We start from the raw sequence: 57496 nt of genomic DNA on the forward strand, positions 1-57496 counted from the left end.
CTCCCACAGGTTGTTCACTGTTCTCAATGGCAGTGAACAACCTGTGGGAGCGGGCTTGCCCGCGAATGGGGCCCTAAGGCCCTACACAGCTGTCATTACTTGACGACAACCTTGCCCTTCATCATCGAGATGTGGCCCGGGAAGGTGCAGAAGAAGCTGTAGTCGCCACCGGCTTCGAGCTTGGTCGCATCGAACTTCACTTCGGTTTCCTTCTCAGGCGCGCCGATCATCTTGGTGTGGGCGATGATCGCAGCGTTGTCAGCCTTGATGTAGTCCTTATCCAGACCCTGGGTCATGCCTTCGGTGGCGATGGCCTGCATGTCGGCGGTCTTGCTGATCACCAGGTTGTGACCCATGACGTTCTTCGGCAGGCTGCCGGAGTGGGTCAGCTTGACGGTGAACTCCTTGCAGCTCTTGTCGACGGTGAACTCCTTGGTGTTGAAGGACATCTGGTCAGTCGAGTCGACGGTCACCGAGCACTCGGCGGCGAACACAGAAGCGCTGGCGAGGGTCAGCAGGGATACCGCTACAGCTTTCGCAAACATCGTGAATCTCCTTGGCAGGGTTTTATCAATTGCGAGACTGCCTGAAACCGGCCAGACCCTTGCTGATTTGAGTCAAGGGCCATCAATGAGCCAGCCAGTAGTATTGTTCAATGGATTGTATACAAACAATCTAAGAGCACATCATGCCTGCTTGATAGACGATGGGACAACCTCTCATTTAGGAGCAAGTGCCATGAATCTCGGAAATTTCATGCGCAGCCTGTTGGCTGCCTATGCGTGCGGCGCAACTGGTGCTGCGGTCTGCGAGTTCGCCCGACCGGAGTGAATTCGACGCTTGGAGCACGCGCCATTGCGCCTTACCCTGTGTGCCCCGCTGCCTGCGCAGCGGGTGAACTGCACTGGAGATAAGCAATGCCCGTACGTTCCGTCTGTGTCTTCTGCGGCGCCAGCATCGGCGCCAACCCAGCCTATCGTGAAGCCGCCATCGCCCTCGGCCAGGCCATCGCCCACCGCGGCCTGACCCTGGTCTACGGCGGTGGCGCCGTCGGCCTCATGGGCATCGTCGCCGATGCTGCCATGGCGGCAGGTGGCGAAGTCATCGGCATCATCCCGCAGAGCCTGATGGACGCCGAGGTTGGCCACAAAGGGTTGACGCGCCTGGAAGTGGTCGACGGCATGCATGCCCGCAAGGCGCGCATGGCCGAACTCAGCGATGCCTTTATCGCCCTGCCGGGTGGGCTGGGTACGCTGGAGGAATTGTTCGAAGTCTGGACCTGGGGCCAACTGGGCTATCACGCCAAGCCACTGGGGCTGCTGGATGTGAATGGCTTCTATGAAAAGCTTGGCGGCTTCCTCGACCATATCGTCGAGGAAGGTTTCGTGCGACCGCAGCACCGGGCGATGCTGTTGCTCGGTCAGCGGGCGGATGAGTTGCTCGATGGCATGGACAGCTTCATCGCCCCGGTGGCACCGAAGTGGGTCGATCACAAGCCTGATTGACAGCTTTTACAGAACCTGTGGGGGCAGCGCTTCGCCCCCACAATGCTCCATGCAGGCTTGGAGGTCAGCGCGGGATAACGGGCTGACGCGGCTTCTTCTTGCCACCGCCCTTGGCCGCTTCCTTGCGCTCCTTGGCCGCCTGCTGGTTGCGGGCGAATGCCTCGGCCTTGGCCTTCTCGCGCTTGTCCCACGGCTTGCTGCCATCGCTGGCACGCGGCGGCAGGCCGTTGTGCTGGGTGAGGATCTTCTGCTCCTTGGCCACCTTGTGGCTACCGGCAGGCGTCGAGTTCTTGCGACGGGCGCTCTGGTAGCTGTCGGTCTGCGGCTGGTGCAGCGGGATCAACTGGTGCTTGCCCGGGCCGATCAGGTCGGCGCGGCCCATGCGGGTCAGCGCTTCACGCAGCATCGGCCAGCCCTTCGGGTCGTGGTAGCGCAGGAATGCCTTGTGCAGGCGGCGCTGCTCGTCGCTCTTGACGATCTCCACACCCTCGCTCTTGTAGGTGACCTTGCGCAGCGGATTCTTGCCCGAGTGGTACATGGCCGTGGCCGAGGCCATGGGCGAAGGGTAGAACGCCTGCACCTGGTCGGCGCGGAAACCGTTGCCCTTGAGCCACAGGGCCAGGTTCATCATGTCTTCGTCGGTGGTGCCTGGGTGCGCCGCGATGAAGTACGGGATCAGGTACTGCTCCTTGCCCGCTTCTTTCGAGTATTTCTCGAACATGCGCTTGAAGCGGTCGTAGCTGCCGATGCCCGGCTTCATCATCTTGTCCAGCGGACCACGCTCGGTGTGCTCCGGGGCGATCTTGAGGTAGCCACCTACGTGGTGGGTGACCAGCTCCTTCACGTACTCCGGCGACTCGACCGCCAGGTCGTAACGCAGGCCCGAGGCGATGAGGATCTTCTTCACCCCCGGCAACGCGCGAGCCTTGCGGTACAGCGAAATCAGCGAGCTGTGGTCGGTGTTGAGGTTCTCGCAGATCCCCGGGAACACGCATGACGGCTTGCGGCAGTGCTTCTCGATCTCGTGGCTCTTGCAGGCGATGCGGTACATGTTGGCGGTCGGGCCGCCTAGGTCGGAGACCACGCCGGTGAAGCCCGGCACCTTGTCACGCATCTCCTCGATCTCGTGCAGGATCGATTCGTGGGAGCGGTTCTGGATGATCCGGCCTTCGTGCTCGGTGATCGAGCAGAAGGTGCAGCCGCCGAAGCAGCCACGCATGATGTTCACCGAGAAACGGATCATCTCGTAGGCCGGGATGCGCTCCTTGCCGTAGGCCGGGTGCGGCACGCGCGCGTAGGGCATGCCGAACACGTAGTCCATTTCCTCGGTGCTCATGGGAATGGGTGGCGGGTTGAACCACACATCCACTTCACCGTGCTTCTGCACCAGGGCGCGGGCGTTGCCCGGGTTGGTCTCCAGGTGCAGCACGCGGTTGGCGTGGGCATAGAGCACCGGGTCGTTGCGTACCTTCTCGAACGATGGCAGGCGGATCACCGACTTCTCGCGGGTCACGCGCGGGCTGTCGAGAATCTGTACGACCTTGGCTTCGTTCGGGTCTTCCACCTCGCCCTTGGCCTGCTCGATGGCGCAGGCCTGGGTATCCTGGGTGTTGACGTAGGGGTTGATGATCTTGTCGACACGGCCCGGACGGTCGATGCGGGTGGAGTCGATCTCGTACCAGCCCTCGGGGGTGTCACGACGGATGAACGCAGTGCCACGCACGTCGGTGATGGATTCGATCTTCTCGCCGTTGGACAAGCGCTGGGCAACCTCGACCACCGCCCGCTCGGCATTGCCGAACAGCAGGATATCGGCGCTGGCATCCACCAGGATCGAGTGGCGGACCTTGTCCTGCCAGTAGTCGTAATGGGCGATGCGGCGCAGCGACGCCTCGATGCCACCGAGCACGATCGGCACGTGCTTGTAGGCTTCCTTACAGCGCTGGCTGTACACCAGGCTGGCGCGGTCAGGACGGCTGCCGGCCAGGCCACCAGGCGTGTAGGCGTCGTCGGAACGGACCTTCTTGTCGGCGGTGTAGCGGTTGATCATCGAGTCCATGTTGCCGGCCGCGACACCGAAGAACAGGTTCGGCTCGCCGAGCTTCATGAAGTCGTCTTTGGACTGCCAGTTCGGCTGGGCGATGATGCCGACGCGAAAGCCCTGGGCTTCCAGCAGGCGGCCGATGATGGCCATGCCGAACGACGGATGGTCGACGTAGGCGTCACCGGTCACGATGATGATGTCGCAGGAGTCCCAGCCGAGCTGATCCATCTCCTCCCTGCTCATTGGCAGGAAAGGCGCTGGCCCGAAGCATTCGGCCCAGTACTTGGGATAGTCGTAGAGTGGTTTGGCTGCTTGCATGTCAGTGACCGGTTCTGGTGTGCAGGGAAATCGCGGGCGCGGAATATAGCACAAATTTTGACCAAATCCGACGGTAGTGGTCGGAATCATAGTGATCGCCCAGAAAAACATCGCCCCCCTGTGGGAGCGGGTTTACCCGCGAATGCGATGGCGGGTTCAACCTCGCATTCGCGGGTAAACCCGCTCCCACAGAGGGGCCGATTCAGTTCCGGGTGGTTATTCGTCGTCGTCGAAGTTGTACATGCCCGGCGCGAGGTTCTCGAAGCGGGTGTACTTGCCGATGAAGGCCAGGCGTACAAAACCGATCGGGCCGTTACGCTGCTTGCCGATGATGATTTCCGCCACGCCCTTGTGCTCGGTCTCTGGGTGATACACCTCGTCACGGTAGACGAACATGATCACGTCGGCGTCCTGCTCGATTGCACCGGATTCACGCAAGTCGGAGTTCACCGGGCGTTTGTTCGGACGCTGCTCCAGGGAGCGGTTGAGCTGGGACAGGGCGATGACCGGGCAGTTGAATTCCTTGGCCAGGGCCTTGAGCGAGCGCGAGATCTCGGAAATTTCGTTGGTCCGGTTGTCACCAGCCGAGCCCGGGATCTGCATCAGCTGCAGGTAGTCGACCATGATCAGCGCGATCTCGCCGTGCTCGCGCGCCAGGCGGCGGGTACGAGCACGCATCTCCGAGGGGCTGATCCCGGCGGTGTCGTCGATGAACAGCTTGCGGTCATTGAGCAGATTGACCGCCGAGGTCAGGCGCGGCCAGTCGTCGTCGTCGAGCTGGCCGGAACGGACCTTGGTCTGGTCGATGCGCCCCAGCGACGAGAGCATACGCATGATCAGTGATTCGCCAGGCATCTCGAGGGAGAACACCAGCACGGCCTTGTCGCTGCGCAGTACCGCGTTCTCGACCAGGTTCATGGCGAAGGTGGTCTTGCCCATCGACGGACGGCCGGCGACGATGACCAGGTCGGCGGGCTGCAGGCCGCTGGTCTTCTCGTCCAGGTCGGTGAAGCCGGTGGACACACCGGTGATGTCGCTGTCGGAGTTGAACAAGGTGTCGATGCGGTCGATGGCCATGGTCAACAGCTCGTTGACCCCCACCGGGCCACCGGTCTTGGGCCGCGCCTCGGCGATCTGGAAGATCTGCCGCTCGGCGTCGTCGAGAATCTCTTCGGCGTTGCGCCCTTGCGGGTTGAAGGCGTTGTCGGCGATGTCGGTACTGATGCTGATCAATTGGCGCAGCGTCGCCCGCTCGCGGATGATCGCGGCGTAGGCCTTGATGTTGGCCACCGACGGAGTGTTCTTGGCCAGCTCGGCCAGGTACGCCAGGCCACCGACCTGGGTCGATAGGCCTTCCTTGTCCAGTTGCTCGTGCAGGGTGACCACGTCGAACGGCTGGTTGGCATCGGCCAGCTTGTGCACGGCACGGAAGATCAGGCGGTGGTCATGCCGGTAGAAATCGCCATCGGACACCTGGTCCAGCACTCGCTCCCAGGCGTTGTTATCCAGCATCAAGCCACCGAGCACAGCCTGTTCGGCCTCGATGGAATGCGGCGGCACCTTCAGGGCAGCGGTTTGCAGGTCGAGCTGTTCGGGATTGGTAATCTCGTTCATGGCCACGCAAGAATTCTGGGGGGGTTCAAAAAGACAAAGGGCACGGCCTGAAAAACAGGACCGTGCCCGATGTTAACCGGCTGGCCCGCGAGGGGCCAGTCAGTCAGCGCAGCTTAGGCAGCTACGACGACCACACGTACGGTGGCTTCAACGTCGCTGTGCAGGTGCACGGCTACGTCGTATTCGCCAACCTGACGGATGGTGCCGTTCGGCAGACGAACTTCAGCCTTGGCCACTTCAACGCCGGAGGCGGTCAGGGCATCAGCGATGTCGTGGGTGCCGATCGAACCGAACAGCTTGCCTTCGTCGCCAGCGGTGGCAGTGATGGTCACTTCCAGCTCGGCCAGTTGGGCAGCGCGGCTTTCAGCCGAAGCTTTCTTGTCGGCAGCGGCTTTTTCCAGCTCTGCGCGACGCTCTTCGAATGCAGCCAGGTTAGCGGCGTTGGCAACGGTGGCCTTGCCGAATGGCAGCAGGAAGTTACGGCCGTAACCAGCCTTAACTTTTACTTTGTCGCCCAGGTTGCCCAGGTTGGCGACTTTTTCCAGCAGGATCAGTTCCATTTGGTAAAACCTCTTAACTTTTAACCTTCACCGTTCGCGGAATCATTCCCCTTGGGGGAGTGGCGACCGCGAAAATCAATCAGGCTGTCGACAATGGCCAAGACCACGAGCAACGGATAGGTCAGCTGCATGAACAGCACCAGCGTGACGTACAACCCCACCAGCCAGAACCTGGCCAGGCGTTTCTGGGCCACCAGCCCATGCAGCAGGGCGATGCCCGCGAACATGAGCGGCACACTGCACAGCGGCGTAAGCAAGGCGACGGCGGAACCGAAGTTCGGTCCGAACACCATGCACGCCAGCAGCACCAGTGCCGGCACCAGGGGAATCCGCACCGCTTGAAACTCGCGGCCGAAACCTCCCGGGTTGTACAACGCGGCCTGCCAGTACCGGCCCAACATCAGGGCCAGAACGCTGACGACCTGCAGCAAAGCTGCAATCAGGCCGTTCAGCACCGGTACGATGAGTGCCCCCAGGTGTGCCTGCTCCTCTACCGTCAACTGCTGGTAGAGACCGTCGAGCATCTGCGGCAGGGCTTTTTCAAGCGCTCGCGCCAGAGCTTCGATCGGTTCGCGGAACACTGAACCGAGGATGACACCGTACAACAGGCCCAAGGCGATGCTGGACAACAGCACCCGGTTCCAGGAATGCCCGGCGCGCAACAGCGCAGCCAGCCCCAGCGTCCCCAGCAACACCATCAAGGTGCGCGGCTCGCCGAAGACCCACCAGACCAGCGCGGGCAAGATGCCCCACACGATGACCGAGGATGCGTCCTTGAAACCACGCCGCAGGAACACCAGGCTCCCGGCGGCGGCACTCAACCAGAACAACAGCGGCAATGCCGCACAACCAGCCACCACGACAGTGGCCTGCACACGACCGCGCATGATGAAATCAGCCAACGCTCGCATGCCTATCCCTTACTGCTTGTCGACGACCCGGTCTCAGCGGCCGTGGCTGTCGGTGTAGGGCAGCAGGGCCAGGAAGCGGGCGCGCTTGATAGCGGTAGCCAGCTGACGCTGATAACGAGCTTTGGTACCAGTGATACGGCTTGGAACGATCTTGCCGGTTTCGGATACGTAAGCTTTCAGGGTGTTGAGATCTTTGAAGTCGATCTCTTTCACGTCTTCAGCAGTGAAGCGGCAGAATTTACGACGACGGAAGAAACGTGCCATTTAATAGGCTCCTCTAAAGGTCCGTGGATTACTCGTCAGCGCTATCGCTGGAGTCGCTGTCATTGCTGTCGTCGCCATCGGCGGAGTCAGCATGCTCAGGACGCTCGCGACGCTCACGGCGCTCGCTGCGGTTCTCTTCAGCCTTCAGCATCTCGGACTGGCCGGTAACGGCTTCGTCGCGACGGATGACCAGGTTACGGATCACGGCATCGTTGTAGCGGAAGTTGTCTTCCAGCTCGGCCAGGGCCTTGCCGGTGCACTCAACGTTCAGCATCACGTAGTGAGCCTTGTGAACATTGTTGATTGCGTAGGCCAGTTGACGACGGCCCCAGTCTTCCAGGCGGTGGATCTTGCCACCATCTTCTTCGATCAGCTTGGTGTAACGCTCGACCATGCCGCCGACTTGCTCGCTCTGGTCCGGGTGAACCAGGAAGATGATTTCGTAATGACGCATGAATGCTCCTTACGGGTTAGTAGTCTGCCAGCGAATCTGGTCAGACAAGGAGTGAATGACACTGTATGTCTTGCTTGAGGGAAGGCGCATGCGCACCTGCCAGCCCGGCAAGGGGCGCAATTGTAGAGAAGGCGGGTTGGACAAGCAAGGTGATTGGCGATTATTTGAACAGTCGGAAACATATTGGCGGGGTATGTGAGAGCGGCGGTGACTCTTTCGCGGGCAAGCCCGCTCCTACAGACCTGCACAGGCCCCGTGGGAGCGGCGGTTCGGCGGTCCGACTTGCCCGCGAAAGGAACGCCGCCGCTTCAGGCTCTCAACGCTTGGCCTGACGCTGCCTCACAGCCTCGAACAGACACACCCCGGTCGCCACCGAGACGTTCAGGCTGCTGACACTGCCGGCCATCGGCAGCTTCACCAGGAAGTCGCAATGCTCGCGGGTCAGGCGGCGCATGCCTTTGCCTTCTGCGCCCATGATCATCACCAGCGGACCGGTGAGGTCCTGTTGATAGATCTCCTGCTCCGCTTCGCCAGCAGTGCCGACCACCCAAAGGCCACGCTGCTGGAGTTTCTCCAGGGTACGCGCCAGGTTGGTCACGGCCACCAGCGGGATCACCTCGGCAGCGCCACAGGCGACCTTGCGCACCACGCCGGTGAGCGTGGCCGACTTGTCCTTGGGAATCACCACGGCCGTCGCGCCCGCAGCATCGGCGGTGCGCAGGCAGGCGCCGAGGTTGTGCGGGTCGGTGACACCGTCGAGCACCAGGATCAGCGGCGGCGTCTCGGTGCGCTCGAGCAACTCCTCGAGCATCGCCTCGCCCCACACTTGGCTGGGGCTCACCTCGGCGACCACACCCTGGTGCACGCCCTCGACCCAGGCGTCCAGCTCACGGCGCTCGGCCTGGCCGACCGCAACGCGGTTTTCTGCAGCCAGCGCCAGCAGCGTCTGAAGACGTGGCTCGCTACGCCCTTCCGACAACCAGATCTGCTTGACCCGCTTGGGATGGTGCTGCAACAACGCCTGCACGGCATGCACGCCGTAGATTTTTTCCAGCTGACTCATGACTTGCCGCTCTTGCCCTTACGTGGCGCGCCGGATTTCGACGGGCCTTTGCGATGCTTGGTCTTGCCGGACGCCTTGGTGCCCTTCTCGGCCTTGGCACTGGTGTGCTGCCGCGCATCCCCCATCAGCGCCTTCTTCATTTCGCGGCTCTTGCGCACCTCGGCATTACGCTGCACGGCATCTTTCGGGAAGTAGGCCTCGGAAGCTTCGCTCTTGCGGCTGCGCGGCTTGGGCGAAATCTTCGCCTCGGTAGCCGGTGCAGGCTCGGACCTGACCGAACCTTTGGTGCCCGCAGGCTTGCCGGTGTCAGCCGATTCGCTACGCGGCTTGCGGCCGCCCGGCGCCTTGATCGCGGCCTCGGAAAGCTCGAAGTCGATCTTGCGCTGCTCGAGGTCGACGCGCATCACCTTGACTTCGATGGTGTCGCCCAGGCGGAAGCTGCGGCCAGTACGCTCACCGGCCAGGCGATGGTGCACAGGATCGAAGTGGTAGTAATCGCCCGGCAGCGCACTGACGTGCACCAGGCCTTCGACATAGATGTCGGTCAACTCGATGAACAGGCCGAAACCGGTCACTGCGGTGATCACGCCAGGGAAAGTCTCACCCACGCGGTCGCGCATGTATTCGCACTTGAGCCAGTTGACCACGTCGCGGGTGGCTTCATCGGCGCGGCGCTCGGTCATCGAGCACTGCTCGCCCATCTGCTCGAGGCTGTTCTCGTCGTACGGGTAGATCCGCGCCTTGGGAATGCTCATCGCACCGGCGCGCTTGACGTGCGGGGTATCGATCTTCGAGCGGATCACACTGCGGATGGCGCGGTGCACCAGCAGGTCAGGGTAACGGCGGATCGGCGAGGTGAAGTGGGTGTAAGCCTCGTAGTTCAGGCCGAAGTGGCCGTTGTTCTCGGTGCTGTACACCGCCTGGCTCAGCGAGCGCAGCATGACGGTCTGGATCAGGTGGAAGTCCGGGCGCCCGGCGATGCTCGCCAGCAGGGCCTGGTAGTCCTTCGGCGATGGATCCTTGCCCTTGTGCAGCGACAGCCCCAGCTCACCGAGGAAGGCGCGCAGTTTTTCCAGGCGCTCCGGTGGCGGACCATCGTGCACGCGGTACAGCGACGGCACGTTGTGCTTCTGCAGGAACTCGGCGGTGGCGACGTTGGCCGCCAGCATGCATTCCTCGATCAGCTTGTGGGCGTCGTTGCGCACGGTCGGACGAATTTCGTCGATCTTGCGGTCTTCGCCGAAGATGATCCGGGTTTCCTGGGTTTCAAAGTCGATTGCACCACGGGTATGGCGGGCATCGACCAGCACCTTGTACAGCGCGTAGAGGTGCTTGAGGTCCGGCAGGACTGCGCTGTACTCCTCACGCAGCGCCTTGCCTTCGCGAGTGCGGGAGTGCTCGAGCATGCTGCTGACCTTGTTGTAGGTCAGACGCGCATGGGAGTGGATCACGCCTTCATAGAACTGGTAGTCGACCATCTGGCCGGCCTTGTTGATGGTCATCTCGCAGACCATGGCCAGGCGATCGACATGCGGATTCAGCGAGCAAAGGCCGTTGGAGAGTTCCTCGGGCAGCATCGGAATCACACGCTCGGGGAAGTACACCGAGTTGCCGCGCTGCTGGGCCTCGACGTCCAGGGCCGAGCCCAGGCGCACGTAGCTGGAAACGTCGGCAATCGCCACGTACAGGCGCCAGCCACCGGAGAACAGGCGCAGCTTGCCCAAAGGCTCGCAATAGACGGCATCGTCGAAGTCGCGGGCGTCCTCGCCGTCGATGGTGACGAACGGCAGGTGACGCAGGTCGATGCGCTTTTCCTTGTCCTTCTCTTCGACTTCGGAGCGGAACTTGCGCGCTTCCTTGATCACGTCCTTGGGCCAGACGTGCGGAATGTCGTAGCTGCGCAGGGCGACATCGATCTCCATGCCCGGCGCCATGTAATTGCCGATCACCTCGACCACGTCACCTTGCGGCTGGAACCGCGGGGTCGGCCAGTGAGTGATCTTGATCTCGACGAACTGGCCGATCTTGGCGCCGCCGTTGCGCCCCGCAGTCACCAGCACTTCCTGCTGGATCTTCGGGTTGTCGGGGGTCACATAGCCGATGCCGCCTTCTTCGAAGTAGCGGCCAACCACGCTTTCATGGGCGCGGGAGATGATCTCGACCAGCACGCCTTCGCGGCGACCACGGCGATCGACACCAGAGACCCGGGCAAGGCCACGGTCGCCGTCGAACACCAGGCGCATCTGTGCAGGGCTGAGGAACAGGTCTTCGCTGCCGTCGTCGGGGATCAGGAAGCCGAAGCCATCGCGGTGGCCGGAGACACGGCCGCAGATCAGGTCGAGCTTGTCTACCGGGGCATAGGTGCCGCGCCGGGTATAGATAAGCTGACCATCACGCTCCATTGCGCGCAGACGGCGGCGCAGGGCCTCGATCTGGTCTTCTTCGTACAGACCGAACTCTGCCGCCAGCTCCTCGCGCGCGGCGGGTTCGCCACGGTCGGCAAGGCGCTGCAGGATCAGCTCACGGCTGGGGATGGGATTCTCGTATTTTTCCGCTTCGCGAGCGGCCTCGGGATCGAGGGATTGCCAATCGGCCATCAGAAGGGGTTCACCTTGGGGTATATAGATAGGGATTCTGGCATACGCGTATTGAAACCGGAAATCTTTGCCTTGGACAGCCCCTGCCGGGCGCCCCGGCAGCGGCAATAGGTCACTGGAATCAACAACTTGAATTTTTTGAAATTTTTTTCGATCCGGGGCTTTACAGCCCTCAGGGGCATCCGTATAGTGCGCACCACAACGACGGACAGCCGACGTTGTAGTTGAGATGAAACCTGATGTAAAGCATCATGTGACCTCGACAAAATGTGTGCCCAGGTGGCGGAATTGGTAGACGCGCTGGTTTCAGGTATCAGTGACTTAACGGTCGTGGAAGTTCGAGTCTTCTCCTGGGCACCATATAAAAACCCACTAGCTTGCTAGTGGGTTTTTTCTTGCCTGCGTTTTTTGCCCTCCCGCCGCGCCAGCATCCGCCTCCTCCCGACTATTTGCCCTCATACGGCCACATGAGAAACGATTTCGTTTACCATTGTTTCGAAATATGTAGCCGTAAGCGAGGAAGTACCCGCATGACGATCCGCCCGAAACCGCTGATGCGCACCTTGGCCGCCGCTGTCCTGGGCCTGGTGATTGGCGCGCCGGCCGCCCTGGCAGACGAACCGGTCAGCCTGACCCTGTACAACGGCCAGCACAAGGAAATCGGCGAAGCCATCGCCAAGGCCTACGAGGCCAAGACCGGTATCCACATCAATATCCGCAAGGGCAGCAGCAACCAGCTGGCCAGCCAGATCATCGAGGAAGGCACACGCTCGCCTGCCGACGTCATCTACACCGAAGAATCCCCACCCCTGAACAACCTGGGCGAACTGGGCCTGCTGGCGAAAATCGACGACGCCACCCTGGACATGCTGCCCAAGGAATACGTGGGTGCCAACGGCACCTGGATGGGCGTGACCGCGCGCACCCGCGTGGTGGTCTACAACCCGAAGAAGATCGACGAGAAAGACCTACCCACCACCGTGATGGACTTTGCCGATCCTGAGTGGGACGGCCGCGTCGGTTACGTACCGACCAGCGGCGCCTTCCAGGAACAGGCCGTGGCCATCCTCAAGATGCACGGCCGCGAGGCCACCGAAGAATGGCTCACCGGCCTGAAGGCGTTCGGCAAGACCTACACCAACAACATGGTCGCCCTGAAAGCGGTGGAAAAAGGCGAAGTCGCTGCCGTGCTGGTGAACAACTATTACTGGTACGCCCTGGAGCGCGAGCGCGGCCAGCTCGACTCCAAGCTGTACTACCTGGCCGATGGCGATGCCGGCAACCTGGTCACCATTTCCGGCGCCGCAGCGGTCAAGGCCAGCAAGCATCCCAAGGAAGCCCAAGCGCTGCTCAACTGGATGGCCAGCGAAGAAGGCCAGCGCGTGATCACCCAGACCACCGCCGAATATCCACTGCACAAAGGCATGGTGTCTGACCGCGGTCTGAAGCCGTTCGAAGAGCTGCGCCCACCGAAGATCAGCCCGGCAGACCTCGGCAATGCCGAAGAAGCCATCGAGCTCGAACGCGAGGTCGGTCTGCTCTGATGACTGCCGCCGCGCCCGACCCGGCCCTGGTACGCTTCGTGCCACGCCGCAAGCGCCCCTCCGTGTGGGTGGTGCTGCCTGTGCTGTTCCTGGTGGCGATGAGCCTGTTGCCATTGCTGTATGTCGCCATCAAAGCCTGGGAAGCCGGCTGGCATGAAGCCCTGCGCCTGCTCTGGCGCCCCTTCGTCTGGGGGTTGCTGCGCAACACCTTGCTGCTGATGGTCGGTGTCACCCTGGTGTGCATGGTGGTCGGCCTGGCGCTGGCCTGGCTGCTCGAACGCAGCGACCTGCGCGGGCGCCGCCTGTGGGGCGTGGTGTTGTGTCTGCCGTTTGCCGTACCGTCGTTCGTCAGCAGCTTCACCTGGGTGTCGCTGAGCTCGGACTTCGAAGGACTCGGCGGGGCGATCCTGGTGATGGCGCTGTCAAAGTATCCGCTGGTGTTCCTGCCGGTGGCCGCTACCCTGCGCAATCTGGACACCTCGCTGGAGGAGTCGGCCCGCACCCTCGGCTGCAGCCGCTGGGACGTGTTCCTCAAGGTCACCCTGCCGTTGCTGTGGCCAGCCATGCTCGGCGGTGCGTTGCTGATCGCCCTGCACATGCTGGTGGAGTTCGGCGCACTGTCGATCCTCGGCCTGCAGACCTTCACCACGGCGATCTACCAGCAGTTCGAACTGGAGTTCAGCAACGCTAACGCGGCAATGCTCTCGGCTGTGCTGCTGGCACTGTGCCTGGTGATGCTTTGGCTGGAACTGCGCGTACGCGGCAAGGCCCGCCACGTGCGCATCGGCCAGGGCGTGGCGCGTCGTGCACAGCCATTGCGACTCAAAGGCTGGAGCCTGCCGGCACAACTGTTCTGCCTTGGACTGGCGGTGTTGGGCAGCGGGATTCCGCTGGCCATGCTCGGCTACTGGCTGAGTGTCGGCTCATCGGCAGCCTTCCCGGTCGCGGCAATCGGCAAGGCCTTGCTCACCTCCCTGTCGGTATCGCTTGGCGGTGCTGGCTTCTGCGTAGTGCTGGCATTGCCGATCAGCTTCCTGGTGGTGCGCTACAAAGGCCGTCTGGCGATCTGGGCCGAACGCCTGCCCTACCTGCTGCATGCTCTGCCGGGCCTGGTGATCGCATTGACACTGGTGTTCTTCGCCCTGCACTACGTGCCAGCGCTCTACCAGACCACTGCACTGCTGATCCTGGCCTACGCCCTGCTCTTCCTGCCCCTGGCCCAGGCGCCAGTGCGCACAGCGCTGAACAAGGCCTCGCCGACACTCGAGGAAGCCGCCCGCACCCTGGGCGCCAGCAGCTTCGCGGCGTTCTGCCGGGTCACCCTTCCGATCATCTTCCCGGCACTGGCGGCGGCCTTCGCCCTGGTGTTCCTGGATGCCATGAAGGAGCTGACCGCGACCCTGCTGCTCAGCCCCACGGGCATGACCACCCTGGCCACGGAAGTCTGGGCGCACACGGCCAACGTCGAGTTCGCAGCGGCAGCGCCCTATGCGGCGTTGCTGATCCTGGTATCGGGATTGCCGGTATACCTGCTGACCACGCGGATGTACCTGAACAAGGCGTAGCATCGAGGCCCGGGCGCAGGCGGCCCGGGCACAGCCATTCAATAGCCCAGCGCGCGTTTTTCCGCTGCGGCACTAACGGCATGGTTCGGTCTGCGCAGTTGCAATACCGCGAAAATCGACAGAACCACCGCCAGCCCCCAAAGGATCGGCGTCGCTCCCTGGCTCAGAGCCACCATCTGCAGACCGACGACCAACAGACGCAGCAACGCATCGAGTCGACCATTGGCCACCGAAGGTTCGCGCAGGCGCGCCACACCCCAGATGACATAAGCCAGGGCACCTAGATTGATGAAGAACATCGAGGTGGGGTCGAGCACGCTGAAGGACGTACCCAGGCCAAGCCAGGCATCGAGCCCTGCAAAAAGCTGGAATGCCCAGGCACTCAGCAATGGAACGGCAAATGGCAGGGTGGCGACGATGTCATAGATCGCGCCGATCCGGACGATGTTGGCGTAACGGGATTGATTCATTGGCAAACCTCCATGTGCATGCGTTCGAGAAGCTCTCTGACTTCGTAGAATTGTCCTGATTGCAGCGCGATTGCGTGACGTCGGCCAAGCAGGTCGACGATTTGCGCGGCGCGTTGTTGTGCGCTGACGATGTACCCCGGCTGCGTCGAGCGCTCTCGCAAGGCCACCAGTTCGGGAAAGCGCTCGTCGGCCTGCAGGATGGTTTGCGCCACGGTGGTGGCGACATTGCATAACCCCAGCACCGCAAAGAACACCTGCGGATTCTCCAACTGGTAGACCTTGGCCAGGGCGTTGAGGGCGGCTTTGGAGACGCTGTAGGAAAGCATGCCTGCGCGCTGACGGATGCCTGAAACCGAGGCCGAGAACACTACCTGGCTAACCTTGGCCTGTCGGCACAGCAGCAGGTCAAGCACCCATTTCACCGCCACCAGATTGAGCTCCAGCACCGAGCGGAAGGATTCCACTGGCGTATTGCTCGCAAGCTCCGGCGCGCTACCAAATGTTCCGGCGTTAAGGTAGGCCGTTTCGAATGTCGTCTCACCGATGAAGGCCTGCAGAACAGGCTGGACAGCCTCGCCCGCACAAAGATCCAGCGCCCGGAAATGCATGCGCGGATGCTCCAGCAGCGCCGTTGGTATCCGTCGCGAAATCCCCCAGACCTCATCGCCCCGCTCAAGGTGCAACCTGGCCAGTGCCAGCCCGATGCCCGAACTGACGCCCGTAATGAATATGTGAGCCATCAGCGCCTCACTCGAACTTGCCGATGTGATAACCGCCATCGACGCTCAACACGCTGCCAGTCATGTAGCTGGCGCCGTCGCCAAGCAGGAACAGCACTGCAGCAGCCACCTCGCTTGCCTCGCCGAAGCGCTTCATGACAGTGGCGTTGATCTTGCGCTCGGTGCCCGCAGGATTGGCCGCCAGCCGTTCCGGAGAATTCATCCCGCCAAGAATCGGCCCTGGCGCTACCGCATTGACACGCACCGCGTGGCGTCCATCGCGGTCGCAGGCATTCTCCATCGCCACCACTTGGGTCAGGGCGTTGAGCCCTGCCTTGCTCGCCACATAAGCAGCCTGGTTGGGCATGGCCATCACCCCCGCGCAGGAGGACAGATTGACGATCGAGCCACCTGGCTTCCTGGCGATCAACCGCAACTCATGTTGCAGGCAAAACAACGGGCCGTTCAGATTGATACGCACGACCCGCTCCCAGTCCTGCACCTGAAGGTCGGCGACCTGTGCATACGGTGCTGTGATACCCGCGGCATTGACGGCATGGTCGAGTCCGCCGAAACGCGCCTCGATCTCGGCGAAGGCATCGCGCACCGCGCCAGGCTCAGCGACATCGCACGGGATGAAACTGGCCTGCGCGCCCAGTTGCTCAAGCGCCGAACGCCCCTTCTCCAGGCTGCGCCCAAGCACGACGACGCGCGCCCCCTCCTCGCTCAGCCGCCGGGAAATGCTCAGGCCGATACCACTGCTGCCACCGGTGACAACGATGGTCTTTCCCTGGAACTGCATCTGGACTCTCCTTAGTCATATCGAATAGAGGCTGGCCGCTTGTACCGCTCATTGACGCAGCAGTACACGCGATCCAGCTGGGGATTGCTCTTGTCACGGAAACAGTTGCCCTCGAATCGACAGGCCTGAACGCTTCCCGGCTTGCCCTGCAGCGACTTGTTCACCAGGTCGTTGTCAGCGAACAGGGCACGACTCATGCCCACCAGGTCAGTGACGCCCAGCTCGAGCAAGGCCTCGGCCTGGGCCAGCGAGCCTGTGAAGCCGGCAAAGCCGACCGGGAGCGACGTCAGTTCGCGGATGTGCTTCACGCCATGCACCAGCATCGCGTGAACACGCGGATCGGCACGCAGCATGTAGTGGAACGTTTCCTTGATTGCCGCCGAACACATCAAGGCCGCCACACCTGCACGCTCCAGCGCAGGGACCACCTGCTCGAGCAGTGCCGGTTGCTGCCCCTTGTCACCCAGGCAATCATCGATACCCAGACGCACGGAGATGTCGATTCCGCCCTGGGTTGCCTCCACGATCGCGTCCATGACCTCCAGCAGCAGACGGGCCCGGCGCAACGGCGAGCCGCCATAGCGATCCGTTCGTCGGTTGCTGTAGGGCGAGAGGAAGCTGCTCAACAGGTAGCCATTGGAGGCCTGCAATTGCACCATGCGCGCACCGGCTTGCTGCGCCAGACGTGCGGCATTGGCGAACTGGGCACAGACGCTGCGGGCGTCCTCGTGAGTCATGACCCTCGTACCGCGACGGCTTCGACTACCCACCGCCCGGCTGGGCGTCAGCAGAACACCGCCACTGCGCGCCAGATCGCCTTGGCTGCCGTAGTGCTGCAATTGCACGACCACAGGGCAGGCATTTTCCCGCCCGTAGTCGATCAGCGGCGCCAAGTGCTCGACGTGACGCTGCTCGTACAGGCACAACCCTCCCTCGTGCAGCCGCGTGGATGCATCGACTGCTGAGTTGGCCAACACCACCATGGCGCAGCCTCCGTCGATGATGCCCTTGTAGAAGGTCAGCATCTGCGGCGTCAGGCAACCTTCACGACCCAGATCGATACCCATGGGTGCGAAGTACACACGGTTCTTCAGGTTCAGGTGTCGTCCGAGGGTGATCGACTGGCGTGTCAACGGGTATCCCGAGGCCACGCCAGTTACCCGCTCTGCCGATCATTGCAAGGCGTGCCCTGGGCATCATTGCTCGCCTGGGCAGCCACCGACAGCTCCTGCAAGGGCTCGTGGAAGCAATGGCACTTGATGACTTCCTTGAGCGTGGACAGGGTGGCGCGATCGAGCTTGGCGAATACGGCCAGTTGCACCGAGGGCTGTTGCGAAGGTCGGCATTCTGCGATCGGGAAGCTCAGGAAACCCATGTCCCGTACATAGATGGACAGTTGCACCACCTCAGGGGCCTGCGCGTTTTCCTCCATGCGAAACCTCACCGCCCGCAATGAAACATGCTCGAGCAACCCTTCGACTGCCGTGCCTTGCGCCGTGTGCAACAAGACCTGCGGCAACACCCGGTCGGAGGGGGCGAACCAGTGGTTCTCCGGAAAGTTGACCGTGCGCATGCGCTTGAACAGCGGCATCTTGATCGCACTGCCACGCAGGCGCAGCGTGGTGACCAGATTACCGTTCTGGAAGAACATCGCGGTCTTGTCCACCGTCCGGGGCTGGGCGCGCTTTTCGCCAGCGCTGTGCTGGACCACAACCTCCACCGCATAGGTGGACTCGGTGTAGTTATTGAAGGAGACGGACAAGTCTTCGATCGAGATCGAGATTTCACCGCGCCGGTAACCCGAATGGCTGTAGAAATAGTGGTACATCGCCTGACGAGCCACTTCGATCAGCATCAGGCCGGGCACGTGCTCATGGGGCTTGTTGTAGAAAAAGTAGTTGTTGGTGTCGTTCATCAGGCCGTACGACGACAGGTTGGCACGTGTCCAGCCCGGCAGCGCGTGCAGCGTGTCGGCCAATTGAGTGACCAACGCCGGATCTGCTACCGGCAACCCGAAACGCCTCTGCAGGTAGCACTCGACCTGGCGCGGCAGCCAGGCGGCGGACAGTCGATAGCCGCCCTCGTGCAACGCATAGTAGCCCTGGGCATTCATTTCGAAACTGTCGAGGGAATCGAAGTCTTCCTGCCCGAGTGTGGCGGGGACGCTGGCAAGCACCCGGCCACCTTGATCGTCGTCGCGATACAGGGCGCCCAACACAGCACAACCGCGCTCATCGAGATGCTCGAGCAGGAAGTCGGTCTCTTCGAGGGTCAGACGAGCCGGCAGAAGATCCTGAAATCCGGAGAGCAGTACGTCGTCCACAGTGCCCTTGTGCAAGACCTGTGGGGTCAGGGGTAACTGACGTTCCATGTTGATTACCTAATAGGGTTCGACGGGGAAGGCGAGCACAGCGTTCTTCAGCATGCGCTTGACGATGGGGCCGTGCGCAGGGCCGACCGGGATCATGTAAAGCCTTCCAAAGGCGTTGTATCGCTGGACGGAGGTCGTCACGCTCAAGCGCTGCACCCCCTCGCCCGCAGGTGTGAGATCGAGGCAGACCATGACCGCCAGATGCGTATCGCGGGAGGTGAGGACCAGCCGATGCGCATCGATCGCCTCCACCGTGAAGAAGTCGAGGCGCTCGCCCACCGCAGGTTCCCGCTCGGCCGTTCGGGGTGTAAAACCATGGATGTCGGCCACCCGAAACCGGCGGGAAACGAAGTCACGAAGGCGAAAAGCCGCAGACAGCCACGCCGGGATATACGCAGTCATCGCGCAGTAAGCCTGCAGGGCCGTGATGCGCCCACCGACGCGCACCGCAGCGCAGTGCAGGAAATCCAGCTGCGCAAGCTCGGCGACCAGGCGAACATCCTTGGGGGCGCAAATCAGGGCCGCTGGCATCATCTGCACGCCCCAGTCATTGCTGCAGCAGGGCGATGGCAGCCAATTCGGCCTTGAGCAGGAGCTTCTCGTAGGCCTCGTCGGGCGACTCCTGGCGGCTGGTGATCAAGCCCGCGATTTCACGCGCCGACTCGTCCAGCGGCTCATCGGCGATGAACACCGACTCGAACAACGGAATCGGCGGCAGGTAATGACCTTTCACGTAGGCGACAGTCTGCTGCAGCGGTCGCAGAAGCTCATCCAGCGTGAACCGGTTGAACCCGCCCGCGCGGTAGCCGGACGCTGGCGCCCCGACGGTGGTGACGATCAGAAACTCCTTGTCCTGCAGCTTGTCGCCACCGCGTGCATAGGCAAAACCGGGCGTGAAGACATCGTCGATCCAGCGCTTCATCAATGCCGGGCACGAGTACCAGTAAAGCGGGAACAGCAGCACGATACGCTCATGGGCGCACAGCAGCTTCTGCTCGGCGGCAATGTCGAAGCCATTGCTGCCCAATGCCGCCGACAGGGGGTGCAGTGTGACATTGCTGCCTTGCAGGGCTTCGACGATGGCGGCATTGGCCCGCGAGCTGCTCAAGTCAGGATGACCGATTACGACCAGAATGTTATCCATGGAGAAGTCCTTTCAAGTGATGGTGTCCAGGCCGCAGCCAGGGGCTTCTATGCGGCGCGGTGGATTGAACGATAGTCCGCGGCATCTGTAACCTCCCCAATTGTGCAGGCCTGGGTCGGGACGTCGATCCAGCAGGCGAACAGCCAATGATCGCCCACGCGCATCGGCGCCGCGGCTCGACGGGCGCGATAGCCTGCACGGCGCAGCAACCGCTCGATGCCCAGTGGTGACACGGTGATCAACTGCCGCACGCCCCGAGCGGCCGCGCAGCGCAACACGGCATCCAGCAACTGTGTGGCAACGACGGAGGAAAATTGGCCGCCAGAGCTCGTCCCGGCCAGGCCAAAGTCCATGGCGGAGAAGCGCGACAGCTCCCAGATACGCGAATCACATGGCAGTGTCTGATCGCCCATCAACTGCGGGAACACCTCTGCAAGCAGGTAGCGTTGGCTGGTTGGCAGCAAGCGCGCGGTGCCTATGACCTGCTCCTGATCGTTGCAGGCAAGCACATAGAGCGTCTCGTCATGGTCGAACTGATCACGCTCGCGACCTGGATCACAAGCCAGCTCCCAACCCAGGGTGTCGACGAATACCCGATAACGATAACGGTCCATCTGCTGCAAGCGCGTCTGCCCTAGCTCCTGCTGTGTTCCAACGACGATCTCCATCTCGCGTCCTCCGGCCAATGTGGAAAGGACGCGTATTCGACTCGAAGTAGGGTGATAGCAAAACTGCACTATTTGGCAGGGTACTTCTGCACATAAGCGCAGGGCGTTCGCGCTAGGCCAGCAACCCCAGAAGCGCCGCCCGCGCTACCGCTGCCGTACGATTCGCAGCGCCCAGTTTGGCGCCGGCATTGCGGGTGTGGAATTTCACCGTTTCAATCGACAAGGTGAGGATGTCGGCAACCTCGTTGAGCGTCTTGCCATCGGCAGCCCAACGCAGCACTTCGCGCTCCCGTTCGGAAAGCGGGGACTGCGGCTGCGGTTGCCAGGAATCCGACAGCAGCCGCGAGAAGCCTTGGTGGGCGACATTCGCCAGCCAGCGCATCCGCGTCTCATGGGCACGCAACTCACCTTCGCCGATGCCTTCACCGGAGCGCGCCAGGGTCAGCATCCCCCCGCCCTTGCTCCCCTCCAGACACGATTGCGCCCACCCGTGGCGAAGACCGGCCTGCCGCGCCTCATCCCACAATTGCGGAGCGTCGGCAAATATTTCGTCGCCCCAGACCACTGGCTGCATCGAGCGCTGACAGTGGCGGACCGTCGGATCAAGAAGCAGGTACCCATTGGCATGGTAATGATCACACCATGGCCGGCTGTAGTTGCTGAGCATGAAGATCCGTGGCTTGGTGACTGGCAGCGGCGTGCGCAGGCCATAGGCACAGTAATCGAAGCCCAGATGGCGTGCGGCTGCCTTGACCTCTTCCAACAACGTTTGCGTATCGCGCGCGTCATAAACCGCCGACAGCATGTCGCCCATCCATTGCATTAATTATTCTCTCCATGAGTGTGAAGCCGCCCCAGCCGCACCCAGAAAGGTGCGAGCCTAGCGAAGCTACAACAACCGGGCCTTGAGCGATATCAATTTGCCACAACGTTGACGAATGCTGTCGCGCGATATTTATCGCGCGGCCAGCCCGTCGGTTCGGCACCGTACCGCTGACGCTACAAGCACAGCGTTACGAGAATGCTGCCGCCGCTGCGCAACTCAACGATATCTCGTGCCTGTCTGGATCGACACCTGCTCAAGCCCTGAACTGCCCCAGGCTCGCCCTTAACTGCGCCGCCAGATCATCCAGCACCTTGCTGCTGGCAGTGGTCTGCATCACCACTTCGGCCGAGCGCTCTGCCTGCGCGTGGATATTCTCGACCCGCCCCCGCACCGCCTGGGCGCCGCTGGCTTGCTGTTCGGCGGCGCGAGTCGCCAGGCCGATTGCGGCATGCACCTGCTCCACCGCCGCCTGCACCGACTGCTGGCGACGTTCGTTATCGCGCAGCACCAGCAGCCCTTCGCTGGCCTGACGCCCGGCTTGGCCGATGGTGGCCACAGCCTCTTTCGCTCCCTGCTGCAAGGCAACGATATGCGCCTGGATATCGCCGGTGGAGCTCTGCGTCTTGCTCGCCAGGGCCCGCACTTCATCGGCCACCACTGCAAAACCACGCCCTGTCTCGCCGGCCCGCGCTGCCTCGATCGCCGCATTGAGTGCCAGCAGGTTGGTCTGCTCGGCGATGCCATGAATCACGGTCAGCACTACTTCGATCTGCTCGCTCTGCTTGGCAAGGCGCTCGATGACCTGCGAGCCGCTTTCCACTTCTCCCGCCAGCTTCTCGATCAGCTTGGCCAGTTGGGTCGAGGCACGGCTGTTCTCGTCGGTAGCCTGGCGGATATCCACGACCTGCTGCAGCGCCGCCTGCATGGCGTGGCTCTCGGCCTGGGCCTCGTCGGCCATGCTCGACAGGTCGCGCAGACTCGCCGCCACCTCGTCGCGCTGCAACGCTGCCGCTGCATCGGCCCCCGCATTACGCTCGGCCATGGTGCCGATCTCCACCCCGGTACGCTGGGCCACTTCACCGGCTTCGCGGACGATCGGCTGAAGCTTGTCGACGAAGCGGTTGACTGCCGACGCCATGTCGCCGATCTCGTCACGGCTGTCGAGCGCCACCCGCTTGGTCAGGTCGCCCTCCCCGGCCGCCAGGTCGTCGAGGGCAGCGATCAACAGGCGCAGCTTGCTGACCACCCGCCGCCCCAGCACCACGGCAACCACCAACAGCACACCAAGCCCGACCAGCACAAGGCCGACGCCGATGCGCCAACGCAGCTCGCCGGCCGCGTCGCGAACCGTCTGCGCGGTATTGGCCTGCATGGCAGTGGCGCTGTTCTGCGCCGTCTCAAGACGAGCCTGCAGGGTCTTGCCGCTATCCGCTGCGGCAGCGCCGAGGCTCTCGCCGACCAGTTGTTCGCTACTGGCGATCAGGGCGGCAAAGCGCTGGTCGAGCGCCTTGAGCTCTTGATCGACGGCAGCGGTGGAGACCCCCATGAGTACCTTGCCGATCTGGGCGCCATTGGGGCTGATCGAAGCCTCGACGAAGTACACCGATGGATCCCGGCGCGCAGCGTCGAGCACCTTGTCCAGCGCCCGCTCGCCCTGGCCCTTTTCCATCAGTGCCTGATTGATCGGGTTCTGGCGGTTGAGGTAACGGGTAAGGTGCTCGCCCTCGGCGTTGTCGTAGATCACGAACAGCACGTTGGGATTGCGCTGCGCGCGACGAGCGAAGTCAGATAGCGTGGGGACGTCATTGTCCCAGATCGCCCTCGGTGCCACCGAGGCCAGCAACTCGGCCATGTCGTTGGCCGACTCCTTGAGGCTTTGCTCCAGCGTGGTGCGTAGCTGTTGCTGTTCGCTCTGTAATCGCGTGGAAAGCCCCGCGCTCAGGCGTTGCCGGGTACTGGCCGAGAGGCTGTCGAGACCGGAGCGCACATCTTGCCCCGCCTGCTCCAGCTCACCTGCCAGCTTGCGACTGTCAGCACCCAGGCGTTCGCCCAAATCGGCCTCCAGTGCAGTGACGGTGCTGCGGGTCAGCACGACGGCGACCACGACCTGCACCAGAAGAGCGATACCAAGTGCAACAAAAACAGGCCGCAGGAGGCGGCTTCGTAACAGAGAGAGGATGGCAGACACGTTTGAACCCCCGTGTTTCTGGCGCCATTACTTTGATGGCATCTACAGAATCTTCTTACAGCAAGGGTCATGCCTGAAGCAGGAGGGAAATACGCCAAGGTCTAGCAGCAAGATGAACCGTGGTAGCGGGCTTACCCGCGAAAGACCACTGCAGCGAGGAACAAAAACGCCGCAACCCCTTGCAGGGCTGCGGCGCTGGATCAGCCAGAAGGCAGATCAGGCGAACGGATGACGCAGCACGATGGTCTCGTTGCGGTCCGGGCCGGTGGAGATGATGTCGATCGGAGCGCCGACCAGCTCCTCGATGCGCTTGATGTAGTTGCGCGCGGCCTGCGGCAGCTCTTCCAGGGTTTTCACGCCCAGGGTCGATTCGCTCCAGCCTGGCATCTCTTCGTACACCGGCTCCAGGCCGATATAGCTGTCGGCATCGGAAGGCGCGTCGATCACCGCACCGTTCTCGTTCTTGTAGCCTACGCAGATGTTGATGGTTTCCAGGCCGTCCAGCACGTCCAGCTTGGTCAGGCAGATGCCCGAGATGCTGTTGACGTCGATGGCACGACGCAGGATCACGGCATCGAACCAGCCGCAACGGCGGGCACGACCGGTGGTGGAGCCGAACTCATGGCCACGCTTGGCCAGGGTAGCACCGGTTTCGTCGAACAGTTCGGTAGGGAACGGACCGGAACCCACGCGGGTGGTGTAGGCCTTGGTGATACCGAGGATGTAGTCCAGGTACATCGGGCCAACGCCGGAACCGGTGGAGATGCCGCCGGCAGTGGTGTTCGAGCTGGTGACGTACGGGTAGGTGCCGTGGTCGATGTCCAGCAGCGAGCCCTGGGCGCCTTCGAACATGATGTCCTTGCCGGCACGGCGCAGGTTGTGCAGTTCGGCGGTGACGTCGAGCATCATCGGCTTGAGCTGCTCGGCATAGGCCATGCACTCGTCGAGGGTCTGCTGGAAGTCGATGGCCGGCTCTTTGTAGTAATTGACCAGCTGGAAGTTGTGGTAGTCCAGCAGCTCACCGAGCTTGGCGGCGAAACGCTCGCGGTGGAACAGGTCACCCACGCGCAGGCCGCGACGGGCGACCTTGTCTTCGTAGGCTGGGCCGATACCACGGCCGGTGGTGCCGATTTTGGCTTCGCCACGGGCCTTTTCACGGGCCTGGTCCAGCGCCACGTGGTACGACAGGATCAGCGGAGCAGCCGGGCTGATGCGCAGACGCTCGCGAACCGGTACGCCCTTCTCTTCCAGCTTGGTGATTTCGCGCATCAGGGCGTCCGGCGCGACGACGACGCCGTTGCCGATCAGGCACTGTACGCCTTCACGCAGGATACCCGACGGGATCAGGTGCAGAACGGTCTTCTCACCGTTGATCACCAGGGTGTGGCCCGCGTTGTGGCCGCCCTGGTAACGCACGACGGCGGCAGCATGTTCGGTCAGCAGATCGACGATCTTGCCTTTGCCCTCATCACCCCATTGGGTGCCCAGGACGACGACATTCTTACCCATAACACTTGTCCTCATTCACGCAACTTGGTTGCCGGCCCATTGCCGGCGAAGAATCTCAATGGGTCAGCGGCAGAACCTGCCAGCGCCCGTCTTGCTGAATCAATTGCCGATCACAATCCGCCTCGAGAGCAGCACTCAGCGGCTGGCCAGGCAGTGCCTGGACCACGCGCTGGCCCTCGTTGCGCAACTGGCAGACCTGCTGCCAGAGGGCCGCGTCGCCACTGTCCGGCATCCAGATGCCGCCAGAAGGCAATACGACCTCCGCTCGCCCCAGTGTGACCAGGGTCTTCAAATCCGTTGAGAAACCGGTGGCCGGACGTGCCCGGCCAAAGTCGGCGCCGATGTCATCGTAGCGCCCGCCCTGGGCGATCGACTGGCCGACCCCGGGTACGAACACCGCGAACACCACGCCGGTGTGATAGTTGTAGCCGCGCAGCTCGCCCAGGTCGAAGTACAGCGGCAGGTCCGGATAACGCGCTGCCAGGCGATCGGCGATCGCCAGCAGGTCGTCCAGGGCCGCCAGCACGCTGGCCGGGGCTCGGCCCAGACGCACACGGGCGTCGGCCAGCACTTCGCGACCACCGCACAGTTCGACCAGGGCACGCAGCATGTTGCCCAGGTCTTTCGGCAGGTCGGCGGTCAGCTCGTGAACTTCATCGACAGCCTTGCGCTGCAGCGCATCGAACAACTGCTGCTCGACCGCGCCCGACAGGCCGGCGGCACGGGCCAGGCCGCGGTAGATACCGACGTGACCCAGGTCCATGTGCACATCGGCAACGTCAGTCAGTTGCAAGGTGGTCAGCATCAGGCTGATCACTTCGACGTCGCTGGTCGGACTGGCGTCGCCATACAGCTCGGCGCCCAACTGGATCGGGCTGCGCGAGGTCGACAGCGCACGCGGCTCGGCGTGCAGCACACTGCCGGCATAGCACAGGCGGCTCGGGCCCTCGCGGCGCAGGGTGTGGGCGTCGATGCGTGCCACCTGCGGCGTGAAGTCGGCACGGAACCCCATCAGGCGACCGGACTGCGGGTCGACCACCTTGAAGGTACGCTGATCCAGGTCCTGGCCGGCGCCGGTGAGCAGCGACTCCAGGTACTCGATATGCGGGGTGACGACCAGTTCATAACCCCAACTCTGGAACAGGTCCAACACCTGGCGACGCGCAATCTCGATGCGCGCCGCTTCAGGTGGCAGTACTTCCTCGATGCCATCTGGCAGAAGCCAGCGGTCTACCGTTGCCATTACGCCATTTCCCCTCTGGTCCGGGCGGCTGCCCAACAGGTTAGCCGTCTGTGAAGCAGGCATTGGCGCACAACAGCAGGCAGCACCGATCCCAGCGCCGCCGCCGTGCCAACACCCTCGAAAAACCGCGCGTCCTGTCCAAGTCGTCAAAAAGCCTGGGGCCAATCAACCTTGCAGACGCAAAAAAGCCGGGAATTTCCCGGCTGACTCATCATACACCCCTTTTGATTCGGGATGCACCCCACCGGGCGTTTTAGCTGCCCGGTGGGGGTCTTTCCTGTTACGGCTTGCTCTTGTCCAGGAAGCGGAAGAACTCGTTCTTCGGATCCAGGACCAGCACGTCGCTCTTGCTGGCGAAGCTCTCGCGATAAGCCTGCAGGCTGCGGTAGAACACGTAGAAGTCAGCGTCCTGGCCGTAGGCCTTGGCATAGATGGCAGCCGATTGGGCATCGCCATCACCACGGGTTTCTTCAGCTTCACGGTAGGCTTCAGCCAGCAGCACACGGCGCTGACGGTCGGCATCTGCACGAATACCTTCAGCCAGCTCGTTACCCTTGGCACGGTGCTCGCGCGCTTCACGCTCACGCTCGGTGCTCATACGGTCGAACACGCTGCGGTTGACTTCCTTCGGCAGGTCGATGGCCTTGACGCGAACGTCAATGACCTCGATCCCCAGCTCCTTGTTGGCCATGCGGTTCAGCGAAGCGGTGATGTCGGCCATCAGCGCGTCACGTTCACCGGAAACCACCTCATGCAGGGTGCGCTTACCGAACTGGTCACGCAGGCCGCTTTCCAGACGACGCGACAGGCGCTCGTCGGCGATCTGCTTCATGCCCGAGGTCGCGGTGTAGAAACGCTCGGCGTCCTTCACGCGCCATTTGGCGTAGGCATCGACCATCACAGCTTTCTTCTCCAGCGTGAGGAAACGCTGGGTCGGGGCGTCGAGGGTCATCAGGCGGGCGTCGAACTTGCGCACCTGGTTGACGTACGGAACCTTCACATGCAGGCCCGGCTGGACATCCGCCTGGACCACACGGCCGAACTGCAGCAATACCGCACGCTCGGTCTGCGACACGATGTAGAAGCAGTTCCACGCGACGATCGCCAGCACCACGGCGGCAATCAGGGCGAACAGCGATTTATTGCTCATCAGCGGCTCTCCCTAGTGCGCAGCGGCTGTTGTTGCTGTTGCAGGTCCTGTACAGCGCGGGTGGCAGCGTCGTTGACCGACGGCGACACGCTGCTGGACGGCGCTGCAGTGTTGCGGCTGCCTTCGACCATCTTGTCCAGTGGCAGGTAGAGCAGGTTGTTCTGCCCGTCCTTGGTGGCCACCATGACCTTGCTGGTGTTGCTGTACACCTCCTGCATGGTCTCCAGGTACAGACGCTGACGGGTGACGTCAGGCGCCTTGCGGTACTCGGCGACCAGCTTGGTGAAGCGATCCGCCTCACCCTTGGCGCGGGCGATCACTTCATCGCGGTAGCCGTTGGCATCCTCGATGATGCGCTGCGCCTGACCACGGGCCTCAGGCACCACGCCATTGGCGTAGGACTCGGCCTGGTTGCGCGCACGCTGCTCGTCCTCACGGGCGCGGATCACGTCGTCGAAGGCTTCCTGCACTTCACGCGGGGCTGCCGCGCTCTGTACGTTGACCTGGGTGACGGTGATACCGGTGCGGTAGGTGTCGAGGAAGCGCTGCAGGCGTTCGCGGATATCCACGGCCATCTGCTCACGGCCTTCGGTCAGCACCTGGTCCATCGAAGTGGAACCCACGACGTGGCGCAGGGCGCTGTCGGTGGCATGCTGCAGGCTGACTTCCGGCTGGTCGACGTTGAGCACGAAGTCCTGCAGGTTGCTGATCTTGTACTGCACGGTCAGCGGCACCTCGACGATGTTCTCGTCTTCGGTGAGCATCTGGCCCTGCTTGGTGTACGCACGCTCACGCGTGACGTTTTCCATGTACTTGCGGTCGATCGGCGGGAAGTAGATGTTCAGGCCCGGCCCCACGGTCTCGTAGTACTTGCCGAAGCGCAGCACCACGGCCTGCTCCTGCTCGTCGACCACGTAGACGGCGCTGTACAGCCAGATGGCCGCCAGTACTGCCAGGCCAATGCCCAGCAAGCCGTAGCCGCCACCCTTGCCGATGTTGCGGTCACCACCGCCACCGCGTTTCTTGCTGCCGCCGAACATGCCGTTCAGGCTGTCCTGCAGCTTGCGGAAGGCCTCGTCGAGATCCGGTGGTCCCTTCTTGTCGCCACCACCACCGCCACCACGGCGGCCGCCCCAGGGATCCTGATTGTTCGAGTTGCCACCCGGCTCGTTCCAAGCCATAGCGCTCTCCATCTGATAAAGCAAAGACGCGCCCACGGCGCGCCGTCCAATGCTACAGAATGCCTGTCACGGCTGCCCGGCGACCTCGACGGGCATTTATTGCAAAGTGTGTTGCTCGATGAACACCTCAGGCTCCAGGCCTGCGCGGCTGACCAGGCGATTGAGCTCTACCCGGGGCAGACGCACGCTCAGCAAGCTGCTGCCCTGTTCATCATGTTCTTCGCCTTGCACTGCCCCCAGTTCGAAGAATTGCGCGCGCAAGCGTGCAAGTCGCTGTTCCAGGCGCAGGGTTCCGACAAACAGATCATCCCCCAGCAATTCGGCTATCGCCTGCCCCACAAGCTCAAGACCGCGCCCGTCGCGGGCCGAAACCCATACCCGCTCCGGCTTGCCGTCGGCATCGCGCTGGATCTGCGGCTCGACATCTTCGAGCAGGTCGAGTTTGTTATAGACCTCGAGGATCGGCAAGCCTTCGGCACCGATCTCGCCCAGCACGGCGAGCACCTGCTCGATCTGCTCCATGCGCTCGGGTTCGTGCGCATCGATCACATGCAGCAGCAGGTCGGAGTTGCTCGACTCTTCGAGCGTAGCCCGAAAAGCCTCGACCAGCTTGTGCGGCAGGTGGCGAATGAAACCCACGGTGTCGGCCAGCACGATCGGCCCCAGGTCATCCAGTTCGAGCCTGCGCAATGTAGGGTCGAGTGTGGCGAACAACTGGTCGGCCGCGTAGACCTCCGATTGCGTCAGGGCGTTGAACAGCGTGGACTTGCCGGCGTTGGTATAGCCCACCAGCGACACCGAAGGGATGTCCGCGCGCTTGCGCCCGCGTCGGGCCTGCTCGCGCTGGCTGCGCACCTTCTCCAGACGCGCCTTGATCTGACGCAGGCGCACCCGCAGCAGGCGGCGGTCGGTTTCAAGCTGGGTTTCACCCGGGCCGCGCAGGCCGATACCACCCTTCTGCCGCTCAAGGTGGGTCCAGCCACGCACCAGCCGCGTGCTCATGTGCTCGAGCTGGGCCAATTCGACCTGCAGCTTGCCTTCGTGAGTACGTGCTCGTTGGGCGAAGATATCGAGAATCAGGCCGGTACGGTCAAGCACGCGGCACTCGAAGACGCGTTCGAGGTTGCGCTCCTGACTGGGCGTGAGGGTGTGATTGAAAATCACCAGGTCGGCTTCTTCGGCCTTGACCAGGTCGCGCAGTTCCTCGACCTTGCCGCTGCCGATCAGAAACTTGGCTGTGGGCTGGTGCCGGGCAACCGTAGCCAGGTGGACGATGTCCGCTCCGGCCGACAGTGCCAGCTCCTGAAACTCCTGCGGGTCTTCGCGCGCCTCAGGGTTCTGACCTTCCAAGTGAACGAGCAACGCCCGTTCACCACCACCGTGGCGCTCAAAGAACAATGCAGGCTCCTATCAGGCGTTGCCTGGCTCGCTGTCGCCGTGTTCGGAATCGGACGGGCTTGGCAGACGAACCGGACGGGCAGGTACGACAGTGGAAATCGCGTGCTTGTAGACCATCTGGCTGACGGTGTTCTTCAGCAGCACGACGAACTGGTCGAAGGACTCGATCTGGCCTTGCAGCTTGATGCCGTTGACCAGGTAGATCGAAACCGGGACCTTTTCTTTTCTCAAGGTGTTCAAGTAAGGGTCTTGTAGCGAATGCCCTTTTGACATATGCCGCACTCCTGTAAGGGTCAATAGTAAAAAACTGAAAAAATTCGTTCATTAAGGCCGTCAGTCGCAAGAATAGACGGCAATTGCAGGGACTCAGCTCAATATGGAGACCGATTCCAGGTATTTCAAGGTGCGGGACAGATTGTCGCAGGCCAGACTGTCCAGCCAATGTACGTCGGACCAGCTACGCAACCAGGTGAACTGCCGCTTGGCCAGCTGGCGGGTGGCGATGATACCGCGTTCGCGCATCTGCTCGGCTGTCAGTTTGCTGTCCAGATAGTCCCATACCTGCCTGTACCCCACTGCCCGTATAGACGGCAGCCCGACATGCAAGTCACTTCTGGCCCGCAGCTCTCGGACCTCGTCGACGAAGCCCTGTTCCAGCATCTGCGAAAATCGTAGCGCAATTCGCTCATGCAAAATGTGACGATCTGTAGGCGCAATCGCCAGACTGGCGACAGTATAGGGCAAATGCCCGCCCGCGCCTGCGTCTGAACCGCGGCTTTCGGCTGATTGACGCTCGCGGTGGGCAGTCATGTTCTGGCCGCTCACCCGGTACACCTCCAGCGCACGGATCAGCCGCTGCGGATCGTTCGGATGAATGCGCGCCGCCGATACCGGGTCGATCTCGGCCAACTGCCGGTGCAGTTCACCCAGGCCCAGCTCGCGGGCCTGCGCCTCGAGTTCGGCACGAACCTCGGCATCAGCGGGCGGCATGTCGGCCAGGCCGTCCACCAGCGCCTTGTAGTACAGCATGGTGCCGCCGACCAGCAGCGGGATCTTGCCGCGCGCAGTGATCTCGGTCATGGCCTGCAGCGCATCGCTGCAGAACTGCGCCGCCGAATAACTCTCGGCCGGATCGAGGATGTCTACCAGACGGTGCGGATGGGCAGCCAGCACCTCTGGCGAGGGCTTGGCGGTGCCGATGTCCATACCGCGGTAGACCATGGCCGAGTCGACGCTGATCAGCTCGCACGGCAGGTTCTGGGTGAGGGCGATGGCCAGGTCGGTCTTGCCGGCAGCCGTCGGGCCCATGAGAAAAATCGCTGGGGGCTTGCCGCTCATGTCATCGACCGCGCAGGAAAAGTTTGTCCAGATCATCCAGGCCCATCTGGGTCCAGGTCGGTCGGCCATGGTTGCACTGGCCGCTGCGCTCGGTGTTTTCCATGTCACGCAGCAAGGCATTCATCTCGGGGATCGCCAGGCGTCGGTTGGCACGTACCGCACCGTGGCAGGCCATGGTGCCGAGCAGCTCGTTGATGTGCGCCTGTATGCGGTCGCTGGTGCCGTACTCCATGAGATCAGCGAGCACATCCTGCACCAGGCGGTTGGCCTCGGCCTGCTTGAGCAGCGCGGGAATCTGGCGGATCGCCAGGGTTTCCGGCCCCAGGCGCTGCAGCTCGAAGCCCAGGCGCTGGAAGGTCTGGGCATGCTCCTCGGCGCAGTCAGCCTCACGCTGGCTCACCGCCAGCGATTCGGGCACCAGCAACGGCTGGCCGCTCAACCCTTCGCTGGCCATCGCCAGCTTCAGGCGCTCGTACATGATCCGTTCGTGGGCGGCATGCATGTCTACCAGCACCAGGCCCACGGCGTTCTCGGCGAGGATGTAGATGCCCTTGAGCTGAGCCAGGGCATAGCCCAGCGGCGGAATGTCACCCTGGCTTTGCGGCAGCGCCACAGCTGGCTGGGCGCTGTTCTCCAGCGGGGCGAAGTACTCGCGATAGACCGCTTGCGCCTCGGCTGCCGGGACCGGCTGCGACGGGCGCGGCGTGTATTGGTACTGGTAGCCTGCACCGGCGCCACCGCTGGAGAACGACGGCTGCGGTTGCGCCTGGGGCTGCTCGAGCACCGAGGCGGCCAGACGCATCTCGCCCTGGGGGCCGAACTCACCGGCCTGCAGGCCGCTGGGACGCACGATTTCAGTAGTCGCCGCCGGCGCCGCGAGTTGATCCTCCGGGCGCACATCGGCCAGCGCACGGTGCAAGGTACCGTACAGGAAGTCGTGGACCATGCGCCCTTCACGAAAGCGCACTTCGTGCTTGGTCGGGTGCACGTTGACATCGACACCGGTGGGGTCGAGTTCCAGGAACAGCACGAAGGTCGGATGCCGCCCGTTGAACAGCACGTCGCGGTAGGCCTGGCGCACCGCGTGGGCGACCAGCTTGTCGCGCACCGCGCGGCCATTGACGAAGAAGTACTGCAGGTCCGCCTGGCTACGCGAGAAGGTCGGCAAACCGACCCAGCCCCACAGGCGCAGGCCATTGCGCTCGACCTCGATCGGCAGCGCCTGCTCGAGGAAGCCGGGCCCGCAGATCGCCCCGACCCGCCGCGCACGCGACAGTTCTTCGGGCGCCTCGTGCAGGCTGAGGATGCTCTTGCCGTTGTGACGCAGGTGGAAGCCGACATCGAAACGCGCCAGCGCCAGGCGCCTGATCACTTCCTGCAGATGATCGAATTCGGTTTTTTCGGCCTTGAGGAACTTGCGCCGGGCCGGAGTGTTGAAGAACAGGTCGCGCACTTCGACGGAAGTGCCGACCGGATGCGCCGCCGGCTGTACCCGCGGGAGCATGTCACGGCCCTCGGTCTCGACCTGCCAGGCTTCGCTGGCATTGGCGGTACGCGAGGTCAGGGTCAGGCGTGCTACCGAACTGATCGAAGCCAGCGCCTCGCCGCGAAAGCCCAGGCTGAGCACGCCCTCAAGGTCTTCCAGCTCGCGGATCTTGCTGGTCGCGTGGCGCGCCAGCGCCAGAGGCAGGTCGTCCGGGGCGATGCCACTGCCATCGTCACGCACGCGCAGCAGCTTCACGCCGCCCTGTTCGACATCCACGTCGATGCGCCGGGCACCGGAGTCCAGGCTGTTCTCCAGCAGCTCCTTGGCCACCGACGCAGGGCGTTCGACCACCTCGCCGGCGGCGATCTGGTTGGCCAGCCGCGGGCTGAGCAGCTGGATTCGCGAACCACCACTCATTGCTGGGACGCCAGGGTAGTGGCCGGGATGTCGAGGTGCTGACCCACCTTGAGCTCATCGCTCTTGAGGTTGTTGGTGCTGCGCAGGCTGGCCACGCTGACCTGGTAACGCACGGCGATCATCGCCAGCGTCTCGCCCGGGCGCACGCTGTGTTCACGTGGGCCTTGGGCGATCTTGCCGGAATCGCGCAGCCAGGCGATGTAGGTGCCTGGTGGCGGGTTCTGCTGGAAGAACTGGCGCACACCGGTATGAATCGAGCGGGCCAGCGCCTGCTGGTGGCTCTTGGTTGCCAGCTTGTTGGCTTCGTTGGCGTTGGAGATGAACCCGGTTTCGACCAGGATCGACGGGATGTCCGGCGACTTCAACACCATGAACCCGGCCTGTTCCACGCGCTGCTTGTGCAGCGGCGTGATGCGGCCCATGTTGCCCAGCACTTTCTGGCCCACGTTGAGGCTGGAGCTGAGCGTGGCCGTCATCGACAGGTCGAGCAGCACGCCGGCGAGCATGCGGTCCTTGTCATCGAGGCTGACGTTGCCGGCGCCGCCGATAAGGTCGGAGCGGTTCTCGCTGTCGGCCAGCCAGCGCGCGGTCTCGGAGGTGGCGCCACGGTCGGACAGGGCAAACACCGACGCACCAAAGGCCGCTTTCGACGGCGCGGCGTCGGCGTGGATGGAGATGAACAGGTCAGCGCCCTTCTTGCGGGCAATCTCGGTGCGCTTGCGCAGCGGAATGAAGTAATCGCCGGTACGGGTCAGCTCGGCACGATAACCTTTCTCGGTGTTGATCTGGCGCTGAAGCTCGCGGGCGATGTCGAGCACGATGTCTTTCTCGTGCTGGCCGCGCGAGCCGGAAGCGCCGGGGTCTTCCCCGCCGTGGCCAGCATCGATGGCGACCACGATGTCACGCTTGCCGTTGGGCACCGGCGGCAGCTTGATCGCCGGTTGCGCCGGTGTCACTGGCACCGCAGGCGTGGTGGCCGGTGCCTGGGTGACCGGCGGCGGCGTGGGATTGCTGGCGGCAACCGCATCGGCTTCGTGGTCGTACAGGTCGACCACCAGGCGATTGCCGTACTGGGCGTTGGGCGCAAGCGTGAAGCTTTTGGGCGTGACCGCCTTTTTCAGGTCGACCACCACGCGCAGGTCGGTGGCGGTACGCTGGGCCGAGCGCACACTGGTGATAGGCGTGTTCGAGGTGGAGACATTCAATGGCGAGGCGAGCGTCGCACCATTGATGTCGATGACCAGGCGATCAGGCGCGCTGAGCGTGAAGACACTGTGCTGCACCGGGCCGGACAGGTCGAAGACCAGGCGCGTGTTGTCCGGCGCGCGCCACAGGCGCATGCTCTTGACTTGTGTGACGGCCAGAGCGTCAACGGTCACCGCTGTCAGCAGCAGTCCAACGACGGCGACCAGTGCGCGAATGCGCAGCATACCTTTCCCCACTTACTATTTGTTTTCGGCAGCCAGAGCGGCACACCAGGCTTCGCCGCGAGCCCCCTGCGGCGACAGGTTCAGCGAGCGGCCGCCCGCCTGGGGGCTTATGGTAATGGTCAGGTCGGGCTTTGGCAAAACGCCCTCGCCCTTCTGCGGCCATTCGAAAAGACACAGCGGATCGCCTTCGAAATAGTCGCGAATCCCCATGAACTCTAGCTCTTCCGGGTCGACCAGGCGGTAAAGATCGAAATGGAAGGCGCGAATGTCGCCTATTTCATAAGGTTCCACCACAGTGAAGGTCGGACTTTTCACTGCGCCAGTGTGACCCAATCCACGAATCAGACCACGCGACAAGGTGGTCTTGCCGGCGCCGAGGTCGCCTTCCAGAAAGATCACGCCATGGCCGCCGGTGACCTTGGCGAGTGTCGCGCCGAACGCGACGGTGGCCGGCTCGTCGGCCAGAAACAGGGTTATGCCTGACACGCTGAATGCTCCTCCAACAATTCTCGAATGACCGGAACCAGATCGCTGGCCGCCAGACCTCTGCCCTGCGCGCCCAGACGTTCGCCAGCGCAGGCGTGCAACCACACGCCCAGGCCCGCCGCCTGCCAGGCGTCCAGGCCCTGGGCCAGCAACGCGGCCAGCACGCCGGTCAGCACATCGCCCAGGCCGGCACCGGCCATGGCCGGGTGCCCTCGCTCGCACAGCCGCAACTGGCCGTCCGGGTTGGCGACCAGGGTCCCGGCGCCCTTGAGCACGCAGACACTGTCGTAGCGACGCGCCAGTTTACGCGCAGCCCCAGGCCGATCGGCCTGTACGGCCTCGGTGGAAACGCCCAGCAAACGCGCAGCCTCCCCAGGATGCGGGGTCAGGATGCTGCCGCTCGGCAAGGCCAGGGGCGTGCGCGCCAGCAGGTTGAGCGCATCGGCGTCCCAGACCTGCGGCAGGTGCGCATTGGCAACAGCCGAAAGCAGGCTGCGGCCCCAGGCAGCCTGGCCAAGACCAGGCCCCACCACCAGCACCGAGGCGCGCTCCAGCACCGCCATCAACTGGTTGGCCGAACTGACGCCCAGGCACATGGTTTCCGGCAGGCGGCTGAGGCTCGCGGACACATGTTCGGGGCGTGTCGCCAGGCTGACCAGCCCCGCGCCACAGCGCAGGGCGGCTTCGGCACTGAGCAGCACGGCGCCGCCGGTCCCCAGGTCGCCGCCGACCACCAGCACATGGCCAAAATCGCCCTTGTGGGCAGTCGCCGGCCGCGCAGGCAGGTGCGCGACGGTCACGCTGCTGAGCGTTTGCGGGGTGTTGGTGGGGTGTTTGGTCTGAGGCATGGGGTCAAAAGCTCCGATGTCTGGCAGAATTATACGCACCTGAGCCTGCAATGCCTTGTCCATCCATGTCCGCCTCCTCTCTAGACCTTCAAGCACTGGCCCAATCGATCAAGGATTGGGGCCGCGAACTCGGTTTTGCCCACGTGGGCATCGCCGATGTAGAGCTTGGCGAGCATGAACAGCACCTGCAGCGCTGGCTGGAGGCCGGCCATCACGGCGAGATGGACTATATGGCAGCGCACGGCACGAAACGTTCGCGCCCCGCCGAACTGATTCCCGGCACCTTGCGGGTGGTTTCGCTGCGCATGGACTACCTGCCCGGCGATACGCTGATGGCCCAACGCCTGGCTCAGCCGGAAAAAGCCTACATCTCCCGCTACGCGCTGGGCCGCGACTACCACAAGCTGGTGCGCAAGCGCGTGCAGCACCTGGCTGACCGCATCCACGAAGCCATCGGCCCCTTCGGCTACCGTGCCTTCGTCGACAGCGCCCCGGTACTGGAAAAAGCCATCGCCCAACAGGCCGGGCTCGGCTGGATCGGCAAGAACACCCTGTTGCTCAACCGTAAAGCGGGCAGCTACTTCTTCCTGGCCGAGCTGTTCGTCGATCTGCCTGTGCCCGCCGACGAAGCCCAGACCAGCGAGCACTGCGGACGCTGCCAGGCGTGCCTGGACATTTGCCCCACCGCAGCCTTCGTCGGCCCCTACCAGCTCGATGCGCGGCGCTGCATCTCGTACCTGACCATCGAGCTCAAGGACGCGATCCCCGTGGAGCTGCGTCCATTGATCGGCAACCGGGTGTTCGGTTGCGACGATTGCCAGATCGTCTGCCCCTGGAACCGCTTCGCCAAATCGACTGGCGAGGACGACTTCAAGCCGCGTCACGGACTGGACAATGTCGAGTTGGCGGCACTGTTCCTGTGGGACGAAAAGACCTTTCTCAGCCGCACCGAAGGCTCGCCGCTGCGTCGTGCCGGTTACGAGCGCTGGCTGCGCAACCTGGCGGTTGGGCTGGGCAACGCACCTTCGACGATTGCCGTGCTCGAGGCGCTGAAAGCGCGGCGCGAGCATCCTTCGGCATTGGTCAGGGAGCATGTGGAGTGGGCGTTGGCGCGGCACGAGGCGGCGAGCTGACAGGCACAGTGCGACCTTTTCGCGGACGGCACCTCTTGCAGGAGACTGTCTTGCTCAAATCTAAAGGCCAGCCAGTCCCTGTGGGAGCGGGCTTGCCCGCGAAAAGGCCGCAGTCGATCCCGAAGATTCAATGCTCGTCGTTGTAGTGGAACTTGGGCATTTCCCAGTGGAAGCGGATCGCCAGCAACCGCAGCAGGAAGCCGCCAAACAGGGTCAACAGCATCGCCTGCTCGGCTGGCACCTTGAAGTACACGCAGCCCAGATAGAACCAGGCCGCTGCGAACGACACGCTGGCATACAGCTCGCGCCGGAACACCAAGGGAATATCGTTGCAGAAGATGTCGCGCAGGATCCCGCCGAACACGCCAGTGATCACGCCGCTGATCGACGCCACCAGCATCCCCTGCCCCATTTCCAGCGCCGTCATGCAGCCGATCAAGGTGAAGGCCACCAACCCAAGGGCGTCGAGCACCAGGAACAACGAGCGCAGGTGACGCATCAGCGGCGCGATGAAGATCGTCAGCAATGCGGCGAAACTGGTCAGCACCAGGTATTCGGGGTGCTTCACCCAGGTCAGCGGGTAGTGCCCAAGCAGAACGTCGCGCACTGAGCCGCCACCCAGGGCGGTGATGCAGGCGATCAGTACCACGCCGAACCAGTCCATGCCGCGCCGACCGGCGGACAAGGCGCCTGTCATGGCTTCGGCGGTGATGGCGATGAGGTAGAGCATCAACAGCATGGCGCAGATCCGTGCGAGAAAAGGCGCGCAGTCTACTCACTCGCGCGGGGCACCAAAAGGGGGCGCATGTACGCCCCTTGATTCATCAGACCTTGATGAAATGTTCGCGGTAGTGACGCAGCTCGGCGATCGACTCGCGGATGTCATCCAGTGCCAGGTGCGTGCTGCCTTTCTTGAAGCTGTCGCGCACGTCGGGTGCCCAGCGTGCAGCGAGCTCCTTGAGGGTGGAGACATCGAGGTTGCGGTAGTGGAAGTAGCCTTCCAGCGCGCGCATGTGGCGGTAGAGGAAGCGGCGATCCTGGCAGATGCTGTTGCCGCAGATCGGTGACTTGCCCTTGGGTACCCACTGCTCGAGGAAGGCGATGGTCTGTGCTTCGGCTTCGGCCATGTCGATACGGCTTTCGCGCACGCGCTGGGTCAGGCCGGAGGCGCCATGGGTGCGGGTGTTCCACTCGTCCATGCGCGCCAGTACTTCGTCACTGTGGTGAATGGCGATAACCGGGCCCTCGGCCAGGGTGTTCAGTTCACTGTCGGTGACGATGGTGGCCATCTCGATGATGACGTCGTTGTCCGGATCCAGGCCGGTCATCTCCAGATCGATCCAGATCAGGTTCTGTGGGTTGTGCATGAATGAGCTCCTCGAATAGGCCGACATATTAGCCTAGTGGAGCGTGCTAAACTGCCTGCCGTTTTCTTTTGCCCCGCCAACACGGAACCTCCATGGCCAAACGCCAGCTCAACCGCCGCCAGAACTGGCGCATCGAAAAGATCCAGGGTGAACGCGCCGCCCGCGCCGCCAAACGCGAGCAGCACGCCCTGCAGGAGCTCGAAGGCGGCGACCTGGGGCCCGAACAACTGGGCCTGGTGATCGCCCACTTCGGCGTCACGGTCGAGGTCGAGGCCCAGGACGGCGACGTCGCAGGCCAGGTGTTCCGCTGCCACTTGCGCGCCAACCTGCCGGCGTTGGTCACAGGTGACAAGGTGGTCTGGCGGGCCGGCAACCAGGGCAACGGCGTGATCGTCGCGCAGATGCCGCGCAGCACCGAGCTGTGTCGGCCGAACAACCACGGGCAACTCAAGCCGGTGGCGGCCAACGTCGACCTGATCGTGATCGTCTTCGCCCCGGCACCCGAGCCCCAGGCCAATCTCATCGACCGCTACCTGGTCGCCGCCGAGCACGCCGGCATCCGCCCGCTGCTGCTGCTGAACAAGGCCGACCTGATCAACGACGACAACGCAGCGACGCTCAATGCGTTGCTGGCAGTGTACCGCGACCTCGGCTACCCGCTGCTGGAGGTGTCTGCACACCACGGCGATGGCATGCAACGCCTGCAGCAGACACTGGACGAGCACATCAGCGTGTTCGTCGGGCAATCGGGCGTGGGCAAGTCGTCGCTGGTCAACAGCCTGCTGCCGCAGGCACAGACGCGGGTTGGCGATCTGTCGGAGTGGTCGGGCCAGGGCACCCACACCACCACCACCGCACGGCTCTACCACTTCCCCAACGGGGGCGACCTGATCGACTCACCCGGTATCCGCGAGTTTGGTTTGGCGCATGTCAGCCGGGACGATGTGGAAGCAGGCTTCATCGAATTCCGCGAACTGCTCGGCAACTGCCGCTTCCGCGACTGCAAGCACGACCGCGAGCCGGGGTGTGCGCTGCTCAAAGGGCTGGAGGAAGGGCGTATCTCGGCGCAGCGGATGCACAGCTACCGCTCGATCGTGGCTAGCCTGACGCAAGACACCTACTGAAGATGCAGGAGCGGCATTGCGCCGCTCTTGCCGATTACGTGCTCAGTTTTCCTTGGGCTCGTCCATCTTCAGCACGCCATCCTCGAAGATGTTCAGCTTCTGACGCAATTCACGCGGCTGCATCGGCGCCGCGCCATCGGCCGGCGCGGCGGAGGCACCAGGTGCTCCTGGCGCCGCATCGGCAGGCGGGGTCGGATTGGCCGGTGCTTCAGGTGCGCCCTGCTCGCCCTCGATATCCCGCTGGGCTTTCTTGGTCAGCACGATGATGTCGATCCGGCGGTTGACCGGATTGAACGGGTTCTCGCGGTCGAACAGCGACGAGGAGGCGTAACCCACCACCCTTGCGACCTGCCCATCCGGATAACCACCCGCCACCAGCGCACGTCGCGCGGCGTTGGCACGGTTGGCCGACAGCTCCCAGTTGCCGAAATCACCGGTGCCGGCATAAGGCTTGGCATCGGTATGGCCGCTGACGCTGATCTTGTTCGGCACAGCCTTGATGGTGTCGGCCATCGCCAGCAGGATGTCTTCGAAGTAGGGCTTCAGACGCGCACTGCCGAGGTCGAACATCGGTCGGTTCTCGGCGTCCATGATCTGGATGCGCAGGCCGTCCTGGGTGATCTCGAACAGGATCTGGTCCTTGAACTTCTGCAGTTGCGGATTTTCCTCGACCTTGTTCTGCAGCTCCTGCAGCAGCAGTTGCAGACGCTCCTGCTCGACCTGCTCGGCCATGGTCTCGATCCGGTCTTTGTCCATCTGCACGCTGGTGTCAGGCGTCGGCTCGGACTTCTCTTCCGGGTTGATGGTCTTTTCCGGTGCCAGCTGCGGCGAGCCGCCCAGGTCGATGACGTAGGGCGTACCGCTTTCGGAGAAGCCGATCGGGTCCTTGAAGTAGCCGGCGATGGCGATCTTCTGCTCCGGAGTGGCCGTGGACAGCAACCACAGCACCAGGAAGAACGCCATCATCGCCGTGGCGAAGTCGGCGAAGGCGATCTTCCAGGAACCGCCATGGTGGCCGTCGCCGTAGCGCTTGACGCGCTTGACGATGATGGGCTGATTGTTCTCCATGACTTAGCGACCGCGAACCGCTTGTTCCAGTTCGGCAAAGCTCGGTCGGTGCGCCGGGTACAGCACCTTGCGCCCGAACTCGACAGCCAGCGACGGCGGCATGCCGGACGCCGAGGCCACCAGCGAAGCCTTGATCGCCTCGTAGACGTTCAGTTCTTCCTTGGCATCGTGGCGCAGGCAGTTGGCCAGCGGGCCGAAGAAGCCGTAGGCGGCGAGAATACCGAAGAAGGTACCGACCAGCGCTGCACCGACGTGCAGGCCGATGGACTTCTGGTCGCCATCGCCCAGCGAGGCCATGGTCACCACGATACCCAGTACCGCAGCGACGATACCGAAGCCGGGCATGGCGTCGGCGACACTGGTCACTGCATGGGACGGGTGCTCGAGGTCTTCCTTCATGCTCAGCAGCTCCATGTCGAACAGGCCTTCGAGCTCATGGGGCGCCATGTTGCCGGTCGACATGATGCGCAGGTAGTCGCAGACGAACGCGGTCATCCGCGCATCGCCCATGACCGCAGGGTACTTGGCGAAGATCGGGCTGGCCGCGGGATCCTCGATGTCACCCTCGATGGCCATCATGCCCTCGCGGCGACTCTTGTTGAGAATCTCGTAGATCAGGCCCAGCACTTCCAGGTAGAACGTATGGGTGAAGCGGCTGCCGAACATCTTCAGCGACTTCTTCATGACGTGCATGGTCATGTAGCCAGGGTTGGCCTGGAGAAACGCGCCAAAAGCCGCACCGCCGATGATCAGCACTTCGAACGGCTGGATCAGCGCCGCGATCTTGCCGTGGGAGAGCACGTATCCGCCGAGCACACTCGCGAATACGACGATGATGCCGATAATTTTAGCCATAGATTGAAAGCACTTGCTGTCGTGGTCAGGGTCAGGGGCGGAAGCTTGGAAACTCTTCTTCTCCTTATCGGCAGAACTGCGCCAGACTATAGCCACTCAATGCGAAAAGCCAGTTTGGACTGATGTCAAAATGCCAATCGAAACCAAGGTGCCAGCGCAGATCCCCTCCTCTCTAGATGCCTGGGTAAGGCTGCTCGACGGCATCCGCGTGCCGGTGCCCAAAGAGAGTCACGACCGCGTTCTGGCGGCCATCAACGACAACCGTCGCTCGCTGCGCGACATCGCCGAACTGATGCAGGACAGCCCGTCGCTGGTGCTGTGCGTGATGCGCGAAGCCAATCACCCGACCCACGCCAGCCAGGCCGAGCCCGCCGAGAGCCTGGAAGTCGCCCTGAATCGCCTGGGCCTGAGCCGCACCCTGCAACTGATGGGGCGCCTGCCATCGATACCGGGCGACGACATCCCCCCAGTACTGCGCCAGTTCCTGCTGATCAGCCAGCACGCCACCCAGCAGGCCAACGGCCTGTTCGCCAGCCGCCTGGCACGCCTGTGGCAGGAAATCCACTGGGGCAGCCTGCTGTTCCTCTCGCCACTGTGGGCGCTGGCCCTGGCCTACCCCAAGCTGCTCGACACCTGGGAACTGCGGGTCATTCACAAGGGCGAAGAAGCTTCAGAGGTGGAACATGCACTGTTTGGTGTGCGCATTATGGAGTTGTGCCGCGCCGTCGCCACACACTGGCGCCTGCCGGAATGGGTCACCCAGGGCTATCGCCTGCTGCTCGAAGAACGCGAGCAACTGGCCCAGGTGTTGAACATCGCCCGCGAGCCCGACGATCTGAGCAAGCAGCATCGACTGGACGAAGAGCCCGGGCTGCGCCGCTGGTTCAACCAACCGGCCAACACCGTGCTGTTGGCCAACGGCCTCGCGCTGTCGGCCCAGGTCGGCTGGGACAACCCGCACCTGCTGCGCTGGCAACTGCTCACAGCCATGTACCTGCAAACCACGCTGGACGATGTGCAGCAGCAAGTGCACCAGCAAGCGGCGGCCAGCGCCCGTCACCACGCCCGGCATGCGCTGTTCCACCCGGCCGAGGCGCTGATCTGGCCCTGGCAGCAGCGCCGTCCGCACCCGGACATGCTCACCCCGCCACCGCCACCCGCCCAAGACCTGGCGCGCTGGCGCACGCTGTGCGGCGACCTTCTTGCACAGCCCAGCCCCTTCACCAACACCGTGCACCTGGCCACCCAGGCACGCGAGGCGCTGCTGGCTTGCGGCATGCAGCGGGTGCTGTTGTTGTTGCTCGACAAACCCAACGACTGCCTGCACGTCCAGCAAAGCGCCGGCCTGCCGCGCGAAGCCTCAGGGCTGACGTTGGCACTGGGCCAGAGCAAGCTGCTGCAAAAACTGCTGAGCAAAGCCGCGCAACTGCGCCTGACACCCGACAACCATGCCCAGTTTTCCGCCCTGCTGCCCGCACCGCTGCGTGCGCTGTTCCCCAGCGAACACCTGCTGTTGCGCTCGCTGGCCGTGAACGACCAGGTGCTGATGCTGGCGATCGCCGACCAGGGCGGCAAGCCGCTTGCCGACGTGAGCGTGCAGGCCTTCGGGAAAACCGCACAGTGTATCGAGCGCGCGCTGGCCAGCTTCGCCAACCGCAATGCCTGAGCCTTGCGCTACAATCGCACCTCCCTTGCTCCCCGGAGACCGTGGATGACTGATTTTTCCGGCTTGCCCCTGGTGATCGAAGCCGCCGACCTGCTGCCACGCCTGGATTCGCCTGAGCTGATCCTGGTCGACCTGAGCAGCGCCAACCGCTATGTCAGCGGCCATATTCCCGGCGCGCGGTTCGTCGAGGGCAAGCGCACCCAACTGGGCCAGCCCCCGGCCCCCGGCCTGCTGCCGACCCAGGCCGACCTGGAAAAGCTGTTCAGCGAGCTTGGCCATCGGGACGACGCGGTGTACGTGGTATACGACGACGAAGGCGGCGGCTGGGCCGGGCGCTTCATCTGGCTGCTCGACGTGATCGGCCACACGCGCTACCACTACCTCAACGGCGGCATCCAGGCCTGGCCCGCGGACAAGCTCGTCACTGAAGTGCCACCAGCCGCCAGCACGCCTGTACGCCTGCGCTTGCGCGCCGAACCCACCGCCACTCGCGAATACCTGCAAAGCCGCCTGGGCGCAGACGACCTGGTGGTCTGGGACGCCCGCGGCCCGCAGGAATTCAATGGCGAGAAAGTCCTGGCAGCCAAGGGCGGCCATATCCCCGGCGCGGTCAACTTCGAGTGGACTGCCGGTATGGACCTCAACGACCACCTGCGCATTCGCAAGGACATCGCCGAAGTACTGCAGCAGTTGGGCATCACCCCTGACAAGGAAGTGATCACCCACTGCCAGACCCACCGTCGCTCCGGATTCACCTACCTGGTGGCCAAGTCACTCGGCTATCCACGGGTCAAGGCCTACGCCGGCTCGTGGAGCGAGTGGGGCAATCACCCGGACACGCCTGTAGAAGTTTAAGGAACCTGCATGAAATCCCGTCTGTTCATCATCAGCCAGCACCTGCTGCCGCATCACCTGCTGTCGCGCCTGGCCGGCTGCGTCGCCGAGTGCCGCGCACGCTGGTTCAAGAATGCCTTCACCGCCTGGTTCGCCAAACGCTACCAGGTGAACATGTCCGAGGCGCTGGTCGAAGACCTGACCGCCTACGAGCACTTCAACGCGTTCTTCACCCGTGCCCTCAAGCCCGGCGCGCGCCCCCTGGATGAAACCCCGGGCGCGATCCTGTGCCCGGCCGACGGCGCGGTCAGCCAGCTCGGCCCGATCGAGCACGGTCGCATCTTCCAGGCCAAGGGCCACAGCTTCAGCGCCCTCGAGCTGCTCGGTGGCGATCCGGCACTGGCCGCGCCGTTCATGGGCGGCGAGTTCGCCACCATCTACCTGTCGCCGAAGGACTACCACCGCGTGCACATGCCGCTGGCCGGCACCCTGCGTGAAATGGTCTACGTACCGGGCCGCCTGTTCTCGGTCAACCAGACCACGGCAGAAAACGTCCCGGAACTGTTCGCCCGCAACGAGCGCGTGGTTTGCCTGTTCGACACCGAACGCGGGCCGATGGCCGTAGTGCTGGTGGGGGCGATGATCGTTGCCTCGATCGAGACGGTCTGGGCCGGGCTGGTCACGCCGCCCAAGCGCGAGCTGAAGACCTTCCGCTACGACGAAGCCAGCCGCGCGCCGATCCATCTGGAAAAAGGCGCGGAACTGGGGCGTTTCAAGTTGGGATCGACCGCGATCGTGCTGTTCGGACCAGAGCAGGTGAAATGGGCCGAAGCCCTGGGCGCCGGGTCTGCCGTACGCATGGGTGAGCAACTGGCGCTGCCGGCACAGGGCTGACTCAGGATTGGCGGGGCTGCTTTGCAGCCCCGCTGTTTCAGGGCCTTACGCGCGACCGTCGCGGTCACGCCAGCCGAGCAGGTACAGCACGCCATCGAGGCCCAGCGTGGAAATCGCCTGTTTGGCCGACTGACGCACCAGCGGCTTGGCGCGGAAGGCCACGCCCAGGCCGGCCAGCGACAGCATCGGCAGGTCGTTGGCGCCATCGCCCACGGCGATGGTCTGCTCCAGTTGCAATCCTTCCTTGTGCGCCAGCTCCTTCAGCAGGTCGGCCTTGCGCTGGGCATCGACAATCGGCTCGACCGCCACGCCCGTCACCTTGCCATCCACCACTTCCAGCTCATTGGCGAACACATAGTCGATGCCAAGGCGTGCCTGCACCTGCTTGGCGAAGTAGGAAAAACCGCCGGAGAGGATCGCAGTCTTGTAACCCAGGCGCTTGAGCTCGGCAAACAGGTGTTCGGCACCTTCGGTCAGGCGTAGCGACGCGCCGATTTCGTCCAGCACGCCGACGTCCAGGCCCTTGAGCAGCGCCATGCGCTCCTTGAAGCTGGCACGGAAATCCAACTCGCCACGCATGGCGCGCTCAGTGATCGCCGACACCTGCTCGCCGACACCGGCAGCCTTGGCCAGCTCGTCGATCACCTCGGCCTCGATCAGCGTCGAATCCATGTCGAACACCGCCAGGCGGCGATTGCGACGGAACAGGTCATCCTGCTGGAAGGCGATGTCGACACCCAGCTCGGCCGACAATGCGAAGAAATCGGTGCGCAGGGCCTGGGCGTCGGTCGGTTCACCACGCACCGAGATTTCCAGGCAGGCGCGACTCTTGTCGGTGGCGGCGTCGAGCGCCACACGTGCCGACAGGCGCTCGATACGTTCGATGGTCAGGCCATATCGGCTGATGACCGCACTCACCCGCTGCAGTTGCTCAGGCGTGACCTTGCGGCTGAGCAGCGTGACGATGTGGCGATTATCGCCATGGCCGTCCACCCATTGCTGGTAGTCTGCCTCGGAGATCGGCGTGTAGCGCGCCTGCAGGTTCAGCTCATGGGCCTTGGACTGCACCCCCTGCAGCAAGCCGGTGGCGACTTCGTTGTCGGGAATATCGACCAGAATGCCGAACGACAGCGTGCCATGCATGACCGCAAGACCGATGTCGAGGATGTTCACACCGCCCTGGAGCAGGACGCCGGTGATGGCCGCAGTGAGACCCGGACGGTCTTCACCAGTGATGTTGATCAGGACGATTTCGCGCAAGACCGGGCTCCAACTCGATGAAAAATGCGCATTCTACCCACTTTCCATGACCATCGGGCGCCATCGATACTTTGCCGACAAAACGCGGGTCGCTATACTGCCCAGCATCTATTCCGCCATAAAGAGCCGCGCTCTGTGAACCGGCCCACGCCTGTCAAAACCGACAACTTCTTTCTGATGATCTTCCGAGCCCTGCGCCAGCGTCGTATTCCCCTGGCATTGCGCATCGCCAGCCACAACATCTTCCTGGTGGCGCTGGCTCTGGTGATCTATGCCTGCGTGATGGGCCTGCAGTTCAAGCAGGCCATGCACGAGCAGGCCGATGCCGTCGGCCAGAGCCTGACCGTGCAGACCGCGACCTCGGCTACCGAGCTGCTGGTGTCCAACGACATCCTCAGCCTCAACGTGCTGCTGGGCAACCTGGTGAAGAACCCGCTGGTGGCCCACGCGGCGATCTACAGCGTCGACAACCGCATCCTCGCCGAGGCCGGGCAACGGCCGAAGAACAGCCTGCTGGGCGAGGCCGAAGGGGTCTACCAGACCAAGATCACCTTCCAGGACGTGACCGCCGGGCAACTGCGCATCAGCCTGGACATGAGCCAGTTCCAGCAACCCATGCTGATCAGCCTGCAGAGCATGGGTATTCTCGCGGCCATCCTGCTGGCGTTGGCGCTCACCCTCAGCCTGCGCCTGGGTCGCTTCATCTCGACGCCGCTGCTGCAACTGCGTGTCTGGCTGCGTGACCCGCACCCCTATACCCCGGCCATCGAGCGCCAGGACGAAATCGGCGATCTCGCTCGTCAGCTCCACGCCCGTCTGGCCCCGCCGCCACCGCCGGAGCCGGAAGAAGAGGAAGACGACGAGGATGATTTCGCCGACCTGCATGTCGAGGAGCCGCCACGCAAGGCCGCACCCAAGCCCGTAGCGGCCAGGGTGGCCGCCCAGGACGACGACGCAGACGACGACGCCTTTGCCGACCTGCTCGACGACACCGAGCACAGCCCCAAGGCGCTGGCCGCACCGGAATCTGACGAGCCGAACACCAGCGCCGTGCTCGCCGTGCAACTCGGCTCCCAGGAGCAACTGCGCCGTCTGCCACGCACGCGCCTGACCGAATTGCTGGAGCGCTATCGCGACTGCCTCGACCAGGCCGCGTCGCTGTACGAAGGTGAAGTGCACACCCTCGACGATGGCAGCACACTGCTGCTGTTCCACAGCCGTGACAGCGGCGAGGACTACCTCACCAATGCCATCTGCTGTGGCGAATTGCTGCGCGCCCTGGGCCACGCCCTGCAGATCGAGGTCGCCGACAGCGGTATCACCCTGCAGTTGCAGCTGGGCCTGGCGCTGGGTGAAGACCTGCTGGGCATGGATCAGGTCGAACTGCTGATGACCGAGAAGGCCCAGGATGCCCTGGCCCTGTCGCAACACAGCCGCAACCTGCTGCTGGTCGAGCGCCAGGTCAGCGACGACGCCCTGATCCGCCAGCGCGCGCGCATTCGCCCGATCGCCAGCCCTGAAGGCGCCTGCTGTGTCGAGCGACTGATGGAGCCCTACCCGTCGATGCTCGAGCGCCAGTTGGCGCGGATGCATGAGCGTCGGGCCTGAATGGCCTGATCCGCGGTGCGGTTGTAGAAGCGGCCCTGTGTCGCGAAAGGCCTGCAATCCGGCACCCACAAAAAAGCCCGCATCGCTGCGGGCTTTTTCGTGTCTGCTGAATCAGAACCGATAGACTTCCATATCGGTGCGGATCGGCGAAGCCATCGGAATCCTCGATTTCTCCGGCTCCTTCTTGACCTGAACTGGAGCCGCCGGCTTTTTCGGCGTCTCTTCAGCGACCGCTGGCTGGTTCGCCAGTGGCTTGACGGCAACGCTCAACTGCTCGACCAGCTTCTGCAGCAACTGCCCCTGGGCCTGGACCTGCGAGGCCTCGCTGCCCTCATGCTGTTGCTCGAGGTGGACGATACGGTTGTCGCGCACATGGCCACGACGGTCCAGCACGCGCCACTGGGCATCGAGGATCGCCGGCTGGTTGGCGCCCGAGTCCAGGCGGGTGATCGACAGCAGTACCTGCACATCCGGCGTGAAGCCGGCGCTGGCAGGTGCAAGCACGACACGCTGGCTGTCCAGGCGCCAGGCGAGCTGGCGCACCAGCAACTGGTCGATATCCGACGAAAGGCTGCCGGCCCAGCGACCGTCGGTCGCCGCAGTCAGGCTGCCATCGGCTTGGCGTTGCAGAAAGGTTTCACGTTGCAGGTAGTCGGCTACCGATACCGGACCTAGCACGACCGCCATGCCGGCAGCCTGCGAAGGCTGGCCGGGGTCGCCGCTGTCGAGTTGGTACAGGGCCACCGGCTGGTGCATGCTGCACCCGCTCAGACCCAGCAACCCCGTCATCAGCAGCGCAAATGGAAGGCGCAGAAATTTCATCATCCCATCCAAGCGGCCGCCGCCCGGCAACCGCAGTGATACTCATGTGGATTCCCGCGGGCACACGGCCACGCCGGCCCCGCAAGGGGTGTATCATCCGCGAAATAGTCGCCAGACTCCAGCATTTCCGCCCGGAACGACGCTGAAAACGCCGTTCCAGGCGAACCACCGGTTTACTCCGGGCGCTCTACCGCCATGCCGTCGACCCGCTGGAAACCACGTGGCAATTTGCTACCACGACGTCCGCGTTCGCCTTTGTAATGTTCAAGGTCATCCGGCTTCAGTGACAGGGTACGCTTGCCAGCCTGCAATACAAGCGTCGATCCCTCGGCGATCACCGCCAGATCGGTGACGAATTCTTCACGACTGGCCACGCGATCACCCGGTACGCCAATGATCTTGTTGCCCTTGCCTTTGCCCAGTTGCGGCAGGTCGGCAACCTTGAACACCAGCAGGCGACCTTCGGTGGTGACCGCCGCCAGCCAGTCCTGCTCACGATCGGCGACGGGCCGCGGCGTCATCACCTTGGCGCCATTGGGCAGGCTGAGCAGCCCTTTGCCCGCCTTGTTCTTGGCCTGCAGATCCTCGCCCTTGACCACGAAACCGTAGCCAGCATCGGATGCCACCACATACAGCGCATCATCGTCCGGCAGCAGCACGCACTCGAACGTGGCGCCCGGCGGCGGCGTCAGACGCCCGGTCAGCGGCTCGCCCTGGCCACGGGCCGATGGCAGGCTGTGGGCTGCCAGCGAATAGCTGCGCCCGGTGGAGTCGATAAGCACCGCGAATTGGTTGGAACGCCCCGCCGCTGCAGCCTTGAAGCCATCGCCGGCCTTGTACGAAAGGCCTGTGGCATCGATATCGTGGCCCTTGGCACAACGTACCCAGCCTTTTTCCGACAGCACAACGGTGACCGGCTCGGTCGGCATCAGCTCGTTTTCCGACAGAGCCTTGGCCTCGGCGCGCTCGACGATTGGCGAGCGGCGATCGTCGCCGTAAGTTTCGGCGTCCTTGATCAGTTCGCTGCGTACCAGCTTGCGCAGCTTCGTCTCGCTGCCCAGCAGGGCCTGCAGCTTGGCCTGCTCCTTGAGCAACTCGTCCTGCTCGCCACGGATCTTCATCTCTTCCAGGCGCGCCAGCTGACGCAGGCGGGTCTCGAGGATGTAGTCGGCCTGAATCTCGGTCAGCTCGAAGCGCTCGATCAGCGCCTGCTTGGGATGATCCTCGGTGCGGATGATGTGAATCACTTCATCCAGGTTGAGGAACGCTGTGAGCAAGCCATCCAGCAGGTGCAGGCGCTTCTCGACCTTGTCGAGGCGGAACTGCAGGCGGCGGCGTACGGTGCCGATGCGGAACTGCAGCCACTCCTGCAACAGCGTGCGCAGGTTCTTCAACTGAGGACGGCCATCGAGGCCGATGATGTTGACGTTGACCCGGTAGCTGTTTTCAAGATCGGTGGTGGCGAACAGATGCTGCATCAGTTCGTCGGCGTCCACACGGTTGGAGCGCGGAATGATAACGATGCGGCACGGGTTCTCGTGGTCCGACTCGTCACGCAGGTCGGCGACCATCGGCAGCTTCTTGTTCTGCATCTGCGCGGCGATCTGCTCCAGCACCTTGGCACCGGACACCTGATGCGGCAGAGCAGTGACCACGATGTCGCCGTCCTCGACACGGTACACCGCGCGCATGCGAATCGAGCCCTTGCCGGTTTCGTAGATCTTCTGGATCTCGGCCCGTGGCGTGACGATCTCGGCTTCGGTTGGGTAGTCAGGGCCCTGGATGTGCTCGCACAGCTGCTCGATGGTTGCCTTCGGCTCGTCGAGCAGGCGCACGCAGGCGCTGGCGACTTCACGCAGGTTGTGCGGCGGCACGTCGGTGGCCATGCCCACGGCGATGCCGGTGGTGCCGTTGAGCAGGATGTTCGGCAGGCGCGCTGGCAATACCTGCGGCTCCTGCAGGGTGCCGTCGAAGTTCGGCACCCAGTCGACGGTGCCCTGGCCCAGTTCGCTGAGCAGCACCTCGGAGTAGCGCGACAGCCGCGCCTCGGTGTAGCGCATGGCAGCGAACGACTTCGGATCGTCCGGCGCACCCCAGTTGCCCTGGCCGTCGACCAGCGTGTATCGGTAGCTGAACGGCTGCGCCATCAGCACCATGGCTTCATAGCACGCCGAATCGCCGTGGGGGTGGAACTTGCCGAGCACGTCGCCGACGGTACGCGCCGACTTCTTGTGCTTGGAATCGGCATCCAGCCCCAGTTCGCTCATGGCATAGACGATACGTCGCTGCACCGGCTTGAGGCCGTCGCCGATGTGCGGCAGGGCGCGATCCATGATCACGTACATGGAGTAGTTGAGGTAGGCCTGTTCGGTGAAGTCGGCCAGGGAACGGCGTTCGACGCCTTCGAGACTGTCCAGTAAGTCGCTCATGCGAGCCTCGTCATTTCAGGTTCTGGCGCAGCAGCATGGTGCCGCCGCGCTGAGTAAATTCAAGTTGTTTCAAAGCACTCATGCCGAGCAGCACCGTCTGTCCGTCCAGCCCGGGCACCACCAGGGCACGCACATCGCGCAGGCGGATATCGCCCAACTGCAGGCTGTCGAGCCGTGTGCGATAGCCCTCGGTGCGGCCATTGGCGGTGCTGAGCATCACCGGCGCGCCGCGCTGCAGCGCCAGATCACGGGCAAGTGCCTCGGGGATCGCCACATCGGTGGCACCGGTATCGAGCATGAAATGCACGACCTTGCCGTTGATCGCGCCATCGGCGACGAAGTGGCCCTGGCCATTGCCCAGCAGGCGCACCTCGACAAAGCCTTCGCCGCGCTCGGACTGCACGACACTGTTGGGGTTCTGCTGGCGATCCTCCCACTGCCCGAAAAAGCGCGTGGCAAGAAACATCGCCGCCGCCCAGGCGAGGACCATCAGGACCCGGCCCGCCCGCTTGCCCGCTGGCTGGCTCAAGGCTCCGCGCTCCAGCCGCCCGCTGGCGCGGCAAAGCGCCAGACGATAGGGCGGGTTTCACCATCGGCACGGGTGCCGTTGTTGTTGTCCAGGCCGATCCAGGCGCCGTCCTTGTCGATCACCAGCGCTTCGGCCAGGCCGAACGGCTGGTCGTAGCGACGCGTGTCGACCAGGGCATCGGCGGCGAACGACCAGCAGCGCTCGACCGCTCCGGTGTCGGCATCACGCCGGCAAATGCGGAAGGCATTGCGCTCCAGGGTGAACAGCTTGCCGTCGAACAGTGCAAGGTCGGCGAAGTCCCGCGACAGTGCCCGCGAGCCGGGCATCTGTGACGGTTGCATCTCCACTCCGGCCTCGCTGAGTAGCACACAACTGCGTCCGCAGGTCCATACCGCTTGCTGGCGCTGCACGGCGATCAGCCCCCGACGCTCGCGCTCGGCAGCCAACCACAGGCGGTCACCGGCCGGATTGATGGCCAGGCCTTCGAACAAGGCATTGAAGTGCAACAGCATGCCGCTGGCACGGGCCTGGCGAACCATGGCCGGATCGATCTTCAACCAGTTCGGCTCGCCCTCGGCCGGCAATTGCAGCACCGCCGCATGTGCCTCGCTGACCACAAAGAAGTTGCCCGCGCTGTCACAGGTGATGCCTTCGAAATCCAGCTCGCCGCCACGAATGAACGATACCGCCCAGTTGCGTGACTTCAGCCCCCAGGGCAGCCCGCTCTCCGGCACTGGTGGCGGGGTGAAAGCCAGGGCCTCTGCCCGCCACACACCTTCCTGCTGCTCCAGCCGGTAGATACGATCGTCGTCGCGGTCCGAGACACCCCACAGGGCGCCACGGCACAGGGCCAGGCCCGACAGGTTGCCGCCGCGCATGCCCTCGATCGGGTGCTCGGCGGTGAGCTTGAGCTCCGGCCAGTCGCTGGCGAAACTCGCCAAACTGGCCAGCGCGAGCAAGGCTGCGACAAGCAGACGAATCAAACCAGGACCTCGGCCAGGTTGCCTTTGGTCTCCAGCCAGTTCTTGCGATCGCCCGCACGCTTCTTGGCGAGCAGCATGTCCATGATCTCGGTGGTGCCGGCCAGGTCATCCAAGGTGAGCTGCACCAGGCGCCGAGTGTTCGGATCCATGGTCGTTTCGCGCAATTGTGGCGGATTCATTTCGCCCAGGCCCTTGAATCGGGTGACCTGGGGTTTGCCACGTTTCTTCTCGGCGACCAAGCGGTCGAGAATGCCATCGCGCTCGGCTTCGTCGAGGGCGTAGTAGATCTCCTTGCCCAGGTCGATACGGTACAGCGGCGGCATGGCCACATAGACGTGCCCGGCCTCGACCAGCGGACGGAAGTGCTGGACGAACAGCGCGCACAGCAGCGTGGCGATGTGCAAGCCGTCGGAGTCGGCGTCGGCGAGGATGCAGATCTTGCCGTAGCGCAGTTGCGACAGGTCGGTGGCACCTGGGTCTACGCCGATGGCCACGGCGATGTTGTGCACCTCCTGGCTGGCGAGCACTTCGCCGCCATCGACTTCCCAGGTGTTGAGGATCTTCCCGCGCAGGGGCAGGATCGCCTGGAACTCCTTGTCACGCGCTTGCTTGGCCGAACCACCTGCCGAGTCGCCCTCGACCAGGAACAGTTCGGCACGCATCGGGTCCTGCCCGGCGCAATCGGCCAGTTTGCCGGGCAATGCCGGCCCCTGGGTGATGCGCTTGCGCTCTACCTTCTTGCTCGCCTTGAGGCGACGGCCGGCGTTGCTGATCGCCAGCTCCGCCAGTTGCATGCCCAGCTCCGGGTGGGCGTTGAGCCACAGGCTGAAGGCATCCTTGACTACGCCAGAAACGAACGCCGCGGCCTCGCGAGACGACAGGCGCTCCTTGGTCTGGCCGGAGAACTGCGGCTCCTGCATTTTCATCGAGAGCACGAAGGTGATGCGCTCCCACACGTCCTCAGGCGCCAGCTTGACGCCACGCGGCAGCAGGTTGCGGAACTCGCAGAACTCGCGCATGGCATCGAGCAGGCCCTGGCGCAGGCCGTTGACGTGGGTGCCACCCTGGGCGGTGGGGATCAGGTTGACGTAGCTTTCCTGAACGCTGTCGCCGCCCTCGGGCAGCCACAGCAGCGCCCAATCAACAGCTTCTTTATTACCGGCCAGGCTGCCGCAGAACGGCTCGTCGGGCAGACGCTGGAATTCGCTGACCGAGTCGACCAGGTACGAGCGCAGCCCATCCTCGTAGTGCCACTCGACCTTCTCGCCGGTGCCCTTGTCCTCGAAGCTGATCGACAGCCCCGGGCACAGCACGGCCTTGGCCTTGAGCACGTGCTTGAGACGGCTGATGGAAAATTTGGCCGAATCGAAATACTTGGGATCGGGCGCGAAGTAGACGCTGGTACCGGTGTTGCGCTTGCCGACCGTGCCGATTACTTCCAGCTCGGTGGCCTTGAAACCATCGGCGAAGGTCATCTGGTATTCATTGCCGTCGCGCTTGACCCGCACGCGGACCTGGGTCGACAGGGCGTTGACCACCGAAATGCCCACGCCGTGCAGGCCGCCGGAGAACTGGTAGTTCTTGTTGGAAAACTTGCCGCCGGCGTGCAGCTTGGTAAGGATCAGCTCGACACCCGAGACGCCTTCTTCAGGGTGGATATCCACCGGCATGCCGCGACCATCGTCGCTGACTTCCAGCGAATGGTCGGCATGCAGCACGACCTGGATCGACCGGGCATGACCGGCGAGGGCTTCGTCGACGCTGTTGTCGATGACTTCCTGGGCCAGGTGGTTGGGCCGGCTGGTGTCGGTATACATGCCCGGCCGCTTGCGGACCGGGTCAAGGCCGGAGAGGACTTCGATGGCGTCTGCGTTATAGGCGCTAGCGCTGGGATTGGCCATGGGTTCTCGTCGTCAGTCTGGTGAGTGCAAAAAAGGTCAAAATACAGAAAAATCAAGCGCCGCATACTGCGCGCGGGCAATGCCGGCGAAGGCCAGCAGGGCCGGCAGGCGCTCGGCGAAACCCTGGAAACTGTGATCACCGCCCGCCTCGATACGCAGGGCGCAGGCCCGGTAATAACGTTCGGCATGGCGATAGTCCAGCGTTTCATCAGCAGTCTGCAACCACACCTGATAACGCGAGGCGTCCTGGGGCGGCGGCACCTCCAGTTCGGCCAGGGCCTGAACGTGGTCGAGGGTCAGTTCCCAGGTTTCCTCGCTGTAGTGATTGCGCTGCGTGCCGAGGTAGCCGTCGAAATGCTTGTGCGGGGTCACTGCCGGGTTGACCAGCAGGGCCTTGAGGCCATGGCGCTCGGCCAGGTGCGTGGCATAGTAGCCGCCGAGGGAGCTGCCGACCAGCAGCGGAGCACCGAGCTCGGCGATAGCCGTCTCGAGCTGGGCCATGGCCTGGCGCGGATGGTGATGCAGGGCCGGGACGCGCAGGTGGTCGCCCAGACCCAACTGCTGCATCACCGCTTCGAGCTGGCGCGCCTTGGCGGACAACGGCGAGCTGTTGAAGCCATGGATATAGAGGATGGAACCCGACATGCTGCCCCCGGAATCTGTGGCTTCGCGCCCGACGATGCGGGCACAGGGACGCGCAGTGTAGCGCGTTCGCCGGGTTTTGGCGCAAGGGTGGGATTTTCGCAACACAATCTTCAAATCCCACGGCTGCCGCGGTCTTTGCAAGAGCGGTAGCCTGTCAGTAACCCGGACTGTTGAAATCCAGGGTCACCACGAAATCCTTCGCCCGCTCGACGCCGGTTTCGAGCCGCCCGTCGGCATGCAGCCGCAGCCAGCGATACCCCGGCTGTTCTTCGCTGACCTTGAAGTCCTCGCTGTGCGCGGCGAACTGGATGCAGGTCGAGGGCGTGGCCAGCAAGCGAATACCGTCGCGGACCTCGTCCCACTCCTGATGGATGTGCCCCCACAGCAACGCCTTCACCTGTGGATAAGTCCGCAGACACTGCAGCAGCTCATCGGCATTGCGCAAGCCGATCGGCGCAATCCAGGCGCAGCCGATATCCACCGGCTGGTGGTGGCAGCACACCAGGCAGTGGCGCTCACCCGCCGACGCCAAAGCCGCATCGAGGGCCGCCAGCTGGTCTTGTTCAAGAAGCCCGTGGGTGGCACCCAGTACCGCCGAGTTGAGCATCACCACGCGCCAGGCGCCAATGTCGGTAACGGCATGGACCAGATCGGGCGCCACACGCGCCATGACCTCGGCCTCGTCATGGTTGCCCGGCAACCAACGGGTCGGCACGGCAAAACCGTCGGTCAGCTCGCGGAACGCCGCGTATGAGTTCACGCTGGCGTCCTGGGACAGGTCACCGGTGCACAGCAACAGGTCGATGCGCGGCTGCTCGCGCCGCACCTGGCTCACCACGTGACGCAGGCTGTCACGGGTGTTGAGGCCCAGCAAAGTGCCAGCCGGATCGGCGAACAGGTGGGCGTCGGTGAGCTGCACCACATGCACCGGAGCCTGCGCGGGAGGGGTTGGTGAATGCGACAACGGCCGTCTCCTTGATCGGATTCGGCACGATTATGGCCGCAGAAAGAGTTGGAGCAAATACTCGAAACCAACCGGCGTCACATTTCAACGCACGGTTTCGAACTCGTGGCCGCAGGCCAGGCAATGGCTCAGCCACTCACCGAGGAACAGGTTGAGCTGGGCCTTCTCGTCGGGCTGGTGCATGGCCGCGTTGGGATACGGGTAGATGCTGCGCAGACGCCGGGTGTGCTCGGCACTCACCACTTCGGCCATGCGTGCATCGTGATAGACCTGCACTTCGAGTTGCGGCACCGGCAGCCACGGCAGGCTGTGCTCCTGGCATACCCGCAGCGTGGTGGTGTAGGGGCAGGCCAGCACCACGTCGAGCACCAGCACGCCGAGCATCTGGTCGCCCTGGGTCATGCCGATGCGTCGCGAGCTTTGCGTGGTACGCATGTCCGGCAGCAGGCGCATCAGCCGCGCGTAGTTGGCCTCGCAGGCTGCCTGCAGGCCGACGAGATCGACCCGGTAGCGTTCGCGCAGCAGGTTCACTTCCACATCCCCCGGACTTCGTCACGGTTCAGCGCCAGCCACTGCAGGGCGATGATGCTTGCCGCGTTGGCGATGCGTCCGTCACGTACTGCCTGCAACGCATCCTCGAACGACCAGACACGCACGCGGATGTCCTCGCCCTCTTCCTCCAGCCCGTGCAGGCCACCGGCACCCTCGCTGCTGCAACGCCCGAGAAACAGATGAACAAACTCGTCACTGCCACCAGGCGACGGGAAGTAACGGGTCATCGGCCACAGCGCGCAGAAGCTCAAGCCTGCCTCTTCTTCGGCTTCGCGGTGGGCGACTTCCTCAGGTTGCTCATCCTTGTCGATCAGCCCGGCGACCAGTTCGATCAGCCAGGGATTGTCGGTCTTGTCCAGCGCACCGACGCGGAACTGCTCGATCAGCACCACTTCATCACGCAGCGGATCGTAGGGCAGCACGCAGACGGCGTCGTGGCGCACGAACAGCTCGCGGCTGATCTCGCGCCCCATGCCACCGGCGAACAGTTCGTGGCGCAGGCGCACCTTGTCGAGCTTGTAGAAGCCCTGGAAGCAATTGGCCCGCTCGACGATCTCGACCGCCTTGGGCACCGAATTCAAGGTGTCTGACATGGAATTCCTCGTTACATCAACGACTGCGTCGCGCCATCCTACTCTGCGTGCCGCCAGCTTTCATCCCTTTCCGGCGACCGGGACAGGCTGTTCTCACTCTGTTAGCTTAGTGGCGAACCGAAGGCCCTGCCGACGGTCCAAGGCCGATCATCCATG

At 63.5% G+C, this 57496-nt stretch carries 53 protein-coding genes and 1 tRNA gene; 10 read left to right on the plus strand and 44 right to left on the minus strand.

What is annotated here, in order from left to right; translation table 11 throughout:
• Positions 1 to 95 precede the first annotated feature (95 nt).
• Positions 96 to 545, minus strand: coding sequence for an azurin (gene azu / locus HU748_RS17510; RefSeq protein ID WP_186721260.1), 450 nt, complete (start codon positions 543 to 545; stop codon positions 96 to 98).
• 372 nt (positions 546 to 917) lie between these two features.
• Between azu and HU748_RS17515 the strand changes: the two genes are divergently transcribed.
• The gene (locus tag HU748_RS17515; protein WP_186665942.1) at positions 918 to 1505 is read left to right on the plus strand and encodes a TIGR00730 family Rossman fold protein; all 588 of its coding nucleotides are present in this window, start codon (positions 918 to 920) and stop codon (positions 1503 to 1505) included.
• A gap of 64 nt (positions 1506 to 1569) precedes the next feature.
• On the opposite strand, the gene HU748_RS17520 is transcribed toward HU748_RS17515, so the two are convergent.
• The 8 genes from HU748_RS17520 to rnr form a co-directional block, all read right to left on the minus strand.
• Positions 1570 to 3867, minus strand: a complete 2298-nt coding sequence (locus HU748_RS17520) for a YgiQ family radical SAM protein (protein WP_186709692.1) — start codon at positions 3865 to 3867, stop codon at positions 1570 to 1572.
• Between the two features lie 216 nt (positions 3868 to 4083).
• On the minus strand, positions 4084 to 5481 hold the full coding sequence (dnaB, locus tag HU748_RS17525) for a replicative DNA helicase (protein WP_054894540.1): 1398 nt from the start codon (positions 5479 to 5481) through the stop codon (positions 4084 to 4086).
• A 113-nt stretch (positions 5482 to 5594) separates the two neighbouring features.
• On the minus strand, positions 5595 to 6041 hold the full coding sequence (gene rplI, locus HU748_RS17530) for a 50S ribosomal protein L9 (RefSeq protein ID WP_003249568.1): 447 nt from the start codon (positions 6039 to 6041) through the stop codon (positions 5595 to 5597).
• 20 nt (positions 6042 to 6061) lie between these two features.
• On the minus strand, positions 6062 to 6952 hold the full coding sequence (locus HU748_RS17535) for a hypothetical protein (protein WP_186721261.1): 891 nt from the start codon (positions 6950 to 6952) through the stop codon (positions 6062 to 6064).
• Between the two features lie 33 nt (positions 6953 to 6985).
• Positions 6986 to 7216, minus strand: coding sequence for a 30S ribosomal protein S18 (gene rpsR / locus HU748_RS17540; protein WP_003249563.1), 231 nt, complete (start codon positions 7214 to 7216; stop codon positions 6986 to 6988).
• 28 nt (positions 7217 to 7244) lie between these two features.
• Positions 7245 to 7670 carry a 30S ribosomal protein S6 gene (rpsF, locus tag HU748_RS17545; RefSeq protein ID WP_186721262.1) on the minus strand — a complete coding sequence of 142 codons (426 nt, stop codon included), beginning with the start codon at positions 7668 to 7670 and terminating at the stop codon, positions 7245 to 7247.
• A gap of 316 nt (positions 7671 to 7986) precedes the next feature.
• The gene (rlmB, locus tag HU748_RS17550) at positions 7987 to 8733 is read right to left on the minus strand and encodes a 23S rRNA (guanosine(2251)-2'-O)-methyltransferase RlmB (RefSeq protein ID WP_186665937.1); all 747 of its coding nucleotides are present in this window, start codon (positions 8731 to 8733) and stop codon (positions 7987 to 7989) included.
• The gene (rnr, locus tag HU748_RS17555; protein WP_186665936.1) at positions 8730 to 11330 is read right to left on the minus strand and encodes a ribonuclease R; all 2601 of its coding nucleotides are present in this window, start codon (positions 11328 to 11330) and stop codon (positions 8730 to 8732) included. The genes rlmB and rnr overlap by 4 nt, the downstream gene beginning before the upstream one ends.
• 273 nt (positions 11331 to 11603) lie before the next feature.
• Between rnr and HU748_RS17560 the strand changes: the two genes are divergently transcribed.
• The 3 genes from HU748_RS17560 to HU748_RS17570 all read left to right on the plus strand — a co-directional run bounded on the left by HU748_RS17560 (position 11604) and on the right by HU748_RS17570 (position 14439).
• Positions 11604 to 11690: transfer RNA gene (locus HU748_RS17560), tRNA-Leu, on the plus strand.
• Between the two features lie 170 nt (positions 11691 to 11860).
• Positions 11861 to 12874 (plus strand): extracellular solute-binding protein, encoded by a 1014-nt coding sequence (locus HU748_RS17565; protein WP_186721263.1) that lies wholly within the window; start codon positions 11861 to 11863, stop codon positions 12872 to 12874.
• Entirely contained in the window at positions 12874 to 14439 is a 1566-nt protein-coding gene (locus tag HU748_RS17570; protein WP_186665934.1) for an iron ABC transporter permease, read from the plus strand. The genes HU748_RS17565 and HU748_RS17570 overlap by 1 nt, the downstream gene beginning before the upstream one ends.
• A 38-nt stretch (positions 14440 to 14477) precedes the next feature.
• On the opposite strand, the gene HU748_RS17575 is transcribed toward HU748_RS17570, so the two are convergent.
• From HU748_RS17575 to HU748_RS17675, 21 genes are all read right to left on the minus strand, one after another.
• Positions 14478 to 14909 carry a hypothetical protein gene (locus HU748_RS17575; RefSeq protein WP_186665932.1) on the minus strand — a complete coding sequence of 144 codons (432 nt, stop codon included), beginning with the start codon at positions 14907 to 14909 and terminating at the stop codon, positions 14478 to 14480.
• Positions 14906 to 15649, minus strand: coding sequence for an SDR family oxidoreductase (locus tag HU748_RS17580; RefSeq protein WP_186665931.1), 744 nt, complete (start codon positions 15647 to 15649; stop codon positions 14906 to 14908). Before HU748_RS17580 ends, HU748_RS17575 begins: the two co-directional genes overlap by 4 nt.
• 7 nt (positions 15650 to 15656) lie before the next feature.
• The gene (locus HU748_RS17585; protein WP_186709698.1) at positions 15657 to 16430 is read right to left on the minus strand and encodes an SDR family NAD(P)-dependent oxidoreductase; all 774 of its coding nucleotides are present in this window, start codon (positions 16428 to 16430) and stop codon (positions 15657 to 15659) included.
• A gap of 11 nt (positions 16431 to 16441) precedes the next feature.
• Positions 16442 to 17581, minus strand: coding sequence for an NADH:flavin oxidoreductase (locus tag HU748_RS17590; RefSeq protein ID WP_186665929.1), 1140 nt, complete (start codon positions 17579 to 17581; stop codon positions 16442 to 16444).
• 5 nt (positions 17582 to 17586) lie between these two features.
• Positions 17587 to 18801, minus strand: a complete 1215-nt coding sequence (locus HU748_RS17595; protein ID WP_186721265.1) for an AfsA-related hotdog domain-containing protein — start codon at positions 18799 to 18801, stop codon at positions 17587 to 17589.
• 9 nt (positions 18802 to 18810) lie between these two features.
• Entirely contained in the window at positions 18811 to 19332 is a 522-nt protein-coding gene (locus HU748_RS17600) for a DUF2867 domain-containing protein (RefSeq protein ID WP_186721354.1), read from the minus strand.
• A 16-nt stretch (positions 19333 to 19348) separates the two neighbouring features.
• Positions 19349 to 19945 carry an NAD(P)H-dependent oxidoreductase gene (locus HU748_RS17605; protein WP_054893190.1) on the minus strand — a complete coding sequence of 199 codons (597 nt, stop codon included), beginning with the start codon at positions 19943 to 19945 and terminating at the stop codon, positions 19349 to 19351.
• A gap of 47 nt (positions 19946 to 19992) precedes the next feature.
• A complete protein-coding gene (locus HU748_RS17610; protein WP_186709702.1) occupies positions 19993 to 20613 on the minus strand; it encodes an acyl-homoserine-lactone synthase in 621 nt (206 codons plus the stop codon).
• A gap of 112 nt (positions 20614 to 20725) precedes the next feature.
• Positions 20726 to 21436, minus strand: coding sequence for an autoinducer binding domain-containing protein (locus tag HU748_RS17615; protein WP_186665926.1), 711 nt, complete (start codon positions 21434 to 21436; stop codon positions 20726 to 20728).
• 256 nt (positions 21437 to 21692) lie between these two features.
• A complete protein-coding gene (locus HU748_RS17620) occupies positions 21693 to 23627 on the minus strand; it encodes a methyl-accepting chemotaxis protein (protein WP_186665925.1) in 1935 nt (644 codons plus the stop codon).
• 216 nt (positions 23628 to 23843) lie between these two features.
• A complete protein-coding gene (locus HU748_RS17625; RefSeq protein ID WP_028688256.1) occupies positions 23844 to 25136 on the minus strand; it encodes an adenylosuccinate synthase in 1293 nt (430 codons plus the stop codon).
• A 55-nt stretch (positions 25137 to 25191) separates the two neighbouring features.
• Positions 25192 to 26379, minus strand: coding sequence for an ATP phosphoribosyltransferase regulatory subunit (locus HU748_RS17630; protein WP_063546403.1), 1188 nt, complete (start codon positions 26377 to 26379; stop codon positions 25192 to 25194).
• Between the two features lie 280 nt (positions 26380 to 26659).
• Positions 26660 to 27529 (minus strand): protease modulator HflC, encoded by an 870-nt coding sequence (gene hflC, locus HU748_RS17635; protein WP_054893186.1) that lies wholly within the window; start codon positions 27527 to 27529, stop codon positions 26660 to 26662.
• Positions 27529 to 28710: an FtsH protease activity modulator HflK gene (gene hflK, locus HU748_RS17640; protein ID WP_063546405.1), complete on the minus strand. Its 1182-nt coding sequence runs from the start codon at positions 28708 to 28710 to the stop codon at positions 27529 to 27531. Before hflK ends, hflC begins: the two co-directional genes overlap by 1 nt.
• A 96-nt stretch (positions 28711 to 28806) precedes the next feature.
• The gene (gene hflX, locus HU748_RS17645; protein WP_151926062.1) at positions 28807 to 30108 is read right to left on the minus strand and encodes a ribosome rescue GTPase HflX; all 1302 of its coding nucleotides are present in this window, start codon (positions 30106 to 30108) and stop codon (positions 28807 to 28809) included.
• Between the two features lie 12 nt (positions 30109 to 30120).
• On the minus strand, positions 30121 to 30381 hold the full coding sequence (gene hfq, locus HU748_RS17650; RefSeq protein WP_029612777.1) for an RNA chaperone Hfq: 261 nt from the start codon (positions 30379 to 30381) through the stop codon (positions 30121 to 30123).
• A gap of 93 nt (positions 30382 to 30474) precedes the next feature.
• Positions 30475 to 31446 carry a tRNA (adenosine(37)-N6)-dimethylallyltransferase MiaA gene (gene miaA / locus HU748_RS17655; RefSeq protein ID WP_186721267.1) on the minus strand — a complete coding sequence of 324 codons (972 nt, stop codon included), beginning with the start codon at positions 31444 to 31446 and terminating at the stop codon, positions 30475 to 30477.
• A gap of 1 nt (position 31447) precedes the next feature.
• A complete protein-coding gene (mutL, locus tag HU748_RS17660) occupies positions 31448 to 33349 on the minus strand; it encodes a DNA mismatch repair endonuclease MutL (RefSeq protein WP_186721269.1) in 1902 nt (633 codons plus the stop codon).
• A complete protein-coding gene (locus tag HU748_RS17665; protein ID WP_346655476.1) occupies positions 33346 to 34791 on the minus strand; it encodes an N-acetylmuramoyl-L-alanine amidase in 1446 nt (481 codons plus the stop codon). The genes mutL and HU748_RS17665 overlap by 4 nt, the downstream gene beginning before the upstream one ends.
• A 3-nt stretch (positions 34792 to 34794) precedes the next feature.
• Entirely contained in the window at positions 34795 to 35265 is a 471-nt protein-coding gene (gene tsaE / locus HU748_RS17670; protein WP_186665919.1) for a tRNA (adenosine(37)-N6)-threonylcarbamoyltransferase complex ATPase subunit type 1 TsaE, read from the minus strand.
• A complete protein-coding gene (locus tag HU748_RS17675; protein WP_186709715.1) occupies positions 35253 to 36113 on the minus strand; it encodes an NAD(P)H-hydrate dehydratase in 861 nt (286 codons plus the stop codon). The genes tsaE and HU748_RS17675 overlap by 13 nt, the downstream gene beginning before the upstream one ends.
• Before the next feature lie 65 nt (positions 36114 to 36178).
• Between HU748_RS17675 and queG the strand changes: the two genes are divergently transcribed.
• Entirely contained in the window at positions 36179 to 37246 is a 1068-nt protein-coding gene (gene queG / locus HU748_RS17680; RefSeq protein ID WP_186665915.1) for a tRNA epoxyqueuosine(34) reductase QueG, read from the plus strand.
• A gap of 127 nt (positions 37247 to 37373) precedes the next feature.
• On the opposite strand, the gene HU748_RS17685 is transcribed toward queG, so the two are convergent.
• A complete protein-coding gene (locus HU748_RS17685; protein WP_054893179.1) occupies positions 37374 to 37985 on the minus strand; it encodes a trimeric intracellular cation channel family protein in 612 nt (203 codons plus the stop codon).
• An 85-nt stretch (positions 37986 to 38070) separates the two neighbouring features.
• On the minus strand, positions 38071 to 38613 hold the full coding sequence (gene orn, locus HU748_RS17690) for an oligoribonuclease (protein ID WP_054893178.1): 543 nt from the start codon (positions 38611 to 38613) through the stop codon (positions 38071 to 38073).
• A gap of 92 nt (positions 38614 to 38705) precedes the next feature.
• Between orn and rsgA the strand changes: the two genes are divergently transcribed.
• Positions 38706 to 39737 (plus strand): small ribosomal subunit biogenesis GTPase RsgA, encoded by a 1032-nt coding sequence (gene rsgA, locus HU748_RS17695; protein WP_186665913.1) that lies wholly within the window; start codon positions 38706 to 38708, stop codon positions 39735 to 39737.
• A 42-nt stretch (positions 39738 to 39779) separates the two neighbouring features.
• Here rsgA and motB read toward each other — a convergent pair whose 3' ends face one another.
• Both motB and motA read right to left on the minus strand, forming a co-directional pair.
• Positions 39780 to 40805, minus strand: a complete 1026-nt coding sequence (gene motB, locus HU748_RS17700; RefSeq protein ID WP_186665912.1) for a flagellar motor protein MotB — start codon at positions 40803 to 40805, stop codon at positions 39780 to 39782.
• A 3-nt stretch (positions 40806 to 40808) separates the two neighbouring features.
• Positions 40809 to 41660 (minus strand): flagellar motor stator protein MotA, encoded by an 852-nt coding sequence (gene motA, locus HU748_RS17705; protein ID WP_151926055.1) that lies wholly within the window; start codon positions 41658 to 41660, stop codon positions 40809 to 40811.
• Positions 41661 to 41790: 130 nt separating this feature from the next.
• On the opposite strand from motA, the gene HU748_RS17710 reads away from it, so the two are divergent.
• Genes HU748_RS17710 through asd form a run of 3 tightly spaced genes read left to right on the plus strand, consistent with a single transcriptional unit; the run spans position 41791 to position 45054 of the window.
• The gene (locus HU748_RS17710; RefSeq protein ID WP_186721271.1) at positions 41791 to 43326 is read left to right on the plus strand and encodes an HDOD domain-containing protein; all 1536 of its coding nucleotides are present in this window, start codon (positions 41791 to 41793) and stop codon (positions 43324 to 43326) included.
• Between the two features lie 45 nt (positions 43327 to 43371).
• On the plus strand, positions 43372 to 44181 hold the full coding sequence (locus HU748_RS17715) for a rhodanese-like domain-containing protein (RefSeq protein ID WP_186709718.1): 810 nt from the start codon (positions 43372 to 43374) through the stop codon (positions 44179 to 44181).
• A gap of 9 nt (positions 44182 to 44190) precedes the next feature.
• Positions 44191 to 45054: an archaetidylserine decarboxylase gene (gene asd, locus HU748_RS17720; RefSeq protein WP_186709720.1), complete on the plus strand. Its 864-nt coding sequence runs from the start codon at positions 44191 to 44193 to the stop codon at positions 45052 to 45054.
• Between the two features lie 45 nt (positions 45055 to 45099).
• Here asd and serB read toward each other — a convergent pair whose 3' ends face one another.
• The gene (serB, locus tag HU748_RS17725; protein ID WP_186711413.1) at positions 45100 to 46314 is read right to left on the minus strand and encodes a phosphoserine phosphatase SerB; all 1215 of its coding nucleotides are present in this window, start codon (positions 46312 to 46314) and stop codon (positions 45100 to 45102) included.
• 135 nt (positions 46315 to 46449) lie between these two features.
• On the opposite strand from serB, the gene HU748_RS17730 reads away from it, so the two are divergent.
• On the plus strand, positions 46450 to 47922 hold the full coding sequence (locus HU748_RS17730; RefSeq protein WP_186711414.1) for a histidine kinase: 1473 nt from the start codon (positions 46450 to 46452) through the stop codon (positions 47920 to 47922).
• A gap of 111 nt (positions 47923 to 48033) precedes the next feature.
• Here HU748_RS17730 and HU748_RS17735 read toward each other — a convergent pair whose 3' ends face one another.
• From HU748_RS17735 to HU748_RS17775, 9 genes are all read right to left on the minus strand, one after another.
• A complete protein-coding gene (locus HU748_RS17735; protein ID WP_186665908.1) occupies positions 48034 to 48744 on the minus strand; it encodes an ABC-type transport auxiliary lipoprotein family protein in 711 nt (236 codons plus the stop codon).
• A gap of 173 nt (positions 48745 to 48917) precedes the next feature.
• Positions 48918 to 51173: a DNA topoisomerase IV subunit A gene (parC, locus tag HU748_RS17740; RefSeq protein WP_186711415.1), complete on the minus strand. Its 2256-nt coding sequence runs from the start codon at positions 51171 to 51173 to the stop codon at positions 48918 to 48920.
• Positions 51174 to 51183: 10 nt separating this feature from the next.
• Entirely contained in the window at positions 51184 to 51702 is a 519-nt protein-coding gene (locus HU748_RS17745) for a TIGR02281 family clan AA aspartic protease (RefSeq protein WP_186665905.1), read from the minus strand.
• Positions 51699 to 52685, minus strand: coding sequence for an esterase-like activity of phytase family protein (locus HU748_RS17750; RefSeq protein ID WP_186721273.1), 987 nt, complete (start codon positions 52683 to 52685; stop codon positions 51699 to 51701). The genes HU748_RS17745 and HU748_RS17750 overlap by 4 nt, the downstream gene beginning before the upstream one ends.
• Entirely contained in the window at positions 52682 to 54586 is a 1905-nt protein-coding gene (gene parE, locus HU748_RS17755; protein WP_054893165.1) for a DNA topoisomerase IV subunit B, read from the minus strand. Before parE ends, HU748_RS17750 begins: the two co-directional genes overlap by 4 nt.
• 36 nt (positions 54587 to 54622) lie before the next feature.
• The gene (locus tag HU748_RS17760; protein ID WP_186711418.1) at positions 54623 to 55231 is read right to left on the minus strand and encodes a YqiA/YcfP family alpha/beta fold hydrolase; all 609 of its coding nucleotides are present in this window, start codon (positions 55229 to 55231) and stop codon (positions 54623 to 54625) included.
• 154 nt (positions 55232 to 55385) lie between these two features.
• Positions 55386 to 56195: a 3',5'-cyclic-AMP phosphodiesterase gene (cpdA, locus tag HU748_RS17765; RefSeq protein WP_189657734.1), complete on the minus strand. Its 810-nt coding sequence runs from the start codon at positions 56193 to 56195 to the stop codon at positions 55386 to 55388.
• An 84-nt stretch (positions 56196 to 56279) separates the two neighbouring features.
• Complete coding sequence (locus HU748_RS17770) at positions 56280 to 56732, minus strand: DUF1249 domain-containing protein (RefSeq protein ID WP_186665899.1); 453 nt, start codon at positions 56730 to 56732, stop codon at positions 56280 to 56282.
• Positions 56723 to 57340 (minus strand): NUDIX domain-containing protein, encoded by a 618-nt coding sequence (locus HU748_RS17775; RefSeq protein WP_186721275.1) that lies wholly within the window; start codon positions 57338 to 57340, stop codon positions 56723 to 56725. Before HU748_RS17775 ends, HU748_RS17770 begins: the two co-directional genes overlap by 10 nt.
• Between the last annotated feature and the right edge of the window lie 156 nt (positions 57341 to 57496).

Origin of the sequence: Pseudomonas sp. RW3S2 (assembly GCF_014268955.1) — a bacterium.
Classification (GTDB): Bacteria; Pseudomonadota; Gammaproteobacteria; order Pseudomonadales; family Pseudomonadaceae; genus Aquipseudomonas; species Aquipseudomonas wayambapalatensis.

Coding starts and splice junctions, on each gene's coding strand:
- azu (WP_186721260.1), bottom strand. CDS start 545: ATGTTTGCGAAAGCTGTAGCGGTATCCCTGCTGACCCTCGCCAGCGCT.
- HU748_RS17515 (WP_186665942.1), top strand. CDS start 918: ATGCCCGTACGTTCCGTCTGTGTCTTCTGCGGCGCCAGCATCGGCGCC.
- HU748_RS17520 (WP_186709692.1), bottom strand. CDS start 3,867: ATGCAAGCAGCCAAACCACTCTACGACTATCCCAAGTACTGGGCCGAA.
- dnaB (WP_054894540.1), bottom strand. CDS start 5,481: ATGAACGAGATTACCAATCCCGAACAGCTCGACCTGCAAACCGCTGCC.
- rplI (WP_003249568.1), bottom strand. CDS start 6,041: ATGGAACTGATCCTGCTGGAAAAAGTCGCCAACCTGGGCAACCTGGGC.
- HU748_RS17535 (WP_186721261.1), bottom strand. CDS start 6,952: ATGCGAGCGTTGGCTGATTTCATCATGCGCGGTCGTGTGCAGGCCACT.
- rpsR (WP_003249563.1), bottom strand. CDS start 7,216: ATGGCACGTTTCTTCCGTCGTCGTAAATTCTGCCGCTTCACTGCTGAA.
- rpsF (WP_186721262.1), bottom strand. CDS start 7,670: ATGCGTCATTACGAAATCATCTTCCTGGTTCACCCGGACCAGAGCGAG.
- rlmB (WP_186665937.1), bottom strand. CDS start 8,733: ATGAGTCAGCTGGAAAAAATCTACGGCGTGCATGCCGTGCAGGCGTTG.
- rnr (WP_186665936.1), bottom strand. CDS start 11,330: ATGGCCGATTGGCAATCCCTCGATCCCGAGGCCGCTCGCGAAGCGGAA.
- HU748_RS17565 (WP_186721263.1), top strand. CDS start 11,861: ATGACGATCCGCCCGAAACCGCTGATGCGCACCTTGGCCGCCGCTGTC.
- HU748_RS17570 (WP_186665934.1), top strand. CDS start 12,874: ATGACTGCCGCCGCGCCCGACCCGGCCCTGGTACGCTTCGTGCCACGC.
- HU748_RS17575 (WP_186665932.1), bottom strand. CDS start 14,909: ATGAATCAATCCCGTTACGCCAACATCGTCCGGATCGGCGCGATCTAT.
- HU748_RS17580 (WP_186665931.1), bottom strand. CDS start 15,649: ATGGCTCACATATTCATTACGGGCGTCAGTTCGGGCATCGGGCTGGCA.
- HU748_RS17585 (WP_186709698.1), bottom strand. CDS start 16,430: ATGCAGTTCCAGGGAAAGACCATCGTTGTCACCGGTGGCAGCAGTGGT.
- HU748_RS17595 (WP_186721265.1), bottom strand. CDS start 18,801: ATGGAACGTCAGTTACCCCTGACCCCACAGGTCTTGCACAAGGGCACT.
- HU748_RS17600 (WP_186721354.1), bottom strand. CDS start 19,332: ATGCCAGCGGCCCTGATTTGCGCCCCCAAGGATGTTCGCCTGGTCGCC.
- HU748_RS17605 (WP_054893190.1), bottom strand. CDS start 19,945: ATGGATAACATTCTGGTCGTAATCGGTCATCCTGACTTGAGCAGCTCG.
- HU748_RS17610 (WP_186709702.1), bottom strand. CDS start 20,613: ATGGAGATCGTCGTTGGAACACAGCAGGAGCTAGGGCAGACGCGCTTG.
- HU748_RS17615 (WP_186665926.1), bottom strand. CDS start 21,436: ATGCAATGGATGGGCGACATGCTGTCGGCGGTTTATGACGCGCGCGAT.
- HU748_RS17625 (WP_028688256.1), bottom strand. CDS start 25,136: ATGGGTAAGAATGTCGTCGTCCTGGGCACCCAATGGGGTGATGAGGGC.
- HU748_RS17630 (WP_063546403.1), bottom strand. CDS start 26,379: ATGGCAACGGTAGACCGCTGGCTTCTGCCAGATGGCATCGAGGAAGTA.
- hflC (WP_054893186.1), bottom strand. CDS start 27,529: ATGAGCAATAAATCGCTGTTCGCCCTGATTGCCGCCGTGGTGCTGGCG.
- hflK (WP_063546405.1), bottom strand. CDS start 28,710: ATGGCTTGGAACGAGCCGGGTGGCAACTCGAACAATCAGGATCCCTGG.
- hfq (WP_029612777.1), bottom strand. CDS start 30,381: ATGTCAAAAGGGCATTCGCTACAAGACCCTTACTTGAACACCTTGAGA.
- miaA (WP_186721267.1), bottom strand. CDS start 31,446: ATGAGCGGCAAGCCCCCAGCGATTTTTCTCATGGGCCCGACGGCTGCC.
- mutL (WP_186721269.1), bottom strand. CDS start 33,349: ATGAGTGGTGGTTCGCGAATCCAGCTGCTCAGCCCGCGGCTGGCCAAC.
- HU748_RS17675 (WP_186709715.1), bottom strand. CDS start 36,113: ATGCCTCAGACCAAACACCCCACCAACACCCCGCAAACGCTCAGCAGC.
- queG (WP_186665915.1), top strand. CDS start 36,179: ATGTCCGCCTCCTCTCTAGACCTTCAAGCACTGGCCCAATCGATCAAG.
- HU748_RS17685 (WP_054893179.1), bottom strand. CDS start 37,985: ATGCTGTTGATGCTCTACCTCATCGCCATCACCGCCGAAGCCATGACA.
- orn (WP_054893178.1), bottom strand. CDS start 38,613: ATGCACAACCCACAGAACCTGATCTGGATCGATCTGGAGATGACCGGC.
- rsgA (WP_186665913.1), top strand. CDS start 38,706: ATGGCCAAACGCCAGCTCAACCGCCGCCAGAACTGGCGCATCGAAAAG.
- motB (WP_186665912.1), bottom strand. CDS start 40,805: ATGGAGAACAATCAGCCCATCATCGTCAAGCGCGTCAAGCGCTACGGC.
- motA (WP_151926055.1), bottom strand. CDS start 41,660: ATGGCTAAAATTATCGGCATCATCGTCGTATTCGCGAGTGTGCTCGGC.
- HU748_RS17710 (WP_186721271.1), top strand. CDS start 41,791: ATGCCAATCGAAACCAAGGTGCCAGCGCAGATCCCCTCCTCTCTAGAT.
- HU748_RS17715 (WP_186709718.1), top strand. CDS start 43,372: ATGACTGATTTTTCCGGCTTGCCCCTGGTGATCGAAGCCGCCGACCTG.
- asd (WP_186709720.1), top strand. CDS start 44,191: ATGAAATCCCGTCTGTTCATCATCAGCCAGCACCTGCTGCCGCATCAC.
- HU748_RS17735 (WP_186665908.1), bottom strand. CDS start 48,744: ATGAAATTTCTGCGCCTTCCATTTGCGCTGCTGATGACGGGGTTGCTG.
- parC (WP_186711415.1), bottom strand. CDS start 51,173: ATGAGCGACTTACTGGACAGTCTCGAAGGCGTCGAACGCCGTTCCCTG.
- parE (WP_054893165.1), bottom strand. CDS start 54,586: ATGGCCAATCCCAGCGCTAGCGCCTATAACGCAGACGCCATCGAAGTC.
- HU748_RS17760 (WP_186711418.1), bottom strand. CDS start 55,231: ATGTCGGGTTCCATCCTCTATATCCATGGCTTCAACAGCTCGCCGTTG.
- HU748_RS17775 (WP_186721275.1), bottom strand. CDS start 57,340: ATGTCAGACACCTTGAATTCGGTGCCCAAGGCGGTCGAGATCGTCGAG.